Source organism: Amycolatopsis sp. NPDC005232 (assembly GCF_040607795.1).
Taxonomy (GTDB): Bacteria; Actinomycetota; Actinomycetes; order Mycobacteriales; family Pseudonocardiaceae; genus Amycolatopsis.
This window is the reverse complement of record NZ_JBEXHL010000016.1, coordinates 112,007-166,779: the sequence shown is the minus strand read 5'-3', so window position 1 is coordinate 166,779 and position 54,773 is coordinate 112,007. Positions and strand designations below refer to the sequence as shown.

59 protein-coding genes, 1 tRNA gene and 1 pseudogene (2 of these 61 running past the window's edge) are annotated in these 54,773 nt (G+C 70.1%); 23 read left to right on the top strand and 38 right to left on the bottom strand.

Features of this window, described 5'->3' with window-relative positions; translation table 11 throughout:
- Together ABZU76_RS28995 and ABZU76_RS28990 are read right to left on the bottom strand one after the other, a co-directional pair.
- On the bottom strand, positions 1–153 hold the 5' portion of the coding sequence (locus ABZU76_RS28995) for a response regulator transcription factor (protein ID WP_220244413.1). It extends 549 nt beyond the left edge of the window; only the first 153 of its 702 coding nucleotides appear in the window; it begins with the start codon at positions 151–153; its stop codon lies off the left edge, out of view.
- An 8-nt stretch (positions 154–161) separates the two neighbouring features.
- Positions 162–1,571 carry a hypothetical protein gene (locus tag ABZU76_RS28990; protein ID WP_354875000.1) on the bottom strand — a complete coding sequence of 470 codons (1,410 nt, stop codon included), beginning with the start codon at positions 1,569–1,571 and terminating at the stop codon, positions 162–164.
- Between the two features lie 144 nt (positions 1,572–1,715).
- Between ABZU76_RS28990 and ABZU76_RS28985 the strand changes: the two genes are divergently transcribed.
- The 6 genes from ABZU76_RS28985 to ABZU76_RS28960 all read left to right on the top strand — a co-directional run bounded on the left by ABZU76_RS28985 (position 1,716) and on the right by ABZU76_RS28960 (position 5,908).
- Positions 1,716–2,375 (top strand): glycosyltransferase family 2 protein, encoded by a 660-nt coding sequence (locus ABZU76_RS28985; protein WP_354874998.1) that lies wholly within the window; start codon positions 1,716–1,718, stop codon positions 2,373–2,375.
- Positions 2,372–3,055: a DUF2064 domain-containing protein gene (locus ABZU76_RS28980; protein ID WP_354874996.1), complete on the top strand. Its 684-nt coding sequence runs from the start codon at positions 2,372–2,374 to the stop codon at positions 3,053–3,055. The genes ABZU76_RS28985 and ABZU76_RS28980 overlap by 4 nt, the downstream gene beginning before the upstream one ends.
- Complete coding sequence (locus tag ABZU76_RS28975; protein ID WP_354874994.1) at positions 3,052–3,681, top strand: methyltransferase domain-containing protein; 630 nt, start codon at positions 3,052–3,054, stop codon at positions 3,679–3,681. Before ABZU76_RS28980 ends, ABZU76_RS28975 begins: the two co-directional genes overlap by 4 nt.
- 254 nt (positions 3,682–3,935) lie before the next feature.
- Positions 3,936–5,123 carry a molybdopterin-dependent oxidoreductase gene (locus ABZU76_RS28970; protein ID WP_354875088.1) on the top strand — a complete coding sequence of 396 codons (1,188 nt, stop codon included), beginning with the start codon at positions 3,936–3,938 and terminating at the stop codon, positions 5,121–5,123.
- Entirely contained in the window at positions 5,120–5,575 is a 456-nt protein-coding gene (locus ABZU76_RS28965) for a hypothetical protein (protein WP_354874992.1), read from the top strand. The genes ABZU76_RS28970 and ABZU76_RS28965 overlap by 4 nt, the downstream gene beginning before the upstream one ends.
- Positions 5,576–5,731: 156 nt before the next feature.
- Positions 5,732–5,908 (top strand): hypothetical protein, encoded by a 177-nt coding sequence (locus tag ABZU76_RS28960; protein WP_354874990.1) that lies wholly within the window; start codon positions 5,732–5,734, stop codon positions 5,906–5,908.
- 190 nt (positions 5,909–6,098) lie between these two features.
- Here the strand turns inward: ABZU76_RS28960 and ABZU76_RS28955 are convergent, their stop codons facing one another.
- The 7 genes from ABZU76_RS28955 to ABZU76_RS28925 all read right to left on the bottom strand — a co-directional run bounded on the left by ABZU76_RS28955 (position 6,099) and on the right by ABZU76_RS28925 (position 13,043).
- Positions 6,099–7,532, bottom strand: coding sequence for a trypsin-like peptidase domain-containing protein (locus ABZU76_RS28955; RefSeq protein WP_354874988.1), 1,434 nt, complete (start codon positions 7,530–7,532; stop codon positions 6,099–6,101).
- A gap of 79 nt (positions 7,533–7,611) precedes the next feature.
- Positions 7,612–8,694, bottom strand: a complete 1,083-nt coding sequence (galT, locus tag ABZU76_RS28950; protein ID WP_354874986.1) for a galactose-1-phosphate uridylyltransferase — start codon at positions 8,692–8,694, stop codon at positions 7,612–7,614.
- Positions 8,691–9,491, bottom strand: a complete 801-nt coding sequence (locus ABZU76_RS28945) for a DeoR/GlpR family DNA-binding transcription regulator (RefSeq protein ID WP_220244421.1) — start codon at positions 9,489–9,491, stop codon at positions 8,691–8,693. The genes galT and ABZU76_RS28945 overlap by 4 nt, the downstream gene beginning before the upstream one ends.
- A gap of 102 nt (positions 9,492–9,593) precedes the next feature.
- Positions 9,594–11,024 (bottom strand): HAMP domain-containing sensor histidine kinase, encoded by a 1,431-nt coding sequence (locus tag ABZU76_RS28940; RefSeq protein WP_354874984.1) that lies wholly within the window; start codon positions 11,022–11,024, stop codon positions 9,594–9,596.
- The gene (locus ABZU76_RS28935; protein WP_220244423.1) at positions 11,021–11,713 is read right to left on the bottom strand and encodes a response regulator transcription factor; all 693 of its coding nucleotides are present in this window, start codon (positions 11,711–11,713) and stop codon (positions 11,021–11,023) included. Before ABZU76_RS28935 ends, ABZU76_RS28940 begins: the two co-directional genes overlap by 4 nt.
- Positions 11,714–11,765: 52 nt before the next feature.
- Positions 11,766–12,386 (bottom strand): trimeric intracellular cation channel family protein, encoded by a 621-nt coding sequence (locus tag ABZU76_RS28930; RefSeq protein WP_220244424.1) that lies wholly within the window; start codon positions 12,384–12,386, stop codon positions 11,766–11,768.
- A gap of 3 nt (positions 12,387–12,389) precedes the next feature.
- Positions 12,390–13,043: a response regulator transcription factor gene (locus tag ABZU76_RS28925; protein ID WP_220244425.1), complete on the bottom strand. Its 654-nt coding sequence runs from the start codon at positions 13,041–13,043 to the stop codon at positions 12,390–12,392.
- Positions 13,044–13,446: 403 nt separating this feature from the next.
- Here ABZU76_RS28925 and rph point away from each other — a divergent pair, with 403 nt between their 5' ends.
- Positions 13,447–16,041: a rifamycin-inactivating phosphotransferase gene (rph, locus tag ABZU76_RS28920; RefSeq protein ID WP_354874981.1), complete on the top strand. Its 2,595-nt coding sequence runs from the start codon at positions 13,447–13,449 to the stop codon at positions 16,039–16,041.
- Positions 16,042–16,089: 48 nt separating this feature from the next.
- On the opposite strand, the gene ABZU76_RS28915 is transcribed toward rph, so the two are convergent.
- Positions 16,090–16,560, bottom strand: a complete 471-nt coding sequence (locus ABZU76_RS28915; RefSeq protein ID WP_354874979.1) for a DUF4190 domain-containing protein — start codon at positions 16,558–16,560, stop codon at positions 16,090–16,092.
- Positions 16,561–16,841: 281 nt separating this feature from the next.
- Here ABZU76_RS28915 and ABZU76_RS28910 point away from each other — a divergent pair.
- A tRNA-Arg gene (locus ABZU76_RS28910) sits at positions 16,842–16,914 on the top strand.
- A gap of 155 nt (positions 16,915–17,069) precedes the next feature.
- Here ABZU76_RS28910 and ABZU76_RS28905 read toward each other — a convergent pair.
- The 5 genes from ABZU76_RS28905 to ABZU76_RS28885 form a co-directional block, all read right to left on the bottom strand.
- The gene (locus tag ABZU76_RS28905; protein WP_354874977.1) at positions 17,070–17,396 is read right to left on the bottom strand and encodes a transcriptional regulator; all 327 of its coding nucleotides are present in this window, start codon (positions 17,394–17,396) and stop codon (positions 17,070–17,072) included.
- 4 nt (positions 17,397–17,400) lie between these two features.
- Entirely contained in the window at positions 17,401–17,868 is a 468-nt protein-coding gene (locus tag ABZU76_RS28900; RefSeq protein WP_354874975.1) for a hypothetical protein, read from the bottom strand.
- 285 nt (positions 17,869–18,153) lie between these two features.
- Complete coding sequence (locus ABZU76_RS28895) at positions 18,154–19,194, bottom strand: hypothetical protein (protein ID WP_354874973.1); 1,041 nt, start codon at positions 19,192–19,194, stop codon at positions 18,154–18,156.
- Between the two features lie 2 nt (positions 19,195–19,196).
- The gene (locus ABZU76_RS28890; RefSeq protein ID WP_354874971.1) at positions 19,197–19,766 is read right to left on the bottom strand and encodes a sigma-70 family RNA polymerase sigma factor; all 570 of its coding nucleotides are present in this window, start codon (positions 19,764–19,766) and stop codon (positions 19,197–19,199) included.
- A 61-nt stretch (positions 19,767–19,827) separates the two neighbouring features.
- Positions 19,828–21,705: a S53 family serine peptidase gene (locus ABZU76_RS28885; protein WP_354874969.1), complete on the bottom strand. Its 1,878-nt coding sequence runs from the start codon at positions 21,703–21,705 to the stop codon at positions 19,828–19,830.
- A gap of 453 nt (positions 21,706–22,158) precedes the next feature.
- Between ABZU76_RS28885 and ABZU76_RS28880 the strand changes: the two genes are divergently transcribed.
- Genes ABZU76_RS28880 through ABZU76_RS28860 form a run of 5 tightly spaced genes read left to right on the top strand, consistent with a single transcriptional unit; the run spans position 22,159 to position 25,582 of the window.
- On the top strand, positions 22,159–22,737 hold the full coding sequence (locus ABZU76_RS28880) for a VOC family protein (RefSeq protein WP_354874967.1): 579 nt from the start codon (positions 22,159–22,161) through the stop codon (positions 22,735–22,737).
- Positions 22,734–23,135, top strand: coding sequence for a nuclear transport factor 2 family protein (locus tag ABZU76_RS28875; RefSeq protein WP_354874965.1), 402 nt, complete (start codon positions 22,734–22,736; stop codon positions 23,133–23,135). The genes ABZU76_RS28880 and ABZU76_RS28875 overlap by 4 nt, the downstream gene beginning before the upstream one ends.
- Entirely contained in the window at positions 23,135–23,971 is an 837-nt protein-coding gene (locus ABZU76_RS28870) for a fumarylacetoacetate hydrolase family protein (RefSeq protein ID WP_354874963.1), read from the top strand. The genes ABZU76_RS28875 and ABZU76_RS28870 overlap by 1 nt, the downstream gene beginning before the upstream one ends.
- 1 nt (position 23,972) lies before the next feature.
- The gene (locus ABZU76_RS28865) at positions 23,973–24,611 is read left to right on the top strand and encodes a TetR/AcrR family transcriptional regulator (RefSeq protein WP_354874961.1); all 639 of its coding nucleotides are present in this window, start codon (positions 23,973–23,975) and stop codon (positions 24,609–24,611) included.
- A 56-nt stretch (positions 24,612–24,667) separates the two neighbouring features.
- Positions 24,668–25,582 (top strand): NADP-dependent oxidoreductase, encoded by a 915-nt coding sequence (locus tag ABZU76_RS28860; RefSeq protein ID WP_354874959.1) that lies wholly within the window; start codon positions 24,668–24,670, stop codon positions 25,580–25,582.
- A gap of 74 nt (positions 25,583–25,656) precedes the next feature.
- Here the strand turns inward: ABZU76_RS28860 and ABZU76_RS28855 are convergent, their stop codons facing one another.
- Entirely contained in the window at positions 25,657–26,151 is a 495-nt protein-coding gene (locus ABZU76_RS28855; protein ID WP_354874957.1) for a flavin reductase family protein, read from the bottom strand.
- Between the two features lie 16 nt (positions 26,152–26,167).
- Here ABZU76_RS28855 and ABZU76_RS28850 point away from each other — a divergent pair, with 16 nt between their 5' ends.
- Entirely contained in the window at positions 26,168–26,458 is a 291-nt protein-coding gene (locus tag ABZU76_RS28850) for a BMC domain-containing protein (RefSeq protein WP_354874955.1), read from the top strand.
- A 312-nt stretch (positions 26,459–26,770) separates the two neighbouring features.
- Here ABZU76_RS28850 and ABZU76_RS28845 read toward each other — a convergent pair whose 3' ends face one another.
- The 13 genes from ABZU76_RS28845 to ABZU76_RS28785 form a co-directional block, all read right to left on the bottom strand.
- Positions 26,771–28,375 (bottom strand): ubiquinol-cytochrome c reductase cytochrome b subunit, encoded by a 1,605-nt coding sequence (locus tag ABZU76_RS28845; protein ID WP_354874953.1) that lies wholly within the window; start codon positions 28,373–28,375, stop codon positions 26,771–26,773.
- Positions 28,372–28,806 carry a hypothetical protein gene (locus ABZU76_RS28840; protein ID WP_354874951.1) on the bottom strand — a complete coding sequence of 145 codons (435 nt, stop codon included), beginning with the start codon at positions 28,804–28,806 and terminating at the stop codon, positions 28,372–28,374. The genes ABZU76_RS28845 and ABZU76_RS28840 overlap by 4 nt, the downstream gene beginning before the upstream one ends.
- Before the next feature lie 185 nt (positions 28,807–28,991).
- Positions 28,992–29,273: a muconolactone Delta-isomerase gene (catC, locus tag ABZU76_RS28835; protein ID WP_266118206.1), complete on the bottom strand. Its 282-nt coding sequence runs from the start codon at positions 29,271–29,273 to the stop codon at positions 28,992–28,994.
- 7 nt (positions 29,274–29,280) lie between these two features.
- Positions 29,281–30,126, bottom strand: a complete 846-nt coding sequence (gene catA / locus ABZU76_RS28830) for a catechol 1,2-dioxygenase (protein WP_354874949.1) — start codon at positions 30,124–30,126, stop codon at positions 29,281–29,283.
- A gap of 27 nt (positions 30,127–30,153) precedes the next feature.
- A complete protein-coding gene (locus ABZU76_RS28825; protein WP_354874947.1) occupies positions 30,154–31,254 on the bottom strand; it encodes an enolase C-terminal domain-like protein in 1,101 nt (366 codons plus the stop codon).
- A 24-nt stretch (positions 31,255–31,278) separates the two neighbouring features.
- Complete coding sequence (locus ABZU76_RS28820) at positions 31,279–32,331, bottom strand: 2Fe-2S iron-sulfur cluster-binding protein (RefSeq protein ID WP_354874945.1); 1,053 nt, start codon at positions 32,329–32,331, stop codon at positions 31,279–31,281.
- A 14-nt stretch (positions 32,332–32,345) separates the two neighbouring features.
- Positions 32,346–32,666: a phenol hydroxylase subunit P4 gene (locus tag ABZU76_RS28815; protein ID WP_354874943.1), complete on the bottom strand. Its 321-nt coding sequence runs from the start codon at positions 32,664–32,666 to the stop codon at positions 32,346–32,348.
- A 1-nt stretch (position 32,667) separates the two neighbouring features.
- On the bottom strand, positions 32,668–34,194 hold the full coding sequence (locus tag ABZU76_RS28810) for a YHS domain-containing protein (protein ID WP_354874941.1): 1,527 nt from the start codon (positions 34,192–34,194) through the stop codon (positions 32,668–32,670).
- 3 nt (positions 34,195–34,197) lie between these two features.
- Positions 34,198–34,482, bottom strand: coding sequence for an MmoB/DmpM family protein (locus ABZU76_RS28805; protein WP_285972253.1), 285 nt, complete (start codon positions 34,480–34,482; stop codon positions 34,198–34,200).
- A complete protein-coding gene (locus tag ABZU76_RS28800; protein WP_354874939.1) occupies positions 34,479–35,495 on the bottom strand; it encodes a phenol 2-monooxygenase in 1,017 nt (338 codons plus the stop codon). The genes ABZU76_RS28805 and ABZU76_RS28800 overlap by 4 nt, the downstream gene beginning before the upstream one ends.
- A gap of 15 nt (positions 35,496–35,510) precedes the next feature.
- The gene (locus ABZU76_RS28795; protein ID WP_220244474.1) at positions 35,511–35,918 is read right to left on the bottom strand and encodes a hypothetical protein; all 408 of its coding nucleotides are present in this window, start codon (positions 35,916–35,918) and stop codon (positions 35,511–35,513) included.
- Positions 35,919–36,050: 132 nt separating this feature from the next.
- A complete protein-coding gene (locus tag ABZU76_RS28790) occupies positions 36,051–36,944 on the bottom strand; it encodes a LysR family transcriptional regulator (RefSeq protein WP_354874937.1) in 894 nt (297 codons plus the stop codon).
- Between the two features lie 28 nt (positions 36,945–36,972).
- A complete protein-coding gene (locus tag ABZU76_RS28785) occupies positions 36,973–38,205 on the bottom strand; it encodes an FAD-dependent oxidoreductase (protein WP_354874935.1) in 1,233 nt (410 codons plus the stop codon).
- Between the two features lie 225 nt (positions 38,206–38,430).
- On the opposite strand from ABZU76_RS28785, the gene ABZU76_RS28780 reads away from it, so the two are divergent.
- Positions 38,431–39,108 (top strand): fumarylacetoacetate hydrolase family protein, encoded by a 678-nt coding sequence (locus ABZU76_RS28780; RefSeq protein ID WP_354874933.1) that lies wholly within the window; start codon positions 38,431–38,433, stop codon positions 39,106–39,108.
- Here ABZU76_RS28780 and ABZU76_RS28775 read toward each other — a convergent pair.
- Entirely contained in the window at positions 39,101–39,889 is a 789-nt protein-coding gene (locus ABZU76_RS28775; RefSeq protein WP_354874931.1) for an IclR family transcriptional regulator, read from the bottom strand. The genes ABZU76_RS28780 and ABZU76_RS28775 overlap by 8 nt on opposite strands.
- 173 nt (positions 39,890–40,062) lie before the next feature.
- Here ABZU76_RS28775 and ABZU76_RS28770 point away from each other — a divergent pair.
- Positions 40,063–40,568, top strand: a pseudogene (locus ABZU76_RS28770) (RidA family protein).
- An 18-nt stretch (positions 40,569–40,586) separates the two neighbouring features.
- Here the strand turns inward: ABZU76_RS28770 and ABZU76_RS28765 are convergent.
- From ABZU76_RS28765 to ABZU76_RS28750, 4 genes are read right to left on the bottom strand one after another with little or no spacing between them, the layout of a single operon-like run.
- Entirely contained in the window at positions 40,587–40,718 is a 132-nt protein-coding gene (locus ABZU76_RS28765; protein WP_354874929.1) for a hypothetical protein, read from the bottom strand.
- Between the two features lie 12 nt (positions 40,719–40,730).
- Positions 40,731–41,327 carry an ester cyclase gene (locus ABZU76_RS28760; protein WP_354874927.1) on the bottom strand — a complete coding sequence of 199 codons (597 nt, stop codon included), beginning with the start codon at positions 41,325–41,327 and terminating at the stop codon, positions 40,731–40,733.
- 12 nt (positions 41,328–41,339) lie between these two features.
- Positions 41,340–42,497 carry a phospholipase gene (locus tag ABZU76_RS28755; RefSeq protein ID WP_354874925.1) on the bottom strand — a complete coding sequence of 386 codons (1,158 nt, stop codon included), beginning with the start codon at positions 42,495–42,497 and terminating at the stop codon, positions 41,340–41,342.
- 13 nt (positions 42,498–42,510) lie between these two features.
- A complete protein-coding gene (locus tag ABZU76_RS28750) occupies positions 42,511–43,140 on the bottom strand; it encodes a prephenate dehydrogenase/arogenate dehydrogenase family protein (protein ID WP_354874923.1) in 630 nt (209 codons plus the stop codon).
- Positions 43,141–43,249: 109 nt separating this feature from the next.
- Between ABZU76_RS28750 and ABZU76_RS28745 the strand changes: the two genes are divergently transcribed.
- From ABZU76_RS28745 to ABZU76_RS28735, 3 genes are all read left to right on the top strand, one after another.
- A complete protein-coding gene (locus tag ABZU76_RS28745; RefSeq protein WP_354874921.1) occupies positions 43,250–43,696 on the top strand; it encodes a MarR family transcriptional regulator in 447 nt (148 codons plus the stop codon).
- A 64-nt stretch (positions 43,697–43,760) separates the two neighbouring features.
- Positions 43,761–44,891: an LLM class flavin-dependent oxidoreductase gene (locus tag ABZU76_RS28740; protein WP_354874919.1), complete on the top strand. Its 1,131-nt coding sequence runs from the start codon at positions 43,761–43,763 to the stop codon at positions 44,889–44,891.
- 116 nt (positions 44,892–45,007) lie between these two features.
- Entirely contained in the window at positions 45,008–45,877 is an 870-nt protein-coding gene (locus tag ABZU76_RS28735) for an SAM-dependent methyltransferase (RefSeq protein WP_354874917.1), read from the top strand.
- A gap of 21 nt (positions 45,878–45,898) precedes the next feature.
- Here ABZU76_RS28735 and ABZU76_RS28730 read toward each other — a convergent pair whose 3' ends face one another.
- Positions 45,899–46,888 carry a hypothetical protein gene (locus ABZU76_RS28730; RefSeq protein ID WP_354874915.1) on the bottom strand — a complete coding sequence of 330 codons (990 nt, stop codon included), beginning with the start codon at positions 46,886–46,888 and terminating at the stop codon, positions 45,899–45,901.
- 184 nt (positions 46,889–47,072) lie between these two features.
- On the opposite strand from ABZU76_RS28730, the gene ABZU76_RS28725 reads away from it, so the two are divergent.
- Positions 47,073–47,699: a MerR family transcriptional regulator gene (locus ABZU76_RS28725; RefSeq protein ID WP_354874913.1), complete on the top strand. Its 627-nt coding sequence runs from the start codon at positions 47,073–47,075 to the stop codon at positions 47,697–47,699.
- Positions 47,700–47,731: 32 nt separating this feature from the next.
- Here ABZU76_RS28725 and ABZU76_RS28720 read toward each other — a convergent pair whose 3' ends face one another.
- Positions 47,732–48,256, bottom strand: coding sequence for a PadR family transcriptional regulator (locus tag ABZU76_RS28720; RefSeq protein WP_354874911.1), 525 nt, complete (start codon positions 48,254–48,256; stop codon positions 47,732–47,734).
- 89 nt (positions 48,257–48,345) lie between these two features.
- Here ABZU76_RS28720 and ABZU76_RS28715 point away from each other — a divergent pair, with 89 nt between their 5' ends.
- Positions 48,346–48,906 carry a hypothetical protein gene (locus ABZU76_RS28715; protein ID WP_354874909.1) on the top strand — a complete coding sequence of 187 codons (561 nt, stop codon included), beginning with the start codon at positions 48,346–48,348 and terminating at the stop codon, positions 48,904–48,906.
- Between the two features lie 86 nt (positions 48,907–48,992).
- Positions 48,993–49,682: a class I SAM-dependent methyltransferase gene (locus ABZU76_RS28710; RefSeq protein ID WP_354874907.1), complete on the top strand. Its 690-nt coding sequence runs from the start codon at positions 48,993–48,995 to the stop codon at positions 49,680–49,682.
- Positions 49,683–49,944: 262 nt separating this feature from the next.
- Here ABZU76_RS28710 and ABZU76_RS28705 read toward each other — a convergent pair whose 3' ends face one another.
- Positions 49,945–51,366: a neutral zinc metallopeptidase gene (locus ABZU76_RS28705; protein ID WP_354874905.1), complete on the bottom strand. Its 1,422-nt coding sequence runs from the start codon at positions 51,364–51,366 to the stop codon at positions 49,945–49,947.
- 58 nt (positions 51,367–51,424) lie between these two features.
- The gene (locus ABZU76_RS28700; protein WP_354874903.1) at positions 51,425–52,351 is read right to left on the bottom strand and encodes a hypothetical protein; all 927 of its coding nucleotides are present in this window, start codon (positions 52,349–52,351) and stop codon (positions 51,425–51,427) included.
- 183 nt (positions 52,352–52,534) lie between these two features.
- Here ABZU76_RS28700 and ABZU76_RS28695 point away from each other — a divergent pair, with 183 nt between their 5' ends.
- A protein-coding gene (locus ABZU76_RS28695) for a BTAD domain-containing putative transcriptional regulator (RefSeq protein WP_354874901.1) crosses the window boundary here: on the top strand, positions 52,535–54,773 show its 5' portion. It continues 476 nt past the right edge of the window; the window shows 2,239 of its 2,715 coding nt (coding positions 1–2,239); its start codon is at positions 52,535–52,537; the stop codon falls past the right edge of the window.

The following is a 54,773-nucleotide window of genomic DNA, read 5'->3' as shown; positions in this document are numbered from 1 at the left end:
GTCGGGGTCGCGTTCGGCGAACAGCGCGAGGCCCGCGGCGCCGTCACCCGCGACGTCGACCGTGAAGCCGGCGACTTCGAGGTAGCGGCGGACGACGTCGCGCACCGTCTCGTCGTCGTCGACCACGAGCACGCGCCCGGCCTGGTCCTCCATGCCTCACCTCACCAGCTCGTCAGAAGAAGATGGTTGACCGCCAAGGCGGTCATCGCCTGCCCGGCCAGCCACCAGCGGCGGCCGGGTGCGGGCAACAGGGCCGTCATCGGCAGCAGCCACGCGCCGAACGGTAGCCAGATGCGTTCCACCTCCGCCTTCGACAGGCCGGACACGTCGGCGAACACGATCGTGACCACGGCGGCGATGCCGAGCAGCAGCACCGGGTCGCGCAGCAGGCCGCGGCGCGACTCGGGCAGGAACGCCCCGGTGACCCCGCGGCGAGCGGCGGCCACCACCGCCGGGCCGGCAGCGACGGCGACGGCGGCCAGGTCGGCCCACACCCAGTACGAGTATGGCCGAAGGGTGGCGATGCCCTGGTAGTAGCGCTCGACGACGAGGTGGTAGCCGTCGAGCCACCAGAAGCCGGCCAGCGCGAAGGCGGCCACCACGGCCAGGGCTCCGACCACGGCGAGGGCGGCGGCGCGCCGCTGGCGGCCGAGCACGGCGACGGCGAGCGCGACGAGGCCGAGCAGCACGAGGCCGTAGGAGAGGAAGGCGCCGTAGCCGAGGAGCACGCCCGAAGCCAGCGCGGTGGGCACGGCGTAGCGGCGGCCGTGGGTGAAGCCGACGGCGGCCAGTGCGAGCAGGGCGATGCCGGTGGCCGTGACGCCGGCGAAGAGGCCGTCAGCGGAGACGCCCAGCCACACCGCGCCCGGCGAGAGCGCGGCGAAGGGCAGCACGGCGCGGGCGGCGCTCTGGCGGCCGAGGAGGGCGACGGTGGCCGGCACGGCGACGGCGACGAGCGCGGCGACCAGGACCACGGCGGTGGAGGCCCAGGCGCCGCCGCGCAGGCCCAGGTGGTCGAGCCAGACGAACACCAGCGTCGCGCCCGGCGGATGGCCGGAGACGTGCGTGGTCCACGAGTTCGGCTGGAAGTCGAGGATGCGGGAGCTGAATTCGCGCAGGAACCGCGGGATGTCCGTGATGCCCGGCACCTCGTGGAGGTACTCCTGCGGGGTGGTCAGGCGGCCGGTGAAGCCGCGCGACCAGCCGTCGATCATGGTGAGGGAGAAGATCCAGGCGAGTGACGTCGCGTACCCGGCGGCGAGGGCCCGTCGCCAGGACAGCCGGGCCGCGACCGCGGGGCCCCACAGGACCACGGCGGCCGCGACCAGCACGGCGAACACCGAGCCCGGGCCCACGTGGGGCAGCCAGTGGGCGAAGATCGGCGCGGTGGGCGCGAAGATCACCACGCCGGAGTTCGGACGGTTGTAGTAGACGCCGACGGCGGCCGCGGCGGCGACCAGCGCGAGAGCGGCGCCGACCGCGATCACGTCGCCGCGCGCGCCGGCGCGGCGGGGCTCGGGTGGTGGCGCGGGCGGCTCGGCGAGCCGGGCAGCCGAAGTCGACTCGCTCATCGACCGCACGATAACCCCGGCCGAGGTCTCTCACGGGCCTGGAAGAGGCAGCCGTGAGAACTCGGTAAGAACTGGGTACGCGTCATGATTCGGTAAGCACCGTAAGGGTTCTCGACCGTCCACTACGGACCTAGCGTACGCCGGGTGAGCGATCTTCAGGTAGACGTCGTGCTCCCGTGCCTCGACGAGGCGGGCGCGCTGCCCGGTGTGCTGGCCGCGCTGCCGGCGGGGTTCCGCGCGATCGTGGTGGACAACGGCTCGTCGGACGGCTCGCCCGATGTGGCGGCCGCGCTCGGCGCGAAGGTGGTGGACGAGCCCCGCCGCGGGTACGGCGCGGCCGTGCACACGGGGCTCGAGGCCGCGACGGCGGACATCGTGTGCTTCGCCGACGCCGACGGTTCCCTCGACCTCTGCGACCTGCCGCGCCTGGTGGCCGCGGTGGAAGGCGGCGCCGACCTCGCGGTGGGGCGCCGGGTGCCGACGCACGCGGGCGTGTGGCCGTGGCACGCGCGGGCGGGCAATGCCGTGCTTTCGCTGTTGCTGCGCAGCCGGGGGCTGCCCGTGCGCGACATCGCGCCGCTGCGGGCCGCACGGCGGGACGCGTTGCTGGCGCTGGGCGTCACCGATCGCGCCTTCGGTTATCCGCTGGAGCTGCTGATCCGTGCGCAACGCGCGGGCTGGCGGGTGCGGGAGTTCGACGTGACCTACAGGGAGCGTGCGAAGGGCACGAAGTCGAAGGTGTCCGGGTCGGTGCGGGGCACGCTGCGCGCGGTCCGCGACTTCGGGCGGGTGCTGGCCCGATGACCTCCCGGTTCTGCGTGCTCGTGGTCGCGAAGGCGCCCGTGCCCGGCTTCGCGAAGACCCGCCTGTGCCCGCCCGCGACGGCGCGGCAGGCCGCGGAGATCGCCGCGGCGGCGTTGCTCGACACGCTCGACGCGGTGTGCGCGACGCCGGGCGCGCTGCCAGTGGTCGCGATGACCGGTGATCTCGGCTCGGCCGCGCGCGGAAGCGAGATCGGCCGGTCGCTGCGGCGGGCGACGGTGATCGCCCAGCGCGGCTGGGACTTCGGGGCGCGGCTGGCCAACGCGCACGCCGACACGGCGTCGGTGCACGCCGCGCTGCCGGTGCTGCAGATCGGCATGGACACACCGCAGGTGACGCCGGAGCTGCTGGGCGCGTCGATCGAGCCAGTGCTGCACGGTGTGCACGACGCGGTGCTCGGACCGGCCGAAGACGGCGGCTGGTGGGGGCTCGGGCTCAGGGACCCGCACCACGCGCAGGTGCTGGCGGGCGTGCCGATGTCGCAAGAGGACACGGGCGTTCGCACGCTTCGGGCGCTGGCCGCGGTCGGTCTGGCGGCGGGGCCACTGCCGGAGCTGTCCGATGTAGACACGATGGGTGACGCCGTGCGCGTGGCCGCGGAGGCGCCACGCGGGCGGTTCGCGGCGGCCGTGCGTGCGGTCGAAGGACGGGAAGTGGCGTGAGAAAACTGAGTACCGGCACGGAGTTCGACCGCGGGCTGCTGGGGCAGCACTGCTGGCTGGAGCTCGCCAACGGCGATCGGGTCGACCTGCCCGTCGACCGCTGGACCGACGGGTGCGACCTGGGTGACACCGTGCTGCTCGACGCGTGCGACGGCCCGACGCTTGACATCGGCTGCGGCCCGGGCCGGCTCACGGCGGCGTTGGCGAAGCGCGGTGTGGTGGCACTGGGAGTGGACAGCTCGCCCACGGCCGTGCGGCTGACGCAGGAGCGGGGCGCGGTGGCGTTGCGGCGCGACGTCTTCCAGCCGCTGCCCGGCGAAGGACGCTGGCACCACGCGTTGCTGGCTGATGGAAACATCGGCATCGGGGGCGAACCGGTCGTGCTGCTGGACCGGATGCGGGAGCTGATCGCGCCCGAGGGGAACGTGCTGGTGGAGCTGGAGCCGCCGGGGCGGGGCGTGCGGCGGGAGGCGGTGCGGCTGCTGCCGGGCTCGTCGGGGCCGTGGTTCGGCTGGGCGTGGGTCGGGGTCGACGCGATCGCGGAAGTCGCCATGCGCGCGGGGTTCCGCGTGGACTGGACCACGAGCCGGGGACACCGCTGGTTCGCGAGGCTGGAGCGGTCATGACCGACGAGAAGCCCACCGGCCGGGATCTGGCCGACGAAACTCCCGCGGACGAGACACGAGCCGGAGGCTCCGTGGACACCGCGGCAGAGCCCGAGCCGTCACGGGAACACCGGGTCGTCGCGGCGTGGAAGCGCTTCGACACGCGCGTGTCCGAGGCGCAGGGGCGGTTCGGCGAGCGGGCCGCGCGGGCGCGGGCGGGCGCCGCGCGCGCGAAGGTCCGGGCGGAGCAAGCGAAAGCGCGCGTCGACGAGCGGATCGAGAAGCTGCCGATCCCGCGTGAGGAGCAGTTCAAGGGCGGAGCGCACGGCGAGCGCGTGACGGCGCGGATCGGCTCGCTGCTGGGGCTGGCGTTCCTCATCTGCTTCGTCACGGGCCTGCTCAGCCACCTGATCCAGCACCCGCCGGAGTGGTTCTTCTGGCCCAGCCGTCCGGTGTGGCTGTACCGCCTGACGCAGGGCGCGCACGTGATCTCGGGCATCGCGGCGATCCCCCTGCTGCTGGCGAAGCTGTGGAGCGTCTTCCCAAAGCTGTTCGAGCGGCCGTTGGTGAAGTCGCTGCCGCACGCGCTGGAGCGCGTGTCGATCCTGGTGCTGTCGGGGTCGGCGTTCTTCGAGCTGAGCTCGGGGTTGCTGAACGTCGCGCAGAACTACCCGTGGAACTTCTACTTCCCGGAAGTGCACTACGCGGTGGCGTGGGTGGCGATCGGGTCGGTGGTGGTGCACGTGGCGGTGAAGCTGCCGATCGTGCGGCGGGCGCTGACCCGCGAGGCGGGGCCGGCAGAGTCTGAAACGAAGCCTGCAGCTCAGCCCGAGGAACAGCCGGCGAAGAAAACCGAGAAGAAGCCGGTCTACGGGTTCACCCGCCGCGGTTTCCTGCGGACCACGTGGATCGCGACGGGCGTGGCGGTGCTGTCCACCGCGGGCGCGACGGTGCCGTGGCTGAAGGACGTCTCCGGGCTGTCGTGGAAGACCGACAAGGGCCTGCAGAAGCTGCCGGTGAACCGCACGGCCGTCGCGGCGCGCGTGACGCGGACGGCGGTCGATCCGTGCTGGCGGCTGTCGGTGGTGACGCGGGGCGGGACGAAACAGTTCACGTTGGCCGACCTGCGGGCGCTGCCCCAGGTGAGCGCCGACCTCCCGATCGCGTGCGTCGAGGGCTGGAGCGAGATGGCGAGCTGGCGCGGGATCTCCTTCCCGACGCTGCTGCGCGCGGTCGGGGCCGAGCCGGGCGCGGCGGTGCGCGTGTCGTCGCTCGACAAGACCGGTCTGTACGGCGCCAGCACGCTCCCGGGCGAGCACACGGCCGACGACCTGACCCTGCTGGCGTTGGAGCTCAACGGCGAGGTGCTCGACGTCGACCACGGCTACCCGTGCCGCGTGATCGCGCCGAGCCGCCCGGGCGTGCTCCAGACGAAGTGGGTCGAAAAGCTGGAGGTGCTGTGAAGGTCATCCGGATCCTGCTCGCGCTCGTGGGCCTCGCGGCGCTCGGCTTCGGCGCGTCACTGTTCATCGACTACGCCGCGCCCGCGTGGCCGGAGAGCTTCAAGACCGTGCTGTGGATCGGCGGCGGCCCGATCGTGAACGACGCTGTGTTCGCACCGGTGGCGGGCGTCCTCGGTCTGCTGCTTTCGCGTGTGCTGCCCACGGTGTGGCGGGCACCGGTTCAGGTGGGGGCGGTGCTGACGGCCGTGCTCGGGTTCATCGCGTTCCCGTTGCTGTGGCGCACTTACGGCGTCATCCCCAAGCCGGGCCTGCACGACGGCAACACCTGGGCGGGGCTGCTGCTGACGCTGGCGGTGGTGTGGGCCGTCGTGATCCTCACCGGGGCGGCCCGCATGGTGCTCGCGCACCGGAAGCCACGTCGCCCCGCGGCGAAGAGCGTTGCCGCGCAATAACCCCGAGAAGACGCCGAAGACCTCTCCGTACCGCCTCCGACTCGGTACGGAGAGGTCTCCGTGCGGGGTGTGAGGTGCCCACAGGTTGTGCGGGCTAAACATCGATTGCCCACGAATTTTCCTTACCGGGCAAAGAGCCTGGTCACAGTGCCGGGAATGACCGAGGAATCTTCCGGACAACGCAACCGCCCGCGCCTGAAGCGCCGCGAGCCGGATGCCGCCATACCGTTGGCGGTCACCGAACCTTCCGGCCAAAGGCTCTTCGAGCCGCCGAGCGCATTCGTCCGCACCGGGAACCAGCTCGCGGAGTTCCGCCGCGAGCAGCCTTGCTGAGCCCCGGCGGCAACGATCAACCGCCGCGAGGCCACGTGAGTCCGAGCCTGTTTGCCGAACACTCCGGCAACGCAGAACGGCCACGCGCGACCGGCATCGAGTGCCCGGTCGCGCGTGGCCTTCAAGGGTCCGGCCCCTGCCCAGGGGGTCGAGCCGTGGTTGGTCTCGGTCGCGCCCGGCGACCGAGCGATCAGTTGGCCGGTACCGGCTGGCCGCCGAGGGTCACCTGCACGGTGCGGCCGCCGGAGAGGGTGAACGTCGCCTTCTCGTCGGGGGCGCGGGTGCGGACGGCCGCGATGAGCGTGTCGGCGCTGTCGATGGTGCGGTCGTCGATCTTCGTGACGATGTCGCCCGACTTGAGGCCGGCCTTCTCGGCGGGGCTGCCCGGCGTGATGTCGCCGAGCTGCGCGCCGCCCTGCGGGGCGTCGGCGACCTTGGCGCCGATGAACGTCTGCGTGGCGTGGCCGGTCTTGATGATGTCGTTGGCCGTGCGGCGCGCCTGGTCGATCGGGATGGCGAAACCGATGCCGACGTTGCCGCCCTGCGCCTGGCCGCCCTGGCCACCCTGCCCGCTGTTCGGGCTGTAGATGGCGGAGTTGATGCCGATGACCTGGCCGTTCATGTTCGCGAGCGGGCCACCGGAGTTGCCGGGGTTGATCGCGGCGTCGGTCTGGATGGCGTCCATGACCGTGGTCTGGTCGGTCTCGTCGCCGCCGGCCTGCACCGGCCGGTGCAGGGAGCTGACGATGCCGGAGGTGACCGTGCCGCTGAGCTCGAACGGCGAGCCGATGGCGACCACCGGCTGGCCGACGCGCAGGTCGTCGGACCGGCCGAGCTCGACCGGGGTCAGCCCGCTGACGTTGTTGACCTTCACCACGGCGATGTCGGTCGTCGGGTCGCGCCCGACGACGCTCGCGGCGGCCTTCCTGCCGTCCTGGAACACGGCCTGGATCTGGCCGCCGTTGGCGGCGACCTCGACCACGTGGTTGTTGGTGAGGATGTAGCCGTCGGTGCTGAGCACGAACCCGGAGCCCTCGCCCGCGGCCGTGCGGCCGGAGACCTGCAGCTCGACGACGCTCGGCGACAGCTTCTGCGCGACGGACTCGATGGAGCCGGCCGGCGCGTTGCCCGTCTGCTGCGCGGGCTTCGGCTGGTCGAGCGCGTTGACCGACGGGCCGGACGAGCCGCCCGTGAGGTAGCCGACGGTGCCGCCCGCCACGCCGCCGATGACGAGCGCGATCGCGGCGACGGCCGCAAGCAGCTTGCCCGGGCCGGACTTCTTGGGCGCGGGGGCCGGGGGAACGCTGTAGGTCCCCGGGGCCGCGTACTGCTGCTGCGTCGTGCCACCAGTGGGCGGGTACGGGTTGTTGTAGCCCATCGGACCGGTCTGCGCGCCCTGCGCGGACCACGGGTTCGCCGTGGCGTAGCCGGGGTTCTGCTGCTGCGCCTGCTCGCCGTACGTGGGCTGCTCGCCGTACGTGGGTTGCTCACCGGACGCGGGCGCGGGTGACGCGCCGGGGGCGGTGGGCTGGCTCCAGGCCGCCTGACCCTCGGTGCCCGGTTGGGCACCCGGGTTCTGGCGACCCGCCGCGGAGTCGTGCGCGTGGGGGTCGTTCTCGGTCATGTCCTCACCTAAGCGGCCGGGCCTGAGAGGTTCCTGAGCCGAACCTGTGTTTCGCAGATGAGTATGCCGCGCCCGGTACTCAGCCCGCCGCGCGAAGGCGCTCCGCGATCTGCTCGGGCGTCGCGTCGTTGATCCACACGGCCATGCCGGACTCGGAACCCGCGAGGTACTTGAGCTTGTCCTTGGCCCGCAACACGGAGAACAGCTCGAGGTGCAGCCACGCCAGGTCGCGGTCGCGGCGCACGGGTGCCTGGTGCCACGCGGCGATGTAGGGCAACGGGCGGTCGTACAGCGCGTCGCAGCGGCGCAGCACGTCGAGGTACACGCGGGCGAAGTCGTCGCGCTCGGCGTCGGTGAGCGCGGGAATGTCGGGCACCTGGCGGTGCGGCACGACCTGGATGTGCACCGGCCAGCGCGCGGCCGGCGGCACGAACGCCGTCCAGTGCTCGCCTTCCACGAGCACGCGCGCGCCGGACTTCTGCTCGGCCGCCAGCACGTCGCCCATCACCGCGCGGCCGTGTTCTTCGCGGTACGCGCGCGCGACGTCGAGCATCCGCTCGGTTTTGGGCGTGACGAAGGGGTAGCCGTAGATCTGGCCGTGGGGGTGCGAGAGCGTCACGCCGATCTCTTCGCCGCGGTTTTCGAATGGGTAGACCTGCTCGACGCCCGGAGTCTCACCCAGTGCGAGCGTGCGGTCGGCCCACGCGTCCACGACGAGGCGCACGCGTTCGGGGCTCAGCTGGGAGAACGAGCCGCCGTGGTCGCTGGAGAAGCACACGACCTCGCAGCGCGCGCGGCCCGGCGCCGTCGGCACGAGGCCGAGCTCGTCCACAGTGGACGAGTCGCCGTGCGCGTTCTGGGAGAAGGACGGGAACCGGTTCTCGAACACGACCACGTCGTAGTCGGGCTCCGGGATCTCCGTGGGACGCCCCGGCGTCGTCGGATCGAGCGGGCACAGGTCGGCCGGCGGCTTGTACGTGCGCGTCTGCCGGTGCGCGGCCATGGCGACCCACTCGCGGGTCAGCGGGTCGAGGCGGATCTCCGACGCCGCGGCCACCGGCGGGAGGTCGCGGGTGTCCTCGGCGGTGCGCTCGTGGTCGCCGTCGTGGTCGAAGTAGATGATCTCCCGGCCGTCCGCCAGGTGTCGCAAGGTGCGTTTCACGCGTCTTCTGCCTCGAGGTTCTCCGCCGTTTCGGCGATCATCAGTTCTCCGACCCGCTCGGTGAGGCTCTCCCTCGCCGAGTCGGGAAGTCCGTCGTCGGTCACCACCACGTGGGCCTCTTCGAGGTCGGCGATCGTGGAGATGCCGACAGTGCCCCACTTCGTGTGGTCGGCGAGCACCACCAGCCGCCTGCCGGCCTCGACGAGCGCGCGGTCGGTCTCGCTCTCGGTGAGGTTCGGGGTGGTGAACCCGGCACCCTCGGCCATGCCGTGCACGCCGAGGAAAACGAGGTCCAAGTGCAGCGAACGCAGGCTGTGCACGGCGACCGGACCGACGAGCGCGTCGGACGGCGTGCGCACGCCGCCGGTGAGCACCACCGTGCGGTCGGGTTGCGTGGACGCGCGCAGCACGTCGGCGACCTGGATGGAGTTGGTGACGATGGTCAGCCCCGGGATCGGGTCGAGCGCGCGGGCCAGCGTCCACGTGGTGGTGCCGGCGGACAGGCCGATCGCGGTGCCCGGCTTGACCAGGCCGGCGGCGAGCTCGGCGATGGCCTCCTTCTGGGCGCGCTGGCGCACGGACTTCGCCTCGAAGCCGGGCTCGTCGGTGCTCTTGCCGACCACCGACGTCGCGCCGCCGTAGACCTTCTCGACCAGGCCGCGGCCGGCGAGCACGTCGAGGTCGCGGCGCACCGTCATGTCGGATACGCCGAGCCGCGCGACGAGGTCACTGACCCGGACCGCACCGGTCCGGCGTGCCTCCTCGAGGATCACCGCCTGTCGCTGACGTGCGAGCACCACCACTCCTCAAGCACGAACCACCAACCACACAAAATCCTACACGATCAAACATGCGGTGTGCGGGACGTGCCACCCGGGCACCCCCGGACGGGCGAGGAGTCAGCCGGGAGCGCCCGGCAGCCGGATCGTGAGGAGCGCTCCACCTTCCGGGGCGTGCATCGCGTAGACCGCGCCGCCGTGGCGTTCGGCGGCCTGCTTCACGATCGACAGGCCGAGGCCGGAACCCGGCAGCGTACGGGCTTCAGAGGAGCGGTAGAAGCGGTCGAACACCTTGGGCAGGTCCTCCTCGGCGATGCCCGGGCCGGAGTCGGCGACCTCGACCACGGCCGTGCCGTCGCCGAGCGGCCGCAGCGTCACCCGCACGCGCGAACCGGAGGGCGAGAACTTGACGGCGTTGTCCAGCAGGTTCAGCACGGCCCGTTCGAGGGAGCTGTTGTCGCCGGTGAGGACCCACGGTTGCAGGTCCACTTCGAACTCGATGTCCCCGGCGCGGCGGCGGGCGCGGTAAAGCGCGCGCTCGACGACGTCGACCAGCTCCACGCGTTCGGTCTGCTCGCGTGGCTCGTCCTGGCGGGCGAGCTCAACGAGGTCGCCGATGAGCTGGGTGAGCTCGTCGAGCTGCCCGCGGATGTCGGCCTCGATGTCGGCGCGATCCTCCTCCGGCAGCGAGCGGGCGCCCGGCCGGCCGGCCGAGAGCAGCAGCTCCAGGTTGGTGCGCATGGAAGTCAGCGGCGTGCGCAGCTCGTGGCCGGCGTCGGCGACGAGCTGGCGTTGCCGTTCCTGGGAATCCGCGACCGTGCCGAGCATCGTGTTGAAGCTCTGGGTGAGGCGGGCGAGCTCGTCGTCGCCGCTCACGGGAATCGGCCGCAGGTCGCCGGTGGCGGCGACGCGCTCGGCGGCCGACGTCAGCCGGTCGACCGGCCGCAGCCCGGTGCGCGCCACGGCCGTGCCGGCACCGGCGGCGACCACGATCCCGGCGCCGCCCACGAGAAAGAGGACGACGGCCAGCTCGTTGAGCGTGCGCTTCGTCGGCTCCATCGACTGCGCGAGCACCATGGCCTCGCCGTGCCCGGACGGCAGCGCGACCACGCGCGTATCCGTGGACACGTCGGTGCGCAGCGACTGCGGCGACTCACCCGTGGCCACCGCCAGCTCCTGGGGACCGTACGGCGGCGGCGAGCCGGCCTGCGGGTAGATCAGCTTGTTGCTGTACGCGTTGAGCTGGCCGATCTGCAGGTCGGCGCTCGCCAGGAACGCGCCGGGCACCTGTTCGAGCTGCGTCTGCACCGGCGGCGAGTTCACGGCCGCCTGGGCGCGCGCGAGCAGGTTGTCGTCGAGCTGCTGGTAGAGGTTGCTCGACACGATCATGTACGCGCCCAGCGACACGAGCGCCACGGCGCCGGCCACGCAGGCGGCGGCCAGCAGCGTCACGCGGCCGCGCAGCGAGAAGCGGCGCGTGCCCCAGCGGTCGCCGCGCGGGTCGGTGACGTCGACGGTCGAAACGGCGGTGCTCGTGGGGGCGTCGGTCACGGCGGGGTTTCGCGCAGGACGTAGCCCACTCCCCGCACCGTGTGGATCAGCCTCGGTTCGTTGCCGGCTTCCGTCTTGCGACGCAAATAGCCGACGTAGACCTCCAGTGCGTTGCCCGACGTCGGGAAGTCGTAACCCCATACTTCCTCCAGAATCCTTCCGCGGGTCAGCACGTGCTTGGGGTACGAGAGGAACAACTCGAGCAGCGCGAACTCGGTACGGGTGAGACTGATCTCGCGGCCGCCGCGGCGGACTTCGCGAGTGCCGGGGTCCAGCGTGAGGTCGGCGAACGACAGCACCTCGCTCGTCTCGCCCTGCTGGGGGTCCGGCACGGCGCGGCGCAGCAGCGCGCGCAGGCGGGCCAGCAGTTCTTCGAGGGCGAACGGTTTGGGCAGGTAGTCGTCGGCGCCGGCGTCGAGGCCGGAGACCCGGTCGGAGACGGTGTCGCGGGCGGTCAGCACGAGAATGGGCAGGTCGTCGCCGGTGCTGCGCAGGCGACGGGCCACCTCGAGCCCGTCCAGGCGCGGCATCATCACGTCCAGCACCATCGCGTCCGGCCGGTTGGCGATGATCGTCTCCAGGGCCTGCGCACCGTCGCTGGCAAGCTCGACGGTGTACCCGTTGAACTCCAGGGACCGCCTGAGCGACTCACGGACGGCTCGATCGTCGTCCACCACAAGGATGCGCATGACGTCAGTCTTACGCAGAGTGCTGAGACCCGCCTAAGAACACACGCAGAACTCACAAAGAGTCGGTATCACCAGGCCGGGCCACCGGCGCGTTCCAGTGCCGCCACAGAGCCACCAGCCGAATCGTTACCACCACGGCCGCCGCGACAACCGTGACCACACTCGACGGCAGTGGCAGAGCGTGACCGATCGCGACGAGCACGGCCCCGGCGAGCGCGGCGACGGCGTAGATCTCCTTGCGGAGGACGAGCGGGATCTCGCGCAGCAGCAGGTCACGCAGGGCACCGCCGCCGATGCCGCTGGTCATGCCGATCAGGCACGCGGCGTAGGCGGTGGCGCCGGCGTTGAGCGCGATCGTCGTGCCGGCCGTCGAGAAGACGCCCAGGCCCAGCGCGTCGGCGAGCAGCACCGCGCGCCTCAGCCGCGCGACCTGGGGGTGGAACGCGAACACGACCAGCGCCGTCGCCGCGCAGACGGCGAGGTACGGCCAGTTCCGCAACGTCGTGGGCGGGTGGATGCCGAGCAGGACGTCACGGATGATGCCGCCGCCCAGCGCCGTGGTGAGGCCGACGACGATCACGCCGAACACGTCGAGGCGCGCCCGGACGGCGGCCAGCGCCCCGGACGCCGCGAACGCCACCAGCCCGAGCAGCTCGAGCGCGGTCAGGACCATCCGCTACTGGTCGAGCAGCCCGCCGCGGTAGGCCAGCAGCGCGGCCTGCACGCGGTTGGCGGCGCCGATCTTGGAGAGCACCGCGGACACGTACCCCTTGACCGTGGCCTCCGACAGGTGCAGCCGCCCGCCGATCTCCGCGTTCGACAGCCCCTGCCCGATCAGAGCGACGACCTCGCGCTCACGTTCGGACAAGCTCGCGAGGAGCTTGCGCGCCGGCTGCGCGGCCCGCTGCTCGTCGCGATGGGACTGGACCATGCGCGCCGCCACGCCCGGGTCCAGCACGGCGCCGCCCTTGGCCAGGTCACGGATGGCGCGCAGGAGAGCCGAGGGGTCAATGTCCTTCAGCAGGAAGCCGTTGGCCCCGAGCCGCAGCGCGAGGCTCACGTACTCGTCGATGTCGAACGTCGTCAGCATCGCGACCATCGGCGGGTCCGGCAGCGCGAGGATGGCCCGCAGCGCGCGGATCCCGTCGTCGGGTGCCCGCATCTTGATGTCGAGCAACGCCACGTCGGGGTGGTAGCGCCGCGCCACCTCCACCGCGGATCTGCCGTCGCTCGCTTCACCCACGATCTCGATGTCCGCGGCCCCGGACATCATGGCGCGCAGGCCCGAACGAACCAATTCCTCGTCGTCCGCGAACATGAGCTTGATCAACGAAGCCCTCCGGCAGCCGGTGGTCGAAGCGGTTCCCCGCTTCCCGTTAAGGAAGATTACCTACTGTTGTTCAAGGTTTCGAAACCAGACACGACCAGGTGACGCGACTGGTCCGGCCGGGTCCCTGATCGTGCTGGTCCCCGCCTACCGGGGTCCCCCACACGGGCGACGCCATCGGTCGGGCGCGCAGGTGGCTCCGGACCCGCGGCCACCCGGCGTGCGGGGTGGGCGTCCGGACTCGACAGAAAAGGCAGAAAGAGTGAGTACTCCTCCTGCCACTCCCAACGTATAGCGCACCCCTGGTCTTGCGGCAAGACCCCGGTGGTCCTGCAAAATCGTCGGCTCGGCCGGAATTCGCGGAGCTCTTCGCGCCGGCGACCATCGAAGTACGGGGGAACCAATAGTGAGGACCGAGCTCGTGCTGGATTTCCGGGAGATCGACCGGGACCAGATCGACCTCGTCGGGGGCAAAGGCGCACATCTGGGGGAGCTTTCACGGATCGACGGCGTCCGCGTACCACCCGGGTACTGCGTGACGACGCACGCTTTCCGCCGGGTGCTGGCGGGAGTGCCGGAGCTCGGAAGCGGTCTGGACCGACTGGCGCGGCTGGACCCCGACGACCGCGACACGATCGCCGCCGTGAGCGGCCAGGTGCGCGAGGCCGTCTCCGCGGCCGCCATTCCGGACGACCTCGCGGCGGCACTGCTCGCGCCGCTGAGCCGGCTGGACGAAAGCGCGGCCTACGCCGTGCGTTCCAGCGCGACGGCCGAAGACCTGCCGACGGCCTCGTTCGCCGGCCAGCAGGACACGTACCTGAACGTCGTCGAGCCGGCGGCGATCCTCGAGCACATCCGGCTGTGCTGGGCCTCGCTGTTCACCGACCGGGCCGTGACCTACCGCCTGCGCAACGGTTTCGACCACCGCCGGGTCCACATGGCCGTGGTGGTTCAGCGGATGGTGCTGTCCGAGGCGTCCGGGATCCTGTTCACGGCCGACCCCATCACGTCGAACCGGAAGGTCACGACCGTCGACGCGGGTTTCGGCCTCGGCGAGGCGCTTGTTTCCGGGCTGGTGAACGCCGACAGCTACCGGGTGCGCGAAGGGGAAATCGTCGAGAAGACGGTGTCAGCCAAGCAGCTCGCCATCCACGCGTTGCCCGGCGGCGGCACGCGGGAGGACGCGCTCGCCCCGGAAGAACAGGAACGCCCGGCGCTGACCGACGAGCAGGTGCTGCGGCTGGAACGGCTGGGCCGCCGGATCGAGGCGCACTTCGGCCGGCCCCAGGACATCGAGTGGTGCCTGGCCGACGGCGAGTTCCAGATCGTGCAGAGCCGGCCGATCACCACGCTGTTCCCGATCCCGCCCGCCACCGACGACGGCAACCACGTCTACCTCTCGGTCGGGCACCAGCAGATGATGACCGACGCGATGCGGCCGCTCGGCCTGTCCGTGTGGCAGCTGACCACGCCACGGCCCATGGCGGAGGCGGGCAGCCGGCTGTTCGTTGACGCCACCCCAGGCCTCGCAACGAAGGCCGGGCGCGCCGGGTACCTGGAGATGATGGGGGCGTCGGACCCGCTGATGCGCGACGCGCTGCAGACGGTGCTCGACCGGGGTTTCCTGCCGGAGCCGACGGAGGGCGGCGCCGCGCCGCTGCCCTTCGGCGTCGCACCCGAGCCGATCGAGACGGACCCCGCGATCGTCCACGGGCTGATCGCCGAGAGCAGGGCGTCGCTGGCCGCGCTCGAGCGTGAGATCCGGGAGAAACGCGGCGCGGAGTTGTTCGACTTCATCCTCGCGGATCTGCAGGAACTGCGGCGGCTGTTGTTCAATCCGCGCAGCCACCAGGCGATCATGGCCGGAATGGACGCGACGACGTGGCTGAACAAGCAGCTGCGCGAATGGCTGGGCGAGGAGAACGCCGCCGACACGCTTTCGCAGTCCGCGCCGGACAACGTCTCGTCGGAAATGGGCCTCGCCCTGCTGGACGTCGCCGATGTCCTCCGGCCCCACGCGGAAGTGGTCGCGTTCCTCCGGACCGTGCGGGACGGGGCCTTCCTGGACGAACTGTCCGCGCTGCCGGGCGGAAGTGAAGCGCGAAAGGCGATCCAGGGCTATTTGGACACGTACGGCATGCGTTGTGTCGGCGAAATCGACATCACGCGGCCACGATGGAGCGAACGTCCGAGCACGCTGCTGCCCGTGCTGCTCGGCAACGTCGACAACTTCGAACCCGGTGCGGCGCGGCGCCGCTTCGACCAAGGGCTGCGGGAAGCCGCGCAGAAGGAACAGGAACTGCTTTCGCGGTTGCGGGTTCTGCCCGACGGCGGACGGAAAGCCGAAGAGACCAAGGCGATGATCGACCGGCTGCGTACCTTCGTCGGCTACCGCGAGTACCCCAAGTACGGGATGATCAGCCGCTATTTCCAGTACAAGAAGGCGTTGCTGGCCGAAGCCGAGCGGCTCGTGGCGGCCGGCGTGCTCGAGGCTCCGGAGGACAGCTTTTCGCTGCGGTTCCAGGAACTGCACGAGGTCGCCCGCACCGGAGTCGCCGACGCCGACCTCATCCGGCGGCGCACGGAACAGTTCGCGGCGGACCAGGCGCTCACCCCGCAGCGGGTCCTCACCTCCGAGGGCGAGACCGTCTCCGGGAGCTACCGACCTTCGGATGCACCGGCCGGCGCACTGCCCGGCCTGCCGGTGTCCGCCGGGACCGTCGAGGGCCGCGCCCGCGTCGTCCTGGATCTCGCCGAGGCCGACCTGGACACGGGCGACATCCTCGTGACCGCCTACACCGACCCCAGCTGGTCACCGGTGTTCGTCACCATCGCCGGCCTGATCACGGAGGTGGGTGGCCTGATGACCCACGGCGCGGTAGTCGCCCGCGAATACGGCCTGCCCGCCGTTGTCGGCGTCAACCAGGCCACGCGGCTGATCCGAGACGGGCAGCGGATCCGCGTGAACGGCACGAACGGCTACGTCGAGTACCTCGACTGACGCCGAGCCGTCGGGGATCACCCGATCCCCGACGGCACTACGGCTTGATCAGCGGTTCTTCACGGTGTCGCTGAACTGCTGCTGGCAGCTCTGGATCTGGGACTGGTCGGTGCCGGCCTTCTGCAGGCAGTCCTGCAGGTCGCCGATCTGGCTGCCGAACGTCGCGAAGATAGAGCCGACCAGGATGGCGAGCAGCAAGCCGATGACCAGGCCGATGCTGCCGGTGACGATGCCGGCGATGGAGGCGCCCTTGTTCGTCGCCTGTCCGCGGTTGGCGCGCTTCACGCCGAGGATGCCGAAGACCAGCGCGAGGACGCCGAGGATGATGCCGCCCCACACTGTCCAGCACAGAACGAGGGCGATGATGCCCAGCACGAGGGCCGTAACGCCGAACCCGTTGCGCGGCGCGCCCCCGGGCTGCGGCTGCCCGTAACCGGCGCCAACCGGCGGCGCGGCGAACGGGGCGCTCTGGCCGGCCGGGTACTGCTGGTACTGCTCAGGGTTGTCGGGCGTGCTCACGTGCTTCCTTTCACCGATGGGAACCGGAACTTTACGACCCGGCGCACGCCTTATCGGGCGGATGGCCTGATCGTTACCAATCGTGCGTACGTTGTTTGACCTGGTCGCCCGGAACCCGTCGCGGTCTCCCCGGTCGGCCGGGTCGAGCGGCCACCGGACCTGGTCCCCGGTGCGCCGGTTCCCATCCACGGGGGTGGCCCCACCTGGGCGAGGCCGCCGGTCAGGCAGGTAGGTGCTTGTCAAGGGGTCCGGGACCGGTAAGCTTCTGGCTGGCTACACATGCCCTCGTAGCTCAGGGGATAGAGCACCGCTCTCCTAAAGCGGGTGTCGCAGGTTCGAATCCTGCCGGGGGCACCCTGCTCCATCAACGTGGGATCGCCCGTCTACCAGCGCAAGCGCTGGTGATGGGCGATCCCACGTTATGCGGCTGTGTGCGGTCAGATGTGGCCAGTCGCCCCGAGGGCGCCCCGAGGCCGAGGACCATCTGCCGCCTTCCCGGTCGGCCTGATTCAGGGAGCCTGCGCTTCACGGGAATGAAGGGCGCCGTCCGCGCGGGCTTTCTCGGCGATGGCCTGGAGGGCGGAGATGTGGTCGGCGAGGGTGGCGCGGCCGGCGGTGGTGAGGTTGAGCCAGGTGCGCGGCCGCTTGCCGACGTAGCCCTTGCGGACTTCGACGTAGTCGTTTTTGGACAGTGTGGTGACCTGTTTGGACAGTGCGGAGTCGGAGAGCTGCACCGAGTCCCGGATGAATCCGAACTCGGCCCATTCCGCGGCGGCGAGCAGGGAGACGATGGCCAGTCTTGTTGGATCCAGCAGGAGCTGGTCGAAGTCGGCCACCGGTTCAGTCCCTCTCCTGCCGGCGCAGCAGCCACAGCTTGAACCCGGGGTCCACGAACACGATGTAGAGCCCGGTCAGCGCACCGTAGTAGACCTTGCCGTGCGGCAGATCGAGCGTCCCGGTGGCCACGGCGACGGCGATCCCGATGCCGAGGATGGGCGCGATGCGCAGCAGGCGCGCGGCGACGGACAAGCTCCGGTCCGACACCAGCACCGGGCGGCCGAGGAAGGCGCTACCCGACCGGGTGGTCAGGCCGAGGGCCAGTACGACGACGAGCCCCAAAATCGCCCAGCCCACCCAGGCTTGCGCCGGCGGGAGCAGGTCGCTGGCCGCGCAGCCGAGGAAGACGGCCACGCCGATGGTGATCGACAGCCACCGGGAGCCCGCGACGGAGGCGATCACCTGCTCACGGCTCTCGTGGATCATGCGCAGCGCCGCCACCGCCTCGTCCGGCGTGGGCTCGTTCACCATTGCCGCTCCCTTGTCGGTTCTGTCCACTTCACGGTCCGCCTCCCCTGGGCAAGTACTTTCCTGAAGAGAAAGATAGTCTCCACTTTCCAGTCAGGCAAGTACTTGCCTCAGGGGTGATTCTGCCGCGGACTAGCCCTGGCGGAGAACCCACAGGTGACGGATGGGAACTTGGGTACAAAAGCGACTGTCCACTAGAGACTCCGTGCCACGGGATCGAGTAGGCCGGACATGGCAGTGCGGGCCGCCCCTTGAGAGGGACGGCCCGCACCGTTTACCGGGGAGGGGTCAGAACTTGCCGGCGCGAACCTGCGCCAGCGTGACGCGCGAGGACTTGTAGGTGGCCGACGCGTCTTTCCACGCGGAGGTGAGCGGGAGGCCCGTGTGGGCGTCGATGGTGAGGGCTTCGGCGTCGGTGCCGCCGAAGAGGGCCGGGCCGGCGGTCAGGGTGAGGGTGGGGCGGCCGCCGGTGGTGGAGTTGGCGACAGAGACGGCCGGGATGGTGGAGAGCAGGCGGAGGACGCCCGCGCGGACGTCCGGGTTCTCGGCGCCGCGGAAGAGGGCGTCGGTGGCGTTGGTCCAGAGGTTGTTGTCGATGCGGTTCTGCAGGTCCTGGCCGGTGGGGCGCGGCAGGGGCGTCTTGATGCCCTTCGCCTTGAGGATCGGCTCGTCCTTGGCCATGGCCTTGTCCCACACGCGCTGCGCGTCGGCGGGGCTGAGGCCCAGGCCCCAGGCGTTGGGGACGGCGTTGACCATCCGGGTGCGCGCCTCGGTGAGGTCGCCGGTCGCCGCGAAGCGGGCGGCGGCGACCTTGGCGGCGTCGATGGGCTCGGCGAGGTTGTCGTGGTGCGCGATGGCGACGGGGAGCTGCTGCGCCGATTCCGTGAAGTAGACGTCGCCGCTGTCGGTGTAGAGGTTGTAGGTGACGTAGGGACTTCCGTCGGGCGCGGTCGTGGTCCGGATGACCAGCGACGCGTCCCCCTGCACGGAGGCGCCGCTCGCCTTCACCGACGCGGCCAGGGTCACGAGGCGAGACTCAGGAGCCGACGCGGCGGGAGCCTGGGCCGGGGACTGCGGTGCAGGAGCCGCGACGGACACGACGAGGGCCGCCACCGCGGCCGCGCCGACGGCGCCGAGGCCGATCTTGCCCGGCACGCCCAGGCGGAAACCGCGGGCCCAGGCGAACTTCGCGCGCCGGACCGGAGCAGCGACCGATGTGGCCGGGGATTCCGTCATTGCCGCGCCGAGCGTCGCCCGCGCCCGTTCGTATGCCTGGGGGCGCAGCGGCGCGACGTCCTTCAGCCGGCCGACCAGTTCCAACTCGTCCATGATCACAAGCCTTCCTTCACAGTGGTGAGATTCGTCAGCAGCGCGGCCACTTCCGGCGCGTTCCGCAGCGCCTTCCGGGCCTGGTGCAACAGGCGGCGCGCGGTCCCGGCCGGCAGGCCGAGCACCCGCGCCGCGTCCGCGACGGTCAGGTCCTCCCAGGCGACCAGGGTCAGGACCTCGCGTTCCTCCGGTTTGAGCTCCGCCAGGGCCGCCCGCAGCCCCGCCTGCGTGTCGACGCGGGCGTCGACCGCAGACCAGGGGTCCCAGCCGTTGGCGAGATCCCCTGCATCCGGCACGAGGTCCTCGGCCGGCCGCGAGCGCCAATGCCGGCGCAGGGTGTTGAGCGCGACGCCGTAGAGCCACGGGCGCGCCTCGGGGAACGATCGGTCGTACGTGCTCCGGGACGAGAAGGCCGCCACCCACACTTCGCCGAGCAGGTCCTCCGCCGCGTCACGGCCGACCCGCCGGGCGAGGTACGCGCCGATGGCGCCTTCGTGCCGGGTGATCACCTCCACGAAGGCTTCCCCGTCGCCGTCGAGCGACCTGCCGATCAGTTCCGCGTCCGACGTCATGCCGCTCCTCGTCTTTGCTCTGACCTTCCACCAGGGGATTGCCGGCTCGTCCCCAAAGTGTTCAGAACCTCCTCCCGAGAGCGCCGACGAACGCCGGTGTCGGCGCACCGAGCCCGGTCACGTCGTCGTAGCCGGGGGCGGCGGTGAGCGCGTCGTCCTCGCCGAAGGTGGTCAGCCGGCCGGGGTCGATGTCGGTGAAGTCCTGCGCGCCGAGCGCGATCGGCGGGTCGGCCGGGTCCACGGGCAGGATGTCGCGCAGCGCGTTGCCGCCGGACAGCCGGTAGAACACGGGATTGGCGAACCCGAGCGGGTGCCCGGCGGCCTGCATCGCGTCGGCCTCGAGGCCCGCGATCAGCGGCGCCGACGCGCTCGTGCCGCCACCCTCGGGGAGTTCCTCGTAGCCGGGGTCGGGGTCGGACAGGCCGGTCGCGCCGATGAGCCAGCCGTTGCCGGCGCCGGCCGAGATGTCGGGAATGACGCGGCCCGCCGCGGCGGTGCGGCCGTGCGTGGCGAGGCTGTCGGGCACGACGTGCTTCTGGTAGGCGGGTTCGGGGAACTTCCGGCTGATGCCGCCGCCGGAACCGTCCTGGAACACACCGGGCGGCGGCGTGTCGTAACCCGTTCCGGCCGCGTTGATCGACGTGAGGCGGTCGCCCCACGGGTAGTCGGCGACCACGGAGCCGTCCGCGCCGATGGCGAGGCTCGTCCCGCCGACGGCCGTGCTCCACGGGTCCGACGCCGGGAACAGCGGGTCGTCGTCGACACCCCCACCGCCGCCGTCGCCGCTGGAGAAGTCGAACCCGATGCCCTCCAGCGCGCCCTGCTGCAGGATCGGGTCCCACGGCGCCATCGACGCCGGCGAGAAACTCAGCTCCGGCAGGCCGAACGAACCGGACGCGACGTCGGCCAGGTGCTCGTCGACGATCCGCGTCACGCCGTCCAGCCAGCTCGGCAGCAGGTCCACGTCGAAGTCGGCGCAGTCGATGCCGAGGTACACGATGTGCGCGTCGGGCGCCGCGAGGTGCGCCGACTGGACGTCGATCGCATCCTCCTCCGTCGGCGCGCCGCCCTTCGTCTCGCACGTGCTGTCGGCGTCCGGGCCGATGTTCTCGGTGTACTGCCCCGGCGCGAAGACGGGCTCACCGTGCGCGGCGAAGAAGCGGTTCGAGTCGGCCTCCAGTGTGGGCGTGTGGCCGCTGAGCAGGACGGCGACGGTCGTGCCCTTGCCGGTGTACGGGCTCGAGGTCAGGCCGTACGCGTGGCGCACCTGGTCGGGGGTGTAGCCGCAGAGCTGGGTGGGGGCGGTGGTGTGGCCGAACGCCGGCGGGATCGGTTGGGTGTGCTGGCCCCAGTACTGGGAGCAGGGGAAGTCCGTGGCTTTTGCGGCGTTTGCTCGGGGTGCGGCCGCGCTCGTGCTTGTGTTGCCGAGGGCCAGCTGGTCGATCCCCGTCACGCTGACGATGTTCCCGGCCACCGCCGCCGGCACCGAAAACCCGCCCACGACACCGGCTTCGCGGATCGTCGTCGAGCCCTTCGGCCCGCTGATGACCGTGTCGAACTCGCTGATCTGCGTGGAAAAAGCGGCATCGGCCTGCGCGACGGTCGCGCTCACCGCGAGGTAGTGCTGGTTCGTGGCGGTGACCGTCATCCCCTGCGCCCTCACCCACGCGCTGACGGCGGAGACCTGGGCCGTGGTCGGGCCGAGCTCGTGGTTGACCTGGGCGGGCGTGAGGAAGTGGCCGTAGCGGGCGTCGGCCGGGTCGGACACCGCCCGCGCGGCGGCCGCCAGCCCCGGCCGGTCGGCCAGGTACACGCGCAGCGCAACCTGCCGGCCGGCGTCGAGCGGGTGCGGCGTGCCGCCGATGTCCCCGGGGTTCGGGCTGGGCAACTCGACGCGCCCGGGCGTCCCCGCGGAGGCCGGCAGCGCCGTGGCCGTCATGACGCCCAAGGCGGCCGCCGTGGCGAGCACAGCGCTTCGGCGGAAGAACCTCTTGTGTGTCTTCACATCCGGCTGTTGCCGGGAGGGGTGCGGAGTGTTCAGGCGGTGACGCGGTGCAGGACGACGACCGGGATGACGCGGGTGGTCGTCTCGTGGTCGGGGCAGCCGGCGGTTTCGGCGGTCAGGCGGGCGAAGTCATTCCTCGGCTTCCCGGTTCGGGGCGTTCTCGGAGAGCGCCGTGATCTTGGCACGGTGGCGTCCACATCGGACGATCGGCGTTCGGCCGTACCGGACACTGGACCGCGATGCCGTGCGGGCGAGCGTCCGGCGACGGTTGGTCTCTCGGGTGAAGCCCGCGCACTGATTCGCGTTCGGGGTTCGCGCGAGAACTTGACTTGGAGTCAAGTCAGCCCCTAGCTTGAAAAGACCGAAATGGCCTTCGAGGAGGAAGACATGGCTTCACCGACGAAGCTCTCCCACGTCGTCCTGTACAGCAGGCAGGTGCCGAAGATGCGGGACTGGTACGTGAAAACGCTCGACGGCCGGGTGGTGCACGAGACACCCGACATGGTGTTCGTGACCTACGACGAAGAGCACCACCGCATCGCGGTCGCGGATCCGACGTCGGCGATGGCCGACGAAGAGGTCGCGGCGCTGCTGGGTGGCCCGCGGAGCGAACTCTCTGCCGAGGAGCTGGCGGCGCTGCCGTTGCACGGGCTGGCGCACGTGGCGTTCACCTACGCCAGCCTGCCGGAGCTGCTCGAGACGTGGGAACGCCTCGACGCCGACGGGGTGCGGCCGCTGCAGGCCGTGAACCACGGGCCGACGACGTCGGTCTACTACGCCGACCCCGACGGCAACCAGATCGAGCTCCAGATCGACAACTTCCCGACCACCGAGGAGGGCACGGCCTTCATGCAGTCCGAGAGCTTCGCGCGCAATCCGTTCGGGGTGGTGTTCGACCCGGCCACCCTGCTCACCGAGCTGCGCGCCGGGAAGTCCGAGGCCGAGCTGACGGTGCCGACGTGGTGAGTGAGGCGCGGTTCGCGTGCGAGGACGTGGTGCGCACGTCGTTCCGGCTCATCGACGAGGGCCACGCGAGCGCGTCGGCCGAGTGCTACACCGACGACGCGACGCTGGTCATGGCCAGTACCCAGGAGATGCGCGCGGAGGGTGGGCAGATTCGCGAGGCCATGCGTCGCCGGGAGCAGGAGGACCGGCCGACGCTGCACGTGGTGTCGCCGTCGTGGTTCGACCTCGACGGCGATCGCGCTGAATGCCGGTGCGACCTGCAGGTATACGCCCTCGGCGACCCGGCCGCGCCGCCGCACCTGCGGACGGTGAGCCGCGTCCACGACGTCCTGACTCGCGCGGCAGGACGCTGGCGCATCGCCGAGCGCCGCATCACCGTGCTGGCCGGCGCCGGCTGATGCGCCTCTACCGGACGACGCAAGGGCTGGCCCGCGGTGAGGGCGACGAGTTGCTGCTGCTCGACGTGCCGCACCACGACGTCGCCGAACTGCTGGTGGACAACGCGCAGGACGCCGCCGTGCGACGGCGGTTGCCGCTCGCGGAAGCCACGTTGCTGGCGCCCGTCGCGCAGCCGAAGACGGTGGTGATCGTCGGGGCCAACTATGCCGGCCACATCGCGGAAGCCGGGCTGAAAGTCCCGACCACGCCCGCGTTTTTCCCGATCACGCCGGGGCCGGAGCTGTTCGTCGGGACCGGGAAGCCGATCGTCCTGCCCGCCGAGGCACCGGATCGGGTCGACTACGAGGCCGAGCTGGCCGTCGTCCTCGGGGCACCGGCCGGCGACGTCAAAGCCGAGGACGTCGCGCGCTATATCGCCGGTTTCACCGTCGCCAACGACGTGTCGGCGCGCGACGTCCAGTTCCGCGGGATGCGCGACGGCGCCGTCGTCGACTTGTCACTTCTCCGGCGCGCCAAGGGGTTTCCGACGTTCAAGCCGCTCGGCCCCGCGCTCGTGACGCCGGACGAGCTCGGCGACGACCTCGCCGTCACCACCCGGGTGAACGGTGTGCTCAGGCAACAAGGGCGCACGAGTGAGATGCTGTTCTCGGTGGCCGAGCTCGTCGCGGCTGTTTCGGCGAAGATCCCGCTGGCGGCGGGAGACGTCATCCTCACCGGAACGCCCGCCGGCGTCGCACTCGCGTCGGGTGATTACCTGAGGGCGGGTGACCTCGTCGAGGTGAGTGTCGAGGGGATCGGCAGCCTGCGCAACGAGGTGAGCACAGGAGGCAGCTGACATGAGTTCCGAGAAGCGCACGGCGCCGCCCCGCGGGCAGCGGCGCGCGGCGCTGATCGAGGTGGCCGCCGACCTGTTCGCCCGCAAGCCCTACGACGAGATCTACATCAGCGAGATCGCCGAGGCCGCAGGCGTCGCGCACGGGCTGTTGTTCTACCACTTCAAGGACAAGCGCGGCCTGTACCTCGCGGTGCTGCAGCAGGCGCTCGACGAGCTCATCGATCTGCACCGCCCGCGCGACGACGAGCACACGCGCGAGCAACGCATGCGTGGCCTGCTGCGCCGCCACATCGAGTACCGGCGCGCGCACGTCCACACCATGCTCGCGTTCATCCGCGCAGGCGGCCAGGACCCGGAGGTGGACGAGCTCTTCGAACGCGCCCGCCGCGCCGGCGCCGAGTTCGTGGTCGACCTGCTGGGCCTCACCACGGAACCGCCGCCGCGCGTGCGCGTCGCGATCCGCGGCATCATGGGCATGCTCGACGAAACCACGCTCGACTGGCTCACCCACGACTGCGACGTCCCCGCGACCGAACTCGAAAACCTCGTGTACGACGCGGTTGTCGCCATCCTCGCCACGGTGTCGTCGGCGCACCCCGAGCTGGGCGAGGCGGTCGCGGAGCTGCACGCGGCGGCGTGAGGGGGCTCGCGGCGGTAAGTTCTCGATGACCGCACCGGATTCGGGTTAGGGGAAGCATGAAAGCCATCACCGTCCAGGATCGCGCCGCCGGTGTCGGCGGGATGTCCCTTGTGGACCGGCCCCATCCGCACGCCGCGGAGAACGACGTGGTCGTGCGGGTGCACGCGGCCGGCTTCACGCCTGGTGAGCTCGAGTGGCCCGGCACGTGGACCGACCGGGCCGGGCGGGACCGGACGCCGAGCGTGCCCGGGCACGAGCTGTCCGGGGTGGTGGCCGAGCTCGGGTACGGCACGACCGGGCTCACGGTGGGACAACGCGTGTTCGGGCTCGCGGACTGGACGAGGAACGGGTCGCTCGCCGAGTTCGCGGCCGTGGAGGCGCGCAACCTGGCGCCGTTGCCCGCGGACATCGACTACACCGTGGGTGCGGCGTTGCCGATCTCGGGGCTGACGGCGTGGCAGGCGCTGTTCGACCACGGCCGGCTCGAACCCGGGCAGACGGTGCTGGTCCACGGCGCGGCAGGAGGTGTCGGGTCGATCGCGGTGCAGCTCGCGCGGGAGGCAGGGGCGACGGTGATCGGGACCGGGCGGGCGCACAACCGTGAGGCGGCCCTCGACCTCGGCGTGCATTCGTTCGTTGACCTGGAAGCCGACCGGCTGGAAGACGTCGGTGAGGTCGACCTGGTGCTGGACGTGTTCGGCGGGGAGATCGGGGACCGTTCGGCGGGGGTCGTCCGCGCCGGTGGGACTTTGGTGACCATCGCGGGTCCGCCGAACGCGTGGCCGCGGGACGGGCGCGCCATCTTCTTCGTGGTCGAAGCCGACCGGGCGCGGCTGGCCGACCTGGCGCAGCGGGTTCGCGACGGGCGGCTGCGGGTGCTGGTCGGGGCCGTCCATCCGCTGGAGGAAGCCGCCGCGGCTTTCGCGCCGGGCCGGCGCAGCCAGGGAAAGACGATCATCCGCACGATCTGAGCCGGCGTGAACGCGCGGGAGCAAGCGCGTTCACGCCGAATCTGCAATCGTTTGCAACGCTATACAGAAAGAGGTTACGCACTCTGAGCCAGCAACGAATGCGTCCCGAACGTCCGTGAGTGGTACGTCAGCGGAGCCGCCGTGGCCGTCGAAGCGGAGACGACTCGTCCGAAAAGGACGATGTGGTCCCCACCCTCGACTTCCTGGCTCACCGTGCACGCCAGCCACCCGGGAACACCGGCCAGCCGAGGCAGTTCGTTGTCGCGCCGCCAGTCGACGCCGGCGAACTTCTCCCCCATCTCGAGCTTCTTCGCGAACGACCGTGCCGTCTCGGCCTGCGCCGCGCCGAGTACGTTCACCCCAAAGCGCCGCGACTTCCGGATCAACCCCAGGAGCCGAGACGTTTTGTCCAACGACACCAGCACCATCGGCGGATCCATGGACAGCGACGTGAACGCGCTGACCGTCGTCCCGTGCGGCGAGCCGTCGTGGAACGCGGTCACCACCGAGACCGGCGTAGCGACTCCGGCCATGACGTCGCGAAAGTCGTTCTGCAACTGCGTGAGCATGCTACCTCCTTGCGGCATGGCTGCGGTCGGATTCGTGGAGACGGAAGGGTTCGTGCCGATCTTCGACGCCGTCGACGCGATCGTCAAAGCCACCAACGTGACAGTGGAAGGCGTCCTGCGCCTCGGCGGCGGCCTCGTGGCGGTCGCGCTGTCCGGCGACCTCGCCACCGTCGAGGAAGCGACCGAAATCGCCGAGGAGACAGCGAAAGCCGTGTCGGGCGCGCAGGTGCGTTCGGTCGTGTTCGCCAACCCGTGCGATGCCGTCGCGGCCGTCGCCGCCCACACCACCCTGCTCGAAGGCAACTGAGCCAGCTCACGGAAGAACAAGGAGAAAGTCCATGGCCGGCAACACGAATTCGGCTAGCGCGATCGGTGTCGTCGAGACCCTCGGCATCGTGGCGCTCACGGCGGGAATCGAGGCGATGATCAAGAACGCCGACGTCCGGCGGTGCCGGGCTTCGACGAGCGTCAGCTGCGCGGGGTGCTCAACGACACCGCGATGTCGTTGGGGATCGGTGGCTGACTCTTCTTCGATGCAGCGGGGCCGGGCACGCCAGATGTGCCCGGTCCCGTGCGCACATTCGGTGATCGATAATTGACCTCGGCTGTGCGGCTGCGATCAGTGGTTGTGCTTGCCCGCACGTACGCGGGTGACCGCGGCGGCTTCTTCCGGTGGGTCCGGTGTCAGGAGTGAGCCGGGTACGGCGTGGCCGGCGGCGCCGAGTTTGTTCATCTTCTTCGGCACGGTCGCGCCCTGGTAGTCGAGCGGGACCGGGTGGCCGTGGCCGTCGACCGGGCCGAGGGGCTGGTGGATCTCCAGGTAGCCACCCGAGGGCGAGCGGGTGATGATGCCCGTCTCGATGCCGTGCGCCAGCACCTCCCGATCGGCGCGTTGCAGACCCAGGCACACGCGGTAGGTGATGAAATACGCCAGCGGCGGCACGACCAGCACACCGATCCGCCCGGCCCAGGTGGTCGCGTTGAGGGAGATGTCGAACTGGTCGGCGATGATGTCGTTGAACCCCGACAGCTCGATCACCAGGAAAAAACCCAGCCCCATCATGCCCAGCGACGTGCGCACGGGCGCGTCGCGCGGACGCTGCAGGATGTTGTGGTGCGCGGTGTCCTTCGACAACCGCCGTTCGATCCACGGATAGGACAGCAACAACGTGAACAGGATCCCCATCCCGACCGCTCCGGCGAAGAAGACCGCCGGAACCGTGTAGTCACCCAAATACAGCTCCCACGCCGGCCAGATCCGCAGCAGACCATCGGCCCACGCCAGGTAGAAGTCGGGCGCCGAACCGGCCGAGACCTGCGACGGGTTGTACGGGCCGATGTTCCAGATCGCGTTGATCTGGAACAGCCCGGCCAGCAACGCGATCACCCCGGTGACGATCGTGAAGAACGCACCCGCCTTCAACGCGAACGCCGGGAAGATCCGGATACCGACGACGTTCGTTTCCTTGCGCTTCACCCCGGGGAACTGGGTGTGTTTCTGATACCACACGATCGCCAGATGCGCGGCGATCAACGCCAGCATGATCCCCGGGATGATCAGAATGTGCACCGTGTAGAGCCGCGGAATGATCTGGTTCCCGGGGAACTCGCTGCCGAACACCGCCCAGTGGATCCACGTGCCGATCACCGGAATCGACAGGATGATCCCCGACAACGTCGCCCGGATCCCCGTACCCGACAGCAAATCATCCGGCAGCGAGTAGCCGAAGAAACCTTCGAACATACCCAGGATCAGCAACGTCGCACCGATCAGCCACGTCGCCTCCCGCGGCCGGCGGAACGCGCCCGTGAAGAACACCCGGCACATGTGCACCATCATCGCGGCGATGAAGATCAACGCCGCCCAGTGGTGCACCTGCCGCACGAACAACCCACCCCGGACCTCCATCGAGATGTCCAGCGTGCTGGCAAAGGCCCGCGACATCTCCAGACCCTGCATGTTCGTGTACACACCGTGATAGGTGACCTCCTGCATGGAGGGATCGAAAAACAACGTCAGATACACACCGCTGAGCAGCAGCACGATGAACGCGTACAGCCCGATCTCGCCCAGCAGGAACGACCAGTGCGTCGGGAACACCTTGTTCATCTGATGCCGCAGACCCTTGGCCAGGTGATAGCGGTCGTCGACCGCCTTCGCGGCCGAGCCGGCGGCCTTGAGCGCGCCCGGGTCGGACTTGGTCGGACCGGTCAGTGAGCTCATGTGATCCTCACTCGCCTACGCAGGACGGCCACCGCGAACACGGCGCCCACCACTTCGACGACGTAGAGCACCCCATTTGTGACAGCTCCCGCCGACAACCACGCTCCGCACACGAAAGAACCCACGATCGAGGCACCCAGCAGCACCGCGCCCAGCCGTCCGCGCGTGCGGAAGTGCAGCCACATCCCGGCCGCCGACAGGCCCGTGACCACCGCGGCCACCGCCACGGGCGCCACGCCCGGGTACACCACCGCGCGAGCCGCCAAGGCCACGCAGTGCAGCACCACGATCACCGCCAGTACGCGATCCATTCGGACCACCAGCAGCGGATCCTTCACCACGGCGTGGCCGTTCACCCGCCGCACGACCTCCGGGTCGGCGGCCTGCGCACCACCGAACCCGACAATGGCTCCGGTCGGATCCCCGTCCATGCGCCTCACCTTCCTCCGCAAGAGCCGCGACCCGGCAGAATCTGGATATTTAATATCCAGATTTACGCGACAAGTTCACGCCGCATCGGCCACCGGGCGCCACATAACCAGGACACTAATCATCCCGATTAACCACGTCAAGAAGGGCGCGCGAGCCGAAACCCGGCCCGCGCGCCCGTCAACTCTCAGCCCACCAACGCAGACGGGTGCTGCGCCAACGGCGTCACACTGACACTCATGTACTTGAACAACGGCAGGTTCCACAGCAGGTCGTGCAGCTCACCGTTGTCCGAGACGTCGAACACACTCAGGTTCGAGTACTCACCCACGACGCGCCACAGGTGGACCCACTTCCCCTCCCGCTGCAGCTTCTGGCTGTACGCCTTCTCCGTCGCCAGCAGCTCGTCCCTGAAGCCGGGGTCGAGGTCCAGCGGCAGAGAGACGTCCATCCGCACCGCGAACAGCATGCCGGCCTCAGGCGGGGTCGAGCACGAAGTCGTACCGGACCTCTTCGCCGGCGCCCGAGGAGGCCGCGGTCGGCGCGAGGATCAGCGCGTCCTTGACCGCCGTGGCGATGTCGTCGCCGACGTGCTCGCCACCGTCGAAGTACAGCTGCGTCGTGATCAGCTGGTGGCCCGGCGCGGACACCTTGATGTGCAGGTGCGCCGGACGCCACGCGTGCCAACCGGCGGCGGCGATCAACGCGCCCGTCGCGCCGTCGGTCGGGATCTGGTACGGCGCCGGGTGGATCGTGTGGATCGAGAAATTGCCCTCGGCGTCCGTGGTGAAGCGGCCGCGCAGGTTCCACTCGGGAATGCCGGGCGCGAACTGCGAGTACAGACCGTCGTCGTCGGCCTGCCAGAAGTCCACCACCGCACCGGCGAGCGGTTCGCCCGCCACCGAGCGCGCCTGGCCGAAGAAGCGCAGCGGCTGCCCGCCCTCGCCTTCGCGCATCGGCAGGGTGCCTTCCGCGCCGAACTCCGGCGCACCTTCCACGTAGTACGGACCTTCGATGCTCCCGGCGGTCCCCTCGCGGCTGGCGTTCGCGACCTTCTCCACCTCGTGCTCGATGAACACGTCGAGGAACAGCGGCCACTCACCGTCTTCGCCGACCCGGATCAGCCACGCCTTGAAGGCGTTGTACTCGTCGTAGGTCAGCTGGTGCTTGCGAACGACCTCGTGCAGCGCGGCAAGCGCGTCCGTCGCGATCGCGTCCACCCGGGCCGCGTCCGCCGCGGCGGAACCCTTGGCCCGCTCCTGGAAACGCTCGGTCGCCGACGCACCCGAAGCTGCGGCTGTGGGCGAAACGACTTCAGTCATGGCAAATACCTCTCTTCGTGGTGGGAATCAGTCCTGGCGGTAGCGCGCGAGCTTGCCGTCGTCGAGCTGGATACCGAGGCCGTGGCCTTGCGGCACGCGCAGCTCGCCGTGCTCGATGCGCAGGGGTTCGGTGAGCAGGTCGTCGGTCATGTCGAGGAAGTTCGACAGCTCACCCGCCCGCCGCGAGGTCAGCTCGAACGCGGCCCCGAACGTCGCCCCGCACAGGGAGCCGATCTGCCCGTCGATCTGGTTGCCGAGCACGACCTCGACGCCGAGTCCGGAGCACTGGTTGAGCACGCGCTGCGAGTACGTGAAGCCGGTGCGGGCCGTTTTGATGCTGACGCCGTGGGCCGCGCCGGCCAGCAGCTCGCGCGTGACCTCGCCGGGCCGCGTCGCGCTTTCGTCTGCGTAGAGCGGGATCCGGCTCTGCGTGGCGAGCCACCGGCGACCGAGCACGTCGTCGGCCGGGCACAGCTCCTCGGCGAACAGCAGGCCGACGTCCTCGAGCGCCCGCAACGCGGCGGCCGACTCCGAGGCCGTCCAGCCGCGGTTGCCGTCGATGTAGAGCTCGACGTCGTCGCCGAGCGCGGCCCGCAGCGCGCGGCAGACGTCCACGTCGAGGCGGATCGGCTTGCGGCCCACCTTCACCTTGAACGTGGTGATGCCGTAGAGGTCGCGCACGCGCTCGGCCTCGTCCACCATCTCGCCCGGCTGCGCGAACCCGACCATGTGGCACACCCGCATGCGGTCGGTGTAGCCGCCGAGCAGCTCGGTCACGGACACGCCGAGGCTCTGCCCGATGAGGTCCCACAGCGCCATGTCGATCGCGCTCTTGGCGGCCGGGTTCCCCACCGTGCGGTCGAGTTTGGCGTGCACGGCCTCGCGGGCCAGCGGCGACATCCCCAGCAGCTGGGGCGCGAAAACCGAGTCGATGACGGCCTTGATCGAGCCCTGGGTCTCCCCGTAGGTGAACGGCCGTGGCGGGGCTTCGGCGGTCCCCACCAGACCCTCGTCGGTGTGCACCCGCACGAGGATGTGCGCGGCCGTGTCCACCTCCCCGCTCGCGAACCGCAGCGGTTTGCGGTACGGGATGGCGAACGGGATCGCCTCGATTTCGGTGACTTTCATCGCGGTCCTTTCACAGGGGCCGGATCAGCGCCTGATCAGCGGACTGCGCACCACGTGGGTGCCCGCGGCGCGGTCGGCGGAGTCGAAGAAGTCCTCGCGGTAGATGTCCCGGGGGAACAACCGCGCCTTCATCAGCGCCTTCATGGTGTCCGAGACCATGTCCGGGCTGCCGCAGATGTAGGCGACGTTCCCGCCCGCCCGGGGGAAGTCCTCGGCCAGCAGCGCCGGAACCCGTCCGGAACGGCCGTTCCAGTCGTCGCGCGAGAGCGCCGGCCGGTAGGTGAACCAGTCCGTGCGCGCTTCGAGCTCCTCGAAGTACTCCCGGTCGTAGAGATCGTCCTTGGTGGCCACTCCGTGGTACAGCGTGACCTGGTGCCCGCCGCCGTCCTCGTCGATGTGGCGGATCATCGACTTCAACGGCGCCAACCCGGTGCCCGAGCCGAGCAGCAGGATCGGCTGCGTCCGAAGTGGACGGAACGAGAACCGCCCGTACGGACCGGACAACGTCACGTCGTCACCGGCCTTGAGGCTGGAGAAGACCCAGCCGTCAGTGGCGACGCCGTTTTCCGAACGCTTCAGGTGCAGCTCGATCAGTGACCCGTTCGACGGCGTGCTGGCGATCGAGTACGGCCGCTGGTGCCCGCCCGGCACGTCGAGCAGCACGTACTGCCCGGGGTTGAACCGCATCGGTTCCTCGAGCGCGAGCACCAGACGACGGACGTCGGGCGCGATCTCCTCGAGGCTGTCCACCCGGGCGCGGAAGTCGCGCACCGGGTGGACACCGACGCCCTCGTCCATGTCGACTTCACCCTCGAGCACCACGTCGCCGCGCGGCTGGGCCACGCAGATCAACGCGGCACCCTCGTCGCGCTCGCTTTCCAGCAACGCGTACGGCGACGCGTCGCCCAGGTCGACCTCACCGTCGAGGATCTGGGCCTTGCAGGTGCCGCACGTGCCGTGGGTGCACGCGTGCGGCAGCCAGATGCCCTCGCGCAGGCACGCGTCGAGCACGGTCTGGTCCTCCCGGCACTGAATCTCTGCGCCGATCGGTTCCACGCGGATGGTGTGCGTCGTCAAGACGAATTCTCCGTTCAGGCGGTGAACTGCAGCAGAGCCTTGTGGCCGATGCCGAGTTCGGTGAGCGGGGCGACGGCGGAGCCGTCGAGTGGCCGGCCGTTCACCCGCCAGTCGCGCACCGCCGTCGGGTCGAAGTCCGGGTCGGACGCGGCCCAGGGGCCGACGACCGTCTCCACGAACTCGCCGAAGCCCAATGCCTTGGGCACGCGGAAGCAGGCAGCCGAGCAGAACAGCGGGTTGCCCTCCCAGTGCACGTAGACGAGCTGGTCGTCGCCGAAGAGCTCGGCGCGGTCGGCCGACGGGAAGTCGTAGTCGTAAAGAGCTTTCACCGCCATGTCAGACTCCCTGTTCCACGTCGCCGTTGTGCCAGCCGATCCACGACTTGTGATCGGGAGACCCCTTGTACTCGCCGTTGTCGCCTTCCTGGATCCCGTACCACTCCAGGACTTCCGGCACCGACGGGCCACCGCAGTTGCCCTGGTAGATCTGGTGCACGGGCAGCCACGCCTGCACGAACTTCTCCGGCTCGCGCTCGAAGATCCACTGGCAGCCGTCGCTGCAGGTGTGGAACTGCTCCCCGCGGAACTCGCTGGAGCGGAAGGAAGTCTTGGCCGGGTCGTCCTTTTCGGTGAAAACCATGGGGATCTGGCAGACCTGGCACAGCTGCGGCAGACCCTGAAAGAACATCCGGCCACCCTCGGCCTCGATGCGGTGGTGCTTCTCCCACACGGGCCGGTAGTGCTGGTCGAACGTCTCCGGGTACTGCTCGGCCAGCCACTTCATGTGCTGCTCGTTCGGCGCCTGCGTGGTGAACGAAGCGGCGAAGGAGAAGTTGTGCAGCACCTTGTAAACCTCGTGCGACAGCTTGTCCTTCTCCGCGATCGCGTCCTGCACGTGGCGCGGCGGGCGGATGCCGTAGAACTCCAGGTCCGGGAAAAGGCCGCCGAGCATCTGGTCCTCGAAGTAGAGCTCGAACGCCTCCTTCCAGCTCATCACCGGCTTCGGCAGCATGTAGTCCATCATTCCGGCGACCAGCGCGGACATCCGGTACGCGCGCCAGAACCACTTGTCGATCCAGTCCTGGATGATCGGCACGTTGCCCTCGTCCTGCTCCAGCAGGAACTTGATGGCCTCCAGGCCGAGCGTCATGTGCCGGCTTTCGTCGGACTGCGCCGAGAAACCGAACGACATCGTCGGCATGTCACCGTTGAAGCTCGCGCCACTCATGAACGGCACGAACAGCAGGTTGGTGAGCAGGTACTCGAAGCTGAACGAGATCGAGATCAGGAACTCGAACGGCCCGGCCGTCATGGCGTCGTCGAACAGCGACTTCGGCACCGACAGGTACCACACGCGGTCGTGCATCTTGGACCAGCTGTGGAAGCCGCCGTAGTACTTGTTGTAGTTGCTGATCGTGTGGATCTGCGTCTGGCAATGGCGCAGCTCGTCCACGCTCTGGCACAGCGCGGCGAACCTCGGCGCCGGGCCTTCGAGGTAGCGCGCGAGGTAGGCGAAGTGCCGGTGCGCGGCGTACTCGAGCGGTGTCACGCCCTGGATGAACAGCTTGATGGCGTTGAGGTAGCTGGCGTCGGCGAGGCCGAGGTGGCCCTGGCTCTGCGCGAACCCGTCGAGCACGGCGTAGAGCCGCTTGTCCTTTTCGGCCTGGTACTTGTAGTACGCGTCCACGGTCAGGCGGAACGGGTCTTCCCAGCCGTCCCAGTCGTGGACCTTGATGCCTTCATAGCTGGTGTACGGGAACAGCTGGTCCTTCGTGACGTAGCTCGGGTCCCAGTCCAGGTCACGGGTGAGCAGCGCGTAGCGCTCCTTGAGCGGCAGCTTGCGGCGCGGTGTGGTCTGAGTCATGTCCTAGTGCTCCCACTTCACGATGATCTGGTCGTCGTCCCATTCCGAAAGGTTTCCGGCGAACGAGACGATGGCCAGCTGGAACTCGCCGGTCTCCCACTCGCGGCCGAGCTCGCGCTCCACCGTTTCCCGGTTGATCACGATCTGGCCCGCGGCCTGGATCTTGACCAGGCCCGGCAGGTGCCGAACGGTGAGTTCGGGGTTGTCGGCCCGGATGGCGGCGACGAGGCCGCGGTTCTCTTCGGATTCCTGGATGTCGATGCCGACCTGGCGCAGGGTGTCGCTCACGCCGCACCTCCGGTGACCTGCGCCCAGCGCTGCTCGGCGGCGGCCGTGGTGCGCGCGAGCGCGGCGACCGTGCCGGCGTCGGGCAGCTGGTGGTCGACCACGCGCGCCAGCTCGGTGGCGGCCTCGTGCGCGAGCGGGTTCCACGTCGCGACGATGCGCGACAGGTGCTCGCGGTTCGCCTCGCCGTGCTGTTCGTCGCCGGCCCACGCCTTGATCAGCGCGTCGAGCCACTTGCGCTGGTCCTTGAACCAGGTGTGCAGGTACTGCGTGAACAGGCTGTACGCGCCGGCGCCGCTGGTGAGCGCGATCTCGTCGAGCTCGCGGTAGAGCACCGGGTAGACCAGCGAGTCGACGAGGTCGACCGCGACCAGGCCCTCGGCCCAGTCCTGCGTGACCATCGCTTCTTCCGTGAACCGGCGCAGCGGCTGCAGGTGTTCGCTGTCGAGCCACTCGCGCTTGGCGACCTGCAGCACGTCACCGGTGCCGACGCCCAGCGCGATTCCGACGCGGGAGAGCATCTGCGCGTTGCCGATGCGGTCGAACGCCGCGTACGTGCAGCACTGTTCGAGCGAGGTTCCGTACGCGAACCGTGCGCCGCCGACGCTCACCATCTGCGCGCCGGATTCGTAGTGGCGCAAGGGAAGGATGGCCGTGGTGAGCACCGTGCGCCACGCCGTGGGCAGCTTCGCCAGCAGCTCGCGCTCTTCGAGGTACGCCATCTGCTTGGTGAACTCGTCGTGCAGGTTCGCGCGGTTGGTGACGTACGGCGTGTAGTAGAACTGGCGCGGATCCGTGTAGCTGTAGGGATCCGTGAGCTTCAGTGCGGTGTAGTCCGCGTCGTAGAGCTCACGGTGCTGGTCCCACGTGGGCCGGTAGTGGAAGTTCTCGCGCGGTTCGACGTCGAGCGTCGCCTCGAGGTAGCGGCTGGCCGGCTGGTCGCCGAACCGGTCGATCACGTTCTGGTAGGTCTGCCTCTTCGGCTCGATGACCTGATACCGCAGTTCGTATTGCATCAGTCCTCTTCCAGGTCAGTGGTGGGCGGGGAGGGGGTCCAGCCTCAGCAGGCTCAGCAGAAGCGCCCGGAGCTCCTCGTCGCCGGCCAGGCGCCGCGGGACCTCGTCGGCTTCACCTGCGATCACGAGCTGCACGGTCGCTTCCCGGCCGGACATCGCGGTGCGGATGCGCGCGCTGCGGTCGGAAAAGCCCACGGTGAAAGCGAGTTCTCCGTCGTTGCTGTCGTCGACGAGGCTGAACACCGGCCCGTGCTCGCGGAGGATCGCGTTGGCTTCGCACACCAGCTGCTCGGCGAGGGAACGGATGATCACCTGCTCGTCGGTGGCCACGGCCACCGACCTCGGGGCGGCCGGTTCGGTGGCCGGCACGGGGGCTTCCTCCCCGTCCAGCAACGACTGGACAGCCAGCATGAACGGGGTCACGGCTCCTCCTTGAGTCCGGGAAAACCTCGACCAGGGAATACCTGGCATTTCACGATTGTTTCCGACGGATTCGGAAATGAGAAATACTTACAACTTCAGGATCGATAGATGCGGTTTATCAATCGCGCTGGCTCAGCGCGGGCCGCCGAGCAGCGAGTGGGCGCGCGAGAGCACCTTGGCGACGTGCGGCGAGAGGTCGTCCGCGCGCGTCGCGGCGGCCAGCTGGACCTCACGGGTCGTGCCCGCCAGCGGCCGGTACTGCGAGCCCGTGATCTGCAGGTGCCGCACGGACGCGGGCACCAGGGCGACGCCCAGCCCACCCGCGACGAACGAGACCAAAGTGGAGGTCTCGCCGACTTCCTGCACCACGGACGGCACGAACCCGGCCTGCTGGCACGCGTCGAACACGGCGTCGTAGACCACTGAACGGTGCCGCGACGGGTAGCAGATGAACGGCTCGTCGCGCAGGTCCGCGAGCCGCACGGTGTCACGGTCGGTGAGCGGGTGGCTGGCGGGCAGCACCGCGATCAGCGGCTCGCGGCGCAGCACCTGCACCACCAGCCCCGGCTCGCGGACGGGCGGGCGGAGGAAACCGATGTCGAGGGTCTCCTCCACCAGCGCCGTCACCTGGTCGGGGGTGAGCATCTCGCCCTTGAGGTCCAGCTCGATGCCCGGGAAGTCGCGGCGCAGCACCCGCGCGAGCGAGGGCAGCAGCTCGTAGGTGGCCGAGCCGGTGAAGCCGATGGCCACCCGGCCGACGTCACCCCGGGCGACGCGACCGGCCTCGACGCTCGCCGCGTCCACCGAGGCCAGCACGGCGCGGGCCCGGTCGAGGTACCGCTGTCCGGCGGGCGTGAGCTGCACCTTGCGCGTGGTGCGCGTCAGCAGTTCGACGCCGAGCTCGGCCTCGAGCTGCTTGATCTGGTGCGACAGCGCGGGCTGGGCGATGTGCAGCCGGTCGGCGGCGCGGCCGAAGTGGCACTCCTCGGCGACGGCGACGAAGTACCGCAGGTGCCGCAGCTCCATCCGGACCTCACCTCCGACCGACCTCGGCTCACACCGCGAGCGACTCCACTGTTGCAGCCGGCTCGTACTCCGGCCAGGCCGCGTACGGACCGGCCTGGTTCAGCAATTCTGCCGGGTCGTCGACCGGAGGGTAGATCCACTGCTCGTTGATCGTGTGCTTGAGGTCCTTCGCGATGTGCTCGGTCATCTGCACCTCGCGGTCCCAGCCCGACGTGACGACCGCGCCCGCCGGCCCCAGCGAAAGGCACGTGACATACGGCGCCGGCTCGAACCGGACCAGGGCCTCGTCCAGCAGGTCCGCCGCGACGTTGTGCCCCGCGAACTTGCCCTGGGGAAGGGCGTGCTGGCAGCTCTGCATCACCACGCGGCCCTCGGCCGGCGACAACGCGGCGGCCGTGTCGCCGGCCGCGTACACGTCGGGGACACCACGAACGCGCAGGTACTCGTCCACATCCAGTCGACCGAGGTGGTCCTTCTCCGCCGCGATGAACGATGTGAGCGGGCTGGCCGTCATGCCGGCCGTCCACACGACCGTCGACGTCGGGATCACCGTGCCGTCGGACAGGCGCACCTTGTCGTGGGCGAGCTCCTCCAGGCTGACGCCGAGCCGGACCTCCACGCCGAGGTCGGCCAGGGCCTTCTCGATCGCCGGCCGCGGCCCCTCGCCCAGCTCCGGCCCGACGGCGTCGAGCCGCTCCACGAGCACCACGCGGACGTCGTCGGCCAGCTCCTTCAGCCGTCCGACGAGCTCGGTCGCGATCTCCAACCCGGTGAACCCGGCGCCGACGACCACGGCGGTGAACCTTTCCGGCCCGGCTTCGCGGTCCGGCAGCCGGCGCAGGTGCGAGTCGAGCGTGGCCGCGCCGGCGAGGGTGTCGATGTCGAAGAGGTGCTCGGCGCCGGGCAGCGCGGGCCGCACGACCTGGCTGCCCGAGGCGAGCACTAGGCGGTCGTAGCCCAGCGTGGCGGTGGTCCCGTCGCGGCGGACCGCGGAGACCATGCGCGCGTCGGTGTCGATGCCGACGACAGTGCCGGCGACGCGGCGCACGCCGATCGGGCCGAGCACCCGGTCGAGAGGCACGCGCATGCGGTCGGGATCCGCCTCGTAGAGCCGCGGCCGGATCACCATGTCGTCGCCGGCGTTCACCACGGTCACCTGAAGGTCCTTTTCGGACAGTCCGCGTTCCTGGCGGAGCTTCACGGCGCTCGCGGCGCTCCACACCCCGGCGAAGCCACCGCCCACGATCAGGATCCTTGACATCCGGATTCTCCTCCCACACGACACTGTGTCGACCACCGTCGGTCAGCGGCCGGTGACGTCGAACGATACGAATCTGGATATATACTGTCAAGGTTCCACGAGTCCGAACATCGACTGATACACGGGAACGACGAATCCATACCTTCACCGTCCGAATGCCGCCGGGCCACCCCGGTGTCCCACCGACCCGGACGTCACCCGCTCGAACCTTCCAGGAGGCTCGGCATGAAACTGACCACGATCCGCACGAGCGGCGGCACGCGCGCGGCGCGGGCCGAAGGCGACGGCACGCTCGTCGAGCTGCCGTACCCGGATGTCGGCGCGCTGCTTCTTGATCCACAATGGCCGGTCGCGGCGGCCGGCCGGGCGCACGAGGCGATGTTCTGCGACCGGGCGCCATTGTCGGCGCGCCCGGGGAAGGTGGTCCGGGTCGACTTGGGCCGGCGGTCTTTCCACGTGACCCGGCCGAAGTCGTTCGCCGGACCGCGGGACGCGATCGTGCTGCCCCAAGAATCCGTGGCCGCCACGTGGAAGGCCGAGCTGGCGGTGGTCATGGGACGACTCGGCACCATCGCGGGATTCTCGATCCTGAACGAGGTCACCGTGCCGTGGCTGTCACTCGGCCCGGCGCTGGTGACTCCCGACGAGCTGCAGGGAGGTCTGCGACCCCGGCTCGCCCTGCACAGCTTCGTCGACGGCCGGCCTGTACAGAAGACCGACACCGCGGATCTGGACTTCGTCGCGTTGGTCCATCGAGTTTCGCAACACGTGCGGCTCGAGCCAGGTGATGTCGTCGCGGCGGGGCACGAGGAGGTTCCGCTGTTGCTGAGCGCGGGTTCCGTCCTCGAAACTGAGATCGACGAGATCGGTTTCCACGAGAACGTCCTGCAACGGGTTACGTGAGCGTCGCCGTTGCCCGGAAGGTGCCGAGCCGGTCGGCGATGCGGTGGCTGATGGCGAGGCCGGCCTCGGTGACGTTGCGGGCGGCCTCCGCCACGGCCTTGCGCGTGAACGTCTCGCTCAACCCGGCGATGGAGACCGCGCCCACCGGGGTGCCGGTGAGGTCGGTGATCGCTGCGGCGACCGACGTGGTGCCGCGCTGGAACGAGTGGCTGACGACGAACCCGTCGCGCCTCGCCGTCTTCAGCACGGCAGCCAGCTCGGTGAAATCGGGTGCGGGCAACCGTTCCGCTTCGCAGGTCAGCGAAACGAGCCGCTCCACCACCTCCGGCTCCAGCGCGCTGAGCGCGGCCTTGCCACAGCCGGTGCGGTGCGCGGGCGCGCGAAGGCCGACGCGATTGCGCATCGGCCGCGGCTCCCGGCCGGTGATGCGGTCGAGGTACACGACCCAGCCGTCGACGAACTGCGCGAGGTGCGTTTCCTGACAGGTGCGCAACGGCAGCCGCCGCAACAGGCCTTCCGACGCGGTGGCCAGGCCGGTGCGGTCGATCACCTGGCCGCCGAGCCCGACCAGCGCGGACCCGAGCCGGTACCCGCGCCGCGGCACCTGTTCGAGCATCCCGGCCTGGCACAGGGCCAGGCACAACGAGTGCGTGGTGCTGCGCGGAAGCTGCGTGCGTTCGGCGAGCTGCCGCACGCTGAGTGTCGGCTGAACGGGGCTGAAAGCGTTGAGCACAACCATCGCCTTCGCGACGGACGCGTTCCCTTTCGACGCGACGACCATGGCGTGCCTCCGTTCGAGCCCGATGCGGAAAATACCCCTGCCCGGGCGAGATCGGCGATCCTCTGTCCGGCTGTACCGGACGCGAGAATTGCGCTTGCGGTGCGGCAAAAGGAGTCCGGTCAGGCCGGACGCTTCGGCTGTGTTCCGCCGTTGCGGCCTCTAGCGTGCCGAGGATGTCCAGCGTGTTCCGGATGTCCCCCGAGAGGAGACCGCGCGTGCCTGGTGCGACACCGGAAGAACGGTTGCGAGCCACCGGTCTGACCCTGCCCGCGCTGCGGCCGGTCGCCGGCAACTACGTCGGCGCGTACCAGGAAGGCTCCCTCGTCTACCTGGCCGGGCAAGGCTCAGAGGGCTGGCTCGGCCGGGTCGGCGAAACCCTCACGGCCGAAGACGGCTACGCGGCCGCGCGTGAGTGCATGCTGCACTTGCTGGCTCAGCTGCGTCAGACGCTGGGCAGCCTCAACCGGGTGCGCGGCATCGCGAGGTCGTCGGCTACATCTCGTGCACCGACGATTTCACCGGCGTGGCACAGGTCCTCAACGGTGCGTCCGACCTGCTGGTCGAGGTCTTCGGCGACGCCGGGCGCCATCCCCGCTCGGTGGTCGGCGCGAAGGCGCTGCCCAAGGGCATCGCCGTCGAAGTGGACCTGATCGCTGTCGTGGAGCCCGCCGGCCGCTGACCGGCGGGCTCCACGCGGTCACGGGATGATGGCGGTGACCACGCCACCGTCGGGCAGCTGTTCCACGAGGGTCGCCACACCCTCGGCCGCGCCGATCCCGGACGTCGACCCGGTGGCCAGCGCGGTCCGGCCGTTGAGGTCGAGCTTCACGAGCTCCTCCGATCAGGCCAGGCCGAGCTGCTGGTTGAAGGTCTGGTTGTCCCAGAACAGGAATTCCTCGTCCATCGTGCCGCGCCGGTTCCAGATCCCGACGGTGGCCATGTTGATCGCGTACTTCCGGCCGGTCGGCTGGATGAAGCCGCCCTTGCCGTCGGGCATCGGGCGGGTGAAGGTGCCCTGCATCACGCCGGTGACAGCGGTGAGCTCGTTTTTGGCCACGCGCAAGGGATGCGAGTGGATGCGCGTGTCAGGCGCCCAGACGAACATCGCGGCGAGGTCGGCGATGTGCTGGTCGATGCCGTCGGTGTAGTGCCCGTCGGGCCAGTGCACGCGGATGTTGCGGGCGTGGCTTTCGTCGAGGCGTTTCCAGTCGGCGTGGGAGAAGACGTCGAAGTCGAGCTCATCGAACGCCTCCAGGTGCTGGCGCTCGTCGTGCGTCAGGTTGCGCGGATAAGGCGGGTTCGGCACGGGGTGGGCGGCCGGGTCCGGCAGCAGCGGCTGCCCGGCGGCTTCGGCCACGTTGCCGCTCGCGACGGCGGTGAGGGCGAAGGCACCGAACGCGGCGGCGGCTCCGCCTTTGAGCGCGGTACGGCGATCCATGATTGCTCGCTTTCAGCTGGCAGAGGGGAGTTCGCGCCCGGTCGCCCAGGCGTGGCTGGTGGAGACGATGGCGGTGACGATGTCGAGTTCGGTCTCGTCGCGGGGCCCGTAGACGAGGACCATGCCCGGCGTGAGCCGGATCGCGGCGAGTGGGTGTGCGACGGCCCAGCCGCGTTCGATCGCTTCCGCGGCAAGGGAAACCGGCAGGGCGACGTGCAGGGAACCGTCGGTGCGCGGGTGCAGGTGGGCGAACTCGCCGGCCCGCGGCACGAGGAACGCGTCGGCCGGCCCCGCCTGGCCGTCGGCGAGCATGAACCCGCGCGCGCCCGGCACGGAGATGGCCGACTGTGTGCTGTGCACCCCGGGCAGCGCGTTGATGCGGGCGAACAGCTTTTCCTGCAGCTCGGCCGGGGCGTTGCCGGTGAGCTGCTGTTGGGGGATGGTGACGCTGACGTCGGGCCGCTTTCCCGTTCGCAGTGGAAGTTCCTCGAGGCCGTCCCACCTCGTCGGCTGAGGCCCGGGCACGCGGCGCCACTTGAGGAAGTCCGCGCGCTCGGCGAGCCAGCCGCCGAGGGACGCCAGTGCGTCGGGCGCAATGCCGTGGCCCACCGGGTCGCGCCGCGCGATGGTGGGCGCTCCGGACTCGGCCGTGAGGTAACGCCAGGTCCGATCCTGCAGGTCGCGCGGGATGACCTGGTCGTGCTCACCGTGCGCGAGGAACACGGGCAAGCCCGCCAGCCGCGCCGGGTCAGTGGGCACACCCGCGTCGAACGGCAAAGTGCCGTAAAGGATGGCGGCGCCGGCGAAGCGGTCCGGATCGTCCAGGACCAGGCCGCCGGCGAACGCGGCCCCGCCGCTGAACCCGATCAGCAGCACGGGCCCGCGTTGCCGGTCGAGCCAGGCGCGGAACCAGTCCATCGTGGTCCTGAGCGACTCCGGCGTCGGGCGGCCGATGCCGCGGTTGGCGAACCACGCGAAGCCACCGCCTTCCGCGATCGGTGCTCGCACTGCTGCGTAACGGAAACCCTTGGGCAACGCGTCGGCGAGCCCGATGATCTCGGTCTCGCGCGAGCCGCGGCCGTGCAGCAGCACGACCAACGGCCCCTCGGTACCCCGCGTTTCAACGACCGGCGTTTCGACGACCGGGGTTTCGACGACCGGCTCGTTCATCAGAGTGTCCTTTTCAGACGGTCGGGCCGAGCAGCGCCCAGCCGGACTGCCAGGGCCAGTTGTTGCCGGCGTTGAGGGCGATGTTGAGGAACGCCATCTCCTCCAGCGCGCGGGCCATGCGCAGGCCACCGGCGTCGATCGGGCGGAAACCCAGCGAGGTGAGCAGCTGGGCGACGACCTTCTTGGCGTCGGTGTCGTCGCCGGCATAGAAGGCGTCGAGCCGGTGACCGCTCTCGGTGGGCGTGCCGAGGCGGCCGGCGAAGATGGTGTTGAAGGCCTTGACCACGGCGGCGTCGGCGACCAGGCGCTGCAGCGTCTGCACGGCGGCGGTCTCTTCGATGTCGAGGTCGGTGAACGTCGCGTTGAGCGGGTTGGTGGCGTCGACCACGACCTTGCCGCGCACTGCGGGCGCGATCTCCTGGGCGACGGCGCCGACGGCGTTGCCCGGCACGGCCAGCACCACGACGTCGGCGTCGGCCACCGCGTCGAGGTTGCTCGCCGCGGCCCGCGCCCCCGTCTCGGCGGCGACCTTGGCGGCCTTCTCCGAGCTTGTCGCGGTCAGGGTCACCGCGTGCCCGGCGTCGACGGCGGCCTTGCTGAGAGCCGAGCCGACGTTGCCGGCTCCGATGATGGCGATCCGCATAATTACCTGCTCCCTCACTATCTGACTGTTCAGATACTGACACGGTAACCACAAGATGCCTTCCGATGCAATAGCTGACGCGTCAACCTTCTCCGCGTACACTTGCGGCATGGACCCGATCGACGACCGCCTCATCACGACGTTCGGCAGGCTGGTCGAGGCCAGCAGCCAGCTGGAACGCCGGCTCGGGCCCGCCATGCAGGCCGAGACCGGGCTGCAGCACACGTGGTTCGAGGTGCTGATCCGGCTCGCCCGCTCCGAGGGCGGGCAGCTGACGATGAGCGCACTCGCCGGCGAAGTGGCACTCACCACAGGCGGCATCACGCGGCTGATCGACCGCATCGAGGCGGCCGGCTACGTCGAGCGCCGCCCGTGCCCGACCGACCGCCGCGTCGCTTACGCCGGTATCACCGACGCGGGACGCAAGGTGCTTGACCAGGCCGCGACAGCCCACGCGCGTAACTTGCGCGCCGCGTTCGCCGCGTTCTCCGAGACCGACCTGGACACCCTCGACGGGCTGCTGGACCGGGTCCGGCACGGTTTTGAGATTGCTTGAAGGTTCAAGTCGGACGGCGTAGCGTTTTGACTGAACGTTCAACTGCCCACGCTTGGAGACGTCCGTGCGATTCCAGCTCCTCGACATCCTGCCGCACCTGCAGAACCCGGTCACCGGGCGAATCGTCAGCACGTCGGACCGGTACGCGCAAGCGTTGAACACCGCACAGCGCGCCGAGCAGATCGGCTTCGACGCGGTGGCGCTCGGCGAGCGGCACGCGGGTCCGTTCCTGTCGGCCGGCGTGACCGTGCTGCTCGGTGCGATCGCCGCGACCACGAGCCGGGTCCGGATCCAGACCGGCGTCACCGTGCTGTCCATTTCGGACCCGGTGCGCATCGCCGAGGACTTCGCCACGATCGACCAGCTCTCCCGCGGCCGCGTCGAGATCGTGATCGGCAAGGGCAACGAGGCTCGGCAGCTGCCGATGTTCGGCGTCGAGCCCGGGCAGCAGTGGGACCAGCTGGCGGAGAAGTACGAGCTGCTGCGCCGGCTGTGGCGCGAGGAAAACGTGACGTGGGAAGGAAAGTTCCGCGGCGCGCTCGACGGGGTCACCACCCTGCCCCGCCCGTACGCCGGCGCGCCCCGCGTGTGGCACGGCTCCGCGACCACGCTGACGTCCGCCGAACTCGCCGCAAAGTGGGGCGACCCGCTGTTCAGCGCCAACGCCATCCAGCCGCGCGACAACTACAAGATCCTCATCGACCACTACCGCGCCGAGTACGACCGCCACGGCCACGACCCCCGCTACGCCTTCGTCGGCGCCGGCGCCGGCTTCCTGTACCTGGCCGATTCCACACAGGACGCACGCGAGCACTTCGGCCCGGTGTACGAGAAGATGGTCGAGTTCTTCAACAAGCCGGGCAACCACACGCCCGGCAACGAAATGGTCTTCCGCGACATCGACCACGCCATCGCCGAAGGTCCCGTGCTCGTCGGCAGCCCGCAGCAGATCATCGACAAGATCCTGTACTTCCACGCCGCCTTCGGCCACGACCTCCAGTCGTTCAGCCTGCCCACGATGCTCCCGCACGAACAGCAACTCGAGATGCTGGAGCGCTTCGCCGCCGAGGTGATCCCCGCGGTGCGAAAGGAAGCCCCCACGACACTGTGGACAGACGCCGACCCGTACGGCGCCCGCCCCGCCTTCGCCGGCAAGCAGGTCCCGGACGCCGCCGCCCTCGTCGACGGCCGCTGATTTTCCCTGTCCCGCCAGGCAGGACGCAGGTTTCGATCACCCCGATGGAGGCATCCGTTCCGGTGGGCTTGCCGGTACCGTGAGCGCCGACTCGACGGCCGAAAGGTGCCCAGCAGGTGTCGGACTCAGATCTCGCGGCGGGCGTCAGCTCCACCGCCCTCATGGTCGCGGCCGCGCGCGCCATCGAAACCCACCACCCGCACAGCCTGCTGCGCGACGAGTACGCCGAGCACTTCGTCCGCTCGGCCAACTCCCCCGTCGCCCTGCCCACCCGCATCGAGGACGTCTCCCTCGGCGACGCGGACCCCTTCTGGGGCCACCTGGGCCGCTTCTTCGCCGTCCGCGCCCGCACCTTCGACGACTTCCTGGCGGACTCCGCCCCGCACACCCCGCAAATCGTCATCCTCGGCGCCGGCCTCGACACCCGTGCGCTGCGCCTGGACCTGCCCCCTTCGGTGGCCTGCTACGAGATCGACCGCCACGACGTCCTCACCTTCAAATCGAAGGTCCTGGGCTCCCTGGGCGCTCTTTCGCCTGTACCCCACCACTTCCTCCCGGCCGACTTGGCCGACGACTGGCCCTCTGTCCTGCTGTCCGCGGGCTTCAACCCCTCCGTGCCCACCACGTGGATCGCCGAAGGCCTCCTCCTCTACCTCCCCGCACCGGTCGAGACCTCCCTCATCGACACCCTCAACACCCTGTCGGCCCCCGGCAGCCGCGTCGGCCTGGAAACCCTCCCCGGCCAGGACTCCCTCCGCGACCACACGCTCTTCGACACCAGCACCTCGGAGACGGGGTCGCACCTGGGCAGCCTCTTCGATCCTGACCCTCGTCCCGATACGCCCGCTGCTCTGGGCGCCGCCGGGTGGACCCTGACGACCTCGCCGGTGGACACCTTCACGAGGCGGTACGGGCGAGGCCCGGACCCGTCGATTCCGGGGCCGATCCTTCAGTCCCGGTTCACCTTCGGTGAGAAGGACGCCTGAACGCCCGCGACGACGCCGTAGTCAGAGCCGAGCCGTCGGCCGGTATTCGACGCTTCCCTCTCGGACGGACACCGGCCGCGCCAGTGACACCGCGGCACCCACGACGACGCCGGTGACGAGCACTCCCAAAACGGCCAACGTGAGCACGTCGGGCTGGATGATCGACTGCCCGCGTTCGGCTTGCCAGGTCACCAATCCGACCAAGCCCGCGTAGCCGGCCGCGGCGACCACGACCAGGCGAGCCCGCACGACCGCGGACCGCAGCCGTGGCACGCGCGGCGCGAGGAGAACCAACAGACCGAGGACGATCGGCAGCGCCTGGAGCGCGTGCATGCCGACGAAGTGCGGGATGCGGAGGTCGCCACCGGTGGCGCTCCAGCCCGTGACGGGCATGGTCGCGCCGCCGTCTTCGACGCCGACGCTGTGCGCACCGATCATGCCGGCGAAAGCGCCGCTCTGCATGGACTTCAGCTGCGTCGCCGTCGGGGTGACCATGAGCGCACCCAGACTGATGCCCGCCAGGGAGATCAAGACGCCCAGCCGCAGCGACCAGCGGACGGCGACGTCGGCGATGGGCGCGCGGAGGACGAGGATCGTCAGGATCAGCGCGCCGGTCCACAGGACGCCGATCGAAACACCCATCACGGAGTAGATGATCGCGTCGGCCGGCGTGGAGAAGTTGAAGTGGCTGGGCCGACCACGCAGGACCTGGACCAGGATCAGCGCGTACTCGACGTAGATCACCGCCACCAGCACGTTCGTCGTGCCATTGGCGAGCACGCGGTTCTTCTTCAGCAGCGAGAACAGCCACGCCCACGTGAGGGCGTAGATCGCGTTGGACACGGCGAACTTGAACGGCTTGAGCCAGATCGGCGCGCCGAGCAGGACCCGGTGGTCCACGAGAAGTCCGATCACGGACGCGACGGCCAGCGCCGCCATGACGACGGCGACCGACAACATCGGCCGGTGCCAGCCCTCGACGCGCCGGACCAGCGGGGACAACGTGCTCATGGAGACCTTCCAAATGAGTAGTGCCACTATCGATAACGCGAAGCTATACTATTGATACTGGGCCGACAAGCTTCGCGGTAGATTGGGGCAGTCATCGAAGACGACGGGGCAACCACGGACAGCCGCCGTTCCGCGCACCCGCGTGCGTCGGCCCCGTCCGGGAAAAGGAGAAGCCCGCGTGCGCATGGCGGAACTGAGCGAAGAGTCCGGCGTCGCCATTCCGACGATCAGGTACTACCTGCGCGAAGGCCTTCTGCCGCCCGGCGAGCACACCAGCCCGAACCAGGCGCGCTACAGCGGCACGCACGTGCGACGGCTCAAGCTGATCCGCGCGCTCCTCGATGTCGGCGGCCTGTCCGTGGCGGAGGTGCGCCACGTCGCGCAGGCGCTCGACTCCCAGGCTCCGACACTCGACGTCCTTGACCTCGCGCACACCAACCTGATCACCCCCAAGGGCGAGGTCGACGACGAAAGCCGCACGTGGGCCCTGACCATGCTGCAGCAAGCCGCGAAACAGGTGGGCTGGGTCGTCGAGCCCGACGACAAGTCGACGGAGACGATCATCGGCCTGCTGTGCACGCTCCGCGCGATCGGTCACGGCGGCTTGCTCGACGACCTGGACGGCTACGCGGACCTCGCCGCCCGAGCGGCCCGGCTCGACCTGGCGACGCTGCGGAACCTGACCACGCCCGAGTCCATAGTGGAGAGTGCCGTGGTCGGCACCGTGCTGGGCGACGCATTGTTCAGCGCCCTGCGCAAGCTCGGGCAGCAGAACGAGTCGAAGAGGCTCTACGGCTCAGCGCGGGCCTGAGCGCCCTTTGTCCTCCGCGGAGTGAGCCGGCCCTACTCCGTCAAGGCGCCTTTGACTTCGCCCGCAGCCCATTCGGCCCATTCGCGCTGCATCGTGGAGTACCGCTTCCCGAACTCGAGCGCGAGGCGGCCGTAGACGGACGGATCGTCGTCGTCCCAGTCGATCGACGCCTCCAGCGCCGTGAGGTGCGCGCCGCGCCGCGCCGCCGTCTCGCCGACCTGTTCGAGGTAACCCCGCGCCTGGGCCGGGTCGAGCGAGCCGAGGAAGTACACGCGCAGCAGCATCTCGCTGCGCGGCGGCGCGGCGAGCGGCGACAGCAGCCACTCCCTCAACTCCGCACGGCCGGCCTCGGTGATCTCGTACTCCTTGCGACCCCGCGGCCCTTCGTCGGTGACCTTGATCAGCCCCGTCTTCTCGAGCTTCGCGAGCTCGCCGTACAGCTGGCTCTGGGTCGCCGACCACACGTTGGCCATCGCCGTCTGGAAGCGTTTCAGCAGGTCATAGCCGCTGCCGGGTTGGTCGGCCAGCAACCCGAGCGCAGCGTGTCGGAGACTCATTACCCCAGCCTACCCTCCACTCTTGACATGTCTAGTCAGAACGTTTTAGCTATGACATGTCAGAAGTGGAATATCGAAGGAGGCGCGCCGTGAACTACCTCAAGAGCTTCGTCCCGTGGATCGGCTTCGCGATCGTGTCGACGCAGGTCGACTGGCGGTACTCCGGCCTCGTCGGCCTGCTGCTCGCCGGCGGCCTGTTGCTGCTCGAACGCCTGCGCGGCAAAGCCTGGGACACGTTGATCATCGAGCTGAGCGCCACGGTGTTCTTCGCTCTGCTGTCGGCCTACTCGTTCGCCGACCCGACCTCGCCGCTGCACACCTACGTCGGCACGCTGTCCGACGCCTGGCTCGCCCTCACTGCGTGGGGGTCCCTGCTCATCCGGCGGCCGTTCACGCTCGGCATCGCCCGCACGATGGCCCCGCGCGAGGTGTGGGACCACCCGCTGTTTCGCCGGATCAACGTCGTCATCACGACGGTGTGGGCGGCGAGCTTCACGGCCTCCGCGCTGGCCGGCGGGTTGCTGCTGCACTACGCGCCGCACGCCACCGTCGCGTTGATCGTGATCAAGGTGCTCGGCTTCGCCGTGCCGGTCGCCTTCACCGTGCGCTACACGCGGATGTCCAAGGCCCGCGCGCAGCAGGCTGCGTGACTTGTCATTTGCTCCTCAGCCTGGTTGCTCACGCTCCGTCAAGATCGTAATCCGCTTCGAGCGGAAACGGTGGCGGGCGCGGCGGCGTGAGCGGTCCACTGGTGCTTGTGAAGGCGGCCTACGACGAAATCGCGGACTGGTACGAGGGGCAGTTCCTGGGCGAGCAGCACTCGGATCCACTCGGGATCTCCGCCGCGCTTCGGGAGCTGCTCGGGGCGGGCACCGGGGCGTGCCTCGAGGTCGGGTGTGGCACGGGCGTCCACGCGGGCGTGGTGCGGGAGCTGGGGTGGACGCCCGTCGGGGTCGACTTGTCGGCCGGGATGCTGCGGTACGGGCGCGAGCGGATGCCGGTCGCCCGCGCGGATGCGCAGCGGTTGCCGGTGCGGGACGGCGGCGTGGACGCAGTCGTCGCCGTCATGGTGCACACCGACATGCCAGCGTACCCGGCCGTGCTGCGCGAGGTGGCGCGCGTGCTGCGGCCGGGCGGGGTGTTCGTGCACATCGGGGTGCATCCGTCTTTCTGCGGCAGCTTCGCGGACCGCAGTGACCCGGCCGCGGCGGTGATCCGGCCGGGCTACCGCGAGCGGCACTGGACCAAGGATTCGTGGACGGACCAAGGGATCCGGGACAAGGTCGGGGCCGCGCACTGGCCGTTGCCGGAGTTGCTCAACGCGTTCGTGGCCGCGGGGTTCGGGCTCGAGCGGTTCAGTGAGGGTGGGGTGCCGTTGCCGATCGTGTTGTCGGTGCGGGCCAGGATTTCGGTACCGGCGGAGTAACGGGGTTGGCATCAGGCCTGCGTGCACATCAACTCGCGAGCCTTTGTCTATCCCTTCCGCGGTCCCGCGGACGCGGATCGCCGAGAAGTTTCGCGAAATGGTGGGCCTGCACACGGAGTTCATGCACTTGGCGGAGCGGAGGGAAATCATTGCGTGGTAACGAAACTACGGCGCGATCCGCGGATTTGGCGGGATCCGTGCACGAACGAAAACGGCCCTCCCCCGCCGAAAACCCGGCGAGGGAGGGCCGCAGAAAAGGAACTCAGCCACCGTACTTGCTGGTGCATGTCGCGACGGTCGGCGACGTGAAGCCGTCCCGGAAGGCTTCCACGCGGGCGAAGCCCGAGGGAACCGTGGTGCCCGAAGGATCCGACGCGATGACGCTCTTCGGCGACAACAGCTCCGCAATAGCCTCATCGAGGTCACCCGGCGAAAGCTCCAGCGTCGCCTTCTTGTCCGGTGTCAACGTCCCCGCCCACATGCCCGTCAGGCAGGCCGTGAGCTGGCCCGTGGAAGCAGTGTCCAAGCGCAGGCCGTAGGCCTTTTCGACCGCCAACGCGTATCGGGAGGCCACCTCGGCGAACGCGGCGAAGTCGCCGAAGCCGCCGGAGGTGCCGCGCGACGGTGGGGTGCCGACGCGGCGCAGGGAGTCCAAGTCGACCGACACGGTGTCGGTCGACGGGCAGTACGCCGACGGGCTGGTCACGCGAGCGTCCGAGCAGGACTCGGGGTCGGAGGTGAGCTTGGGGGCGCCCTTGGGGAAAGCGGCGCGCAGGCTCGACTCCAGGTCCTGCAAGTTGGCCGGGTCCACGACGTCCAGGTTGCCCTTGCCGTCACCCGTATCGAGGTCCTTGGACGAGAACGGCAGCTGGCTGGTGCGGCTGACGACCTCGGCGTTGTCGATGGCGGCGCAGCGCTTCGGGCCGTCGGTGAAGCCGAACTGGAAGGCGGACACGCGGTCGAACGCGCTGCCGTGCGCGCCGGCGGTGTCGAAGCTGGAGCCGGCGGAATCGCGGATGAAGAAGAGTGTCGCCATGATCTGGTTGAGGCCCGTGCCGGTCGACACCTGGAAGTGCGGCGAATTGCCTTCCGCGACCCAGCGGAAGAAGGTGCCCGCGTAGCAGTCGGCCTGCTGTTCCTTCACGATCGACGGGGTGTTGGGGCTCAGGCCCAGGCGCGTCTGGACGGCGTGGCCAAGTTCGTGCGCCAGGACGGCGACCACGGACATCGGGCCGAAGGAGCCGTTCAGCATGGGCAGGAGCTCGCCGCGGTCCCACGCGACCAGGTCGCCGGAGGGGCAGTAGAACGCGTTCACGAGGCCGGCGGTGCTGGAGCCGCAGAGGTTGAGGCCCTGGCCGCGCGAGTCGTAGGAAATGAGCTGGCCGACGGGTTTGTAGTCCTTGCCGAAATTCTCCGGCAGCTCCTCGGTCCAGTACTGCTGCACGTCGGCGACGGCGTTGGCGGCGAGCTTGTCGATCGCGCCGCCGTCGGTGTTGGCGACGGGCAAGTCGGTGTCCGCGACGCCGGCCTTCGGGCCGCTCGGACCGTCGGTGATGGCGAGGCCGGCGACCTTGGCCGGGTCGGGCCGGTCGACGCCCGCGCTGCCCTGGACGGCCGTGGTACACCCGGCCAGCAGCACGGCGCCCGCGACCAGCGTCGCCACCCACGTGAACCGCGAAGTCATAGCTCCTCCAAGGAAAAAGAGCCAGTGCGACCGAGTGGCCGCACCGGCTCGAAGTAGATCAGGCGCCGAAGTGGACAGACTGGATGGCGTCGTCGAAGCCGATCGTGGAGAGGTCCTTCACGTCGCTGTCGACGACCGTCGACTTGCCGGTGCAGTTCGGGCCGGTCCACAGCTTGAGCGTGCCGTCGGTGGTCAGCGAAGAGGTGACGCCGGGGCGGGCCAGGTTCTGGCAGGCGTTGTCACCGGAACCGAAGGACAGGCCCTGCGAAGCGCCGTTGTCGCTGAAGAACGCGTCGTCGAACAGGATCGTGCTCGTGGCGGCCTTCGAGTCGCCCGACGGAGTCGGGGGGTTGTCCGAGGGCGGGGTCGTGGTGCCGGAGGCCGAACCGTCGAGCACCTTGCCACCGGTCGGGCTCATGCCGAACCACGTGCCGCCGACGCCCTCGCCGTTGGTGTCGCCCGGGTTCTTGTCGCCGGAGAACGTGTAGGCGGGCCAGTTGCCGATCGTCAGCTGCAGCGAGCCGTCGTCGCGCTTCACGACGCCGATCGCGGACTTCTTGATGCCGGCGATGAAGACCTTGGTGCCCTTGGTGACCTTGACCGGCGGCCACTTCTTCTCGCAGTCGGCGTTGCAAGTGGACTTCGGCGGCTTCGGGGAGTCGTTGTCGAAGCGGTAGATCGTCATCCCGGCGCCGTTGATCACGACCGGGTTCAGGTTGCCCGCCTTGCCGGCTCGCAGCGACACCCACTTGGTGCGCACGTCCGCGGGCGCGCTGGCCGGGGCGAGGTCGCCGGTGTCACGAGCGGCGTTGTTGCTGCGGGCGGTGCCGCTCAGCAGGTCGAGACCACCGGCGTCGCCGGCGTCCACCGCTGCGCCGGCCGGGGCCGCGCTCGGGGTGCCGTCCGTCTGGCCGCCGCAGGCCGACAGCAGGGCCGCGCCCGCCGTCACGAAGGCAGCGAAAAACAGGGCGTGCTTGCGGAACATGGGGGAACTCCAGGGGGTTCGACCGGGGCTCCTGGACCGTCCGGAGCCGCTCTTGCCCGTGACACGGGGCTGGGGTCGAGTTCGGTTCACGTGAGTTCGAAAGTTTTTTGAGGAATTGGGAAATCGCAGGTCACGCGGGATTCCCGGTCGCACGCCCCGGCCCAGTTGCGGTAAGCATGGGCCATGACCAAGGTCCGGTTCGGCTTGCTCGGCCCCGTGGAGGCGCACGTCGCCGGCGAGCCCGTCGACCTCGGGCACGCGCGGCAGCGCTGGGTGCTGGCCGCGCTGCTCGCCGACGCGAACCGGCCCGTGTCCACGGAACGGCTCGTCGAGCGCGTGTGGGCGGACGAGCCGCCGTACCGCGCGCACCGGCTGCTCGCCAGCTACCTCTCCCGGTTACGCCGCACGCTCGCCGCGGCCGAGGGCGTCGAGATCAAGCACGGCCCGAGCGGCTACGTGCTCACCACGCCACCCGGGAGCGTCGACGTGCTGCGGTTCCGTGCGCTCGTCGCGCAGGCGCGCACGCAACGGCGGCCGGAGCTGTTCGACGAGGCCCTCGCTCTGTGGCGCGATGACGCCTTCGCCGGGCTCGACACCCCGTGGGCCGACGCGGTGCGCGACAAGCTCGCCGCCGAACGCCTGTCCGCGCAGCTCGATCGCACGGACCTCGCGCTGCAGCTCGGCGAGCACAACGCCGTGCTCGCCGACGCGGCCCAGCGCGCCGCGGCTTTCCCGCTCGACGAACGCATCGCCGGCCAGCTGATGCTCGCCCGCTACCGCGCCGGGCGGCAGGCGGGCGCGCTCGAGGAGTTCGACCGGATCCGCCACCGGCTCGCCGACGAGTTCGGCGCCGACCCCGGACCCGCGCTGCGCGAGCTGCACCAGCGCATCCTCACCACCGACCCGGAGCTCAGCCCGCCGCGCGAGACGCCCGTGCCGCGTCAGCTGCCCGCGCCGCCGCGGTGGTTCGTCGGGCGTGACGCGGAGCTGGCCGAGCTCGACGCCGCGATGGCCGGCGGCTCGGGCACGGTCGCGATCTCCGCGATCGGCGGCGCCGGCGGGATCGGCAAGACGTCGCTCGCACTGCGGTGGGCGCACCGGAATGTCGCGCGGTTCCCCGACGGCCAGCTGTACGTGAACCTGCGCGGCTTCGACCCGGCCGGTTCACCGCTGCGGCCCGAAGCCGTGGTGCGCCACTTCCTCGACGCGTTCGGCGTCGCGCCCGCGGCCGTGCCCGCCGAACCCGAAGGCGGCTTCTCGCTGTACCGCAGCCTTGTCGCGGGCCGGCGCCTCCTCGTGGTGCTCGACAACGCGCGCGACGCGGCGCAGGTCGAACCGCTGCTGCCGGGCAGTGAGACGTGCACCGTGATGATCACCAGCCGGCACCGGCTCGGCGGTCTCGGCGTACGCGGCGCGCAGCTGCTCGACCTGGGCGAGCTGGCCGAACGCGAGGCGCGTGAGCTCCTCACGCGCCGCCTCGGCGACCAGCGCGTGGCCGCGGAGCCCGCGGCTGTCAGCGACCTCGTGCGCTGGTGCGGCGGCCTGCCGCTGGCGATCAGCGTCGTCGCGAGCCGGGCCGGGGCGAACCCACGCTTCCGCCTGGAGGTGCTGGCGCGCGAGCTCGCGGACGCGTCGGCGCGGCTCGACGCGCTGGACGCCGGCGACCTGGCCACGAACGTCCGCGCGGTGTTCTCGTGGTCCTACGAAGCCCTCGACGCGGGAGCCCAGCGCGTGTTCCGGCTGCTCGGCGCCGTGCCGGGACCAGACGTGAGCCTCGCGGGCGCGGGCGCGCTGGCCGGTCTCGATCGGCCCCGAGCGTTGCTGCGCCGGCTCGTCGACGCGCACCTGCTGCAGGAGCACCTGCCCGGCCGCTACCGGATGCACGACCTGCTGCGGCTGTACGCGGACGAGCTCGTCACCCCGCCGGAACGCGCAGAAGCGCTGCGGCGCTTCACCGACTACCTACTGCACACCGCCGGCGTCGCGAACCGGTTGCTGCGGCCGGAACGCCAGTCGATCGACCTCCCGGCGGCGAGCGCGCCCCCGCTGGCCGACCGCCGGGCCGCGACACGCTGGTTCGACGACGAACAGCACAGCCTCCGCGCGACTCTGGATTCCGCGGTACGGCGTGGCGCGCACGAGGACGTCTGGCGACTCGCGTGGAGCGTCAGCGGTTACCACGTGATCCACGGCCGGCTCGTCGAAGACCTCACGGCGTGGCAGGCCGGGCTCGCGGCCGCCCGCGCCCTCGATGACCCGGAACCACGGGCCATCGCGGCGATGTACCTCGGCACGGCCTACACCCGCGCCGGGTCCCACAACCACGCCCTCCGGCACCTGCGCGAAGCGCTTTCCCTTGCGCAGCAAGCGGATCTCGCCGCCGACGCCTCCCGCGCCCTCGGCTGGGCGCTCGGGCAGAGCG

What these genes read in the sequence shown, in the direction of transcription:
- ABZU76_RS28990 (WP_354875000.1), bottom strand. Translation starts at nt 1,571, where the DNA reads ATGAGCGAGTCGACTTCGGCTGCCCGGCTCGCCGAGCCGCCCGCGCCA.
- ABZU76_RS28980 (WP_354874996.1), top strand. Translation starts at nt 2,372, where the DNA reads ATGACCTCCCGGTTCTGCGTGCTCGTGGTCGCGAAGGCGCCCGTGCCC.
- ABZU76_RS28960 (WP_354874990.1), top strand. Translation starts at nt 5,732, where the DNA reads ATGACCGAGGAATCTTCCGGACAACGCAACCGCCCGCGCCTGAAGCGC.
- ABZU76_RS28955 (WP_354874988.1), bottom strand. Translation starts at nt 7,532, where the DNA reads ATGACCGAGAACGACCCCCACGCGCACGACTCCGCGGCGGGTCGCCAG.
- ABZU76_RS28935 (WP_220244423.1), bottom strand. Translation starts at nt 11,713, where the DNA reads ATGCGCATCCTTGTGGTGGACGACGATCGAGCCGTCCGTGAGTCGCTC.
- ABZU76_RS28930 (WP_220244424.1), bottom strand. Translation starts at nt 12,386, where the DNA reads ATGGTCCTGACCGCGCTCGAGCTGCTCGGGCTGGTGGCGTTCGCGGCG.
- ABZU76_RS28900 (WP_354874975.1), bottom strand. Translation starts at nt 17,868, where the DNA reads ATGGTGAACGAGCCCACGCCGGACGAGGCGGTGGCGGCGCTGCGCATG.
- ABZU76_RS28895 (WP_354874973.1), bottom strand. Translation starts at nt 19,194, where the DNA reads ATGGACGAGTTGGAACTGGTCGGCCGGCTGAAGGACGTCGCGCCGCTG.
- ABZU76_RS28890 (WP_354874971.1), bottom strand. Translation starts at nt 19,766, where the DNA reads ATGACGTCGGACGCGGAACTGATCGGCAGGTCGCTCGACGGCGACGGG.
- ABZU76_RS28885 (WP_354874969.1), bottom strand. Translation starts at nt 21,705, where the DNA reads ATGACGGCCACGGCGCTGCCGGCCTCCGCGGGGACGCCCGGGCGCGTC.
- ABZU76_RS28880 (WP_354874967.1), top strand. Translation starts at nt 22,159, where the DNA reads ATGGCTTCACCGACGAAGCTCTCCCACGTCGTCCTGTACAGCAGGCAG.
- ABZU76_RS28870 (WP_354874963.1), top strand. Translation starts at nt 23,135, where the DNA reads ATGCGCCTCTACCGGACGACGCAAGGGCTGGCCCGCGGTGAGGGCGAC.
- ABZU76_RS28865 (WP_354874961.1), top strand. Translation starts at nt 23,973, where the DNA reads ATGAGTTCCGAGAAGCGCACGGCGCCGCCCCGCGGGCAGCGGCGCGCG.
- ABZU76_RS28860 (WP_354874959.1), top strand. Translation starts at nt 24,668, where the DNA reads ATGAAAGCCATCACCGTCCAGGATCGCGCCGCCGGTGTCGGCGGGATG.
- ABZU76_RS28855 (WP_354874957.1), bottom strand. Translation starts at nt 26,151, where the DNA reads ATGCTCACGCAGTTGCAGAACGACTTTCGCGACGTCATGGCCGGAGTC.
- ABZU76_RS28850 (WP_354874955.1), top strand. Translation starts at nt 26,168, where the DNA reads ATGGCTGCGGTCGGATTCGTGGAGACGGAAGGGTTCGTGCCGATCTTC.
- ABZU76_RS28845 (WP_354874953.1), bottom strand. Translation starts at nt 28,375, where the DNA reads ATGAGCTCACTGACCGGTCCGACCAAGTCCGACCCGGGCGCGCTCAAG.
- ABZU76_RS28840 (WP_354874951.1), bottom strand. Translation starts at nt 28,806, where the DNA reads ATGGACGGGGATCCGACCGGAGCCATTGTCGGGTTCGGTGGTGCGCAG.
- catC (WP_266118206.1), bottom strand. Translation starts at nt 29,273, where the DNA reads ATGCTGTTCGCGGTGCGGATGGACGTCTCTCTGCCGCTGGACCTCGAC.
- catA (WP_354874949.1), bottom strand. Translation starts at nt 30,126, where the DNA reads ATGACTGAAGTCGTTTCGCCCACAGCCGCAGCTTCGGGTGCGTCGGCG.
- ABZU76_RS28825 (WP_354874947.1), bottom strand. Translation starts at nt 31,254, where the DNA reads ATGAAAGTCACCGAAATCGAGGCGATCCCGTTCGCCATCCCGTACCGC.
- ABZU76_RS28815 (WP_354874943.1), bottom strand. Translation starts at nt 32,666, where the DNA reads ATGGCGGTGAAAGCTCTTTACGACTACGACTTCCCGTCGGCCGACCGC.
- ABZU76_RS28810 (WP_354874941.1), bottom strand. Translation starts at nt 34,194, where the DNA reads ATGACTCAGACCACACCGCGCCGCAAGCTGCCGCTCAAGGAGCGCTAC.
- ABZU76_RS28800 (WP_354874939.1), bottom strand. Translation starts at nt 35,495, where the DNA reads ATGCAATACGAACTGCGGTATCAGGTCATCGAGCCGAAGAGGCAGACC.
- ABZU76_RS28790 (WP_354874937.1), bottom strand. Translation starts at nt 36,944, where the DNA reads ATGGAGCTGCGGCACCTGCGGTACTTCGTCGCCGTCGCCGAGGAGTGC.
- ABZU76_RS28785 (WP_354874935.1), bottom strand. Translation starts at nt 38,205, where the DNA reads ATGTCAAGGATCCTGATCGTGGGCGGTGGCTTCGCCGGGGTGTGGAGC.
- ABZU76_RS28780 (WP_354874933.1), top strand. Translation starts at nt 38,431, where the DNA reads ATGAAACTGACCACGATCCGCACGAGCGGCGGCACGCGCGCGGCGCGG.
- ABZU76_RS28775 (WP_354874931.1), bottom strand. Translation starts at nt 39,889, where the DNA reads ATGGTCGTCGCGTCGAAAGGGAACGCGTCCGTCGCGAAGGCGATGGTT.
- ABZU76_RS28760 (WP_354874927.1), bottom strand. Translation starts at nt 41,327, where the DNA reads ATGGATCGCCGTACCGCGCTCAAAGGCGGAGCCGCCGCCGCGTTCGGT.
- ABZU76_RS28755 (WP_354874925.1), bottom strand. Translation starts at nt 42,497, where the DNA reads ATGAACGAGCCGGTCGTCGAAACCCCGGTCGTCGAAACGCCGGTCGTT.
- ABZU76_RS28750 (WP_354874923.1), bottom strand. Translation starts at nt 43,140, where the DNA reads ATGCGGATCGCCATCATCGGAGCCGGCAACGTCGGCTCGGCTCTCAGC.
- ABZU76_RS28745 (WP_354874921.1), top strand. Translation starts at nt 43,250, where the DNA reads ATGGACCCGATCGACGACCGCCTCATCACGACGTTCGGCAGGCTGGTC.
- ABZU76_RS28730 (WP_354874915.1), bottom strand. Translation starts at nt 46,888, where the DNA reads ATGAGCACGTTGTCCCCGCTGGTCCGGCGCGTCGAGGGCTGGCACCGG.
- ABZU76_RS28725 (WP_354874913.1), top strand. Translation starts at nt 47,073, where the DNA reads ATGGCGGAACTGAGCGAAGAGTCCGGCGTCGCCATTCCGACGATCAGG.
- ABZU76_RS28720 (WP_354874911.1), bottom strand. Translation starts at nt 48,256, where the DNA reads ATGAGTCTCCGACACGCTGCGCTCGGGTTGCTGGCCGACCAACCCGGC.
- ABZU76_RS28705 (WP_354874905.1), bottom strand. Translation starts at nt 51,366, where the DNA reads ATGACTTCGCGGTTCACGTGGGTGGCGACGCTGGTCGCGGGCGCCGTG.
- ABZU76_RS28700 (WP_354874903.1), bottom strand. Translation starts at nt 52,351, where the DNA reads ATGTTCCGCAAGCACGCCCTGTTTTTCGCTGCCTTCGTGACGGCGGGC.